At 46.4% G+C, this 57,671-nt stretch carries 52 protein-coding genes and 3 pseudogenes; 27 read left to right on the forward strand and 28 right to left on the reverse strand.

Features of this window, described 5'->3' with window-relative positions; translation table 11 throughout:
• The first annotated feature begins 24 nt into the window (after positions 1-24).
• Positions 25-708 (forward strand): DUF5591 domain-containing protein, encoded by a 684-nt coding sequence (locus tag ACZ5QV_RS11335; protein WP_464599910.1) that lies wholly within the window; start codon positions 25-27, stop codon positions 706-708.
• A 28-nt stretch (positions 709-736) separates the two neighbouring features.
• Here ACZ5QV_RS11335 and iscB read toward each other — a convergent pair whose 3' ends face one another.
• A complete protein-coding gene (gene iscB, locus ACZ5QV_RS11340; RefSeq protein WP_464599911.1) occupies positions 737-2,038 on the reverse strand; it encodes an RNA-guided endonuclease IscB in 1,302 nt (433 codons plus the stop codon).
• 854 nt (positions 2,039-2,892) lie between these two features.
• On the opposite strand from iscB, the gene tnpC (ACZ5QV_RS11345) reads away from it, so the two are divergent.
• The gene (tnpC, locus tag ACZ5QV_RS11345) at positions 2,893-4,386 is read left to right on the forward strand and encodes an IS66 family transposase (protein ID WP_464599912.1); all 1,494 of its coding nucleotides are present in this window, start codon (positions 2,893-2,895) and stop codon (positions 4,384-4,386) included.
• A 79-nt stretch (positions 4,387-4,465) separates the two neighbouring features.
• The gene (tnpC, locus tag ACZ5QV_RS11350; RefSeq protein WP_464599444.1) at positions 4,466-6,028 is read left to right on the forward strand and encodes an IS66 family transposase; all 1,563 of its coding nucleotides are present in this window, start codon (positions 4,466-4,468) and stop codon (positions 6,026-6,028) included.
• A gap of 616 nt (positions 6,029-6,644) precedes the next feature.
• Here the strand turns inward: tnpC (ACZ5QV_RS11350) and ACZ5QV_RS11355 are convergent.
• From ACZ5QV_RS11355 to mtbC, 7 genes and pseudogenes are all read right to left on the reverse strand, one after another.
• Entirely contained in the window at positions 6,645-6,794 is a 150-nt protein-coding gene (locus ACZ5QV_RS11355) for a hypothetical protein (protein WP_464599913.1), read from the reverse strand.
• A gap of 15 nt (positions 6,795-6,809) precedes the next feature.
• Complete coding sequence (locus ACZ5QV_RS11360) at positions 6,810-7,106, reverse strand: hypothetical protein (RefSeq protein WP_464599914.1); 297 nt, start codon at positions 7,104-7,106, stop codon at positions 6,810-6,812.
• A gap of 4 nt (positions 7,107-7,110) precedes the next feature.
• Positions 7,111-8,154, reverse strand: a complete 1,044-nt coding sequence (locus tag ACZ5QV_RS11365) for an EamA family transporter (protein WP_464599915.1) — start codon at positions 8,152-8,154, stop codon at positions 7,111-7,113.
• Between the two features lie 214 nt (positions 8,155-8,368).
• Entirely contained in the window at positions 8,369-9,022 is a 654-nt protein-coding gene (locus ACZ5QV_RS11370; RefSeq protein WP_464599916.1) for a methyltransferase cognate corrinoid protein, read from the reverse strand.
• A gap of 12 nt (positions 9,023-9,034) precedes the next feature.
• Positions 9,035-10,525, reverse strand: a pseudogene (mttB, locus tag ACZ5QV_RS11375) ([trimethylamine--corrinoid protein] Co-methyltransferase).
• Between the two features lie 336 nt (positions 10,526-10,861).
• Positions 10,862-12,268, reverse strand: a pseudogene (gene mtbB / locus ACZ5QV_RS11380) ([dimethylamine--corrinoid protein] Co-methyltransferase).
• A 31-nt stretch (positions 12,269-12,299) separates the two neighbouring features.
• The gene (gene mtbC / locus ACZ5QV_RS11385) at positions 12,300-12,950 is read right to left on the reverse strand and encodes a dimethylamine corrinoid protein MtbC (RefSeq protein WP_464599917.1); all 651 of its coding nucleotides are present in this window, start codon (positions 12,948-12,950) and stop codon (positions 12,300-12,302) included.
• Between the two features lie 653 nt (positions 12,951-13,603).
• Here mtbC and ACZ5QV_RS11390 point away from each other — a divergent pair.
• Positions 13,604-14,254, forward strand: a complete 651-nt coding sequence (locus ACZ5QV_RS11390; RefSeq protein ID WP_464599918.1) for a hypothetical protein — start codon at positions 13,604-13,606, stop codon at positions 14,252-14,254.
• 48 nt (positions 14,255-14,302) lie between these two features.
• Here the strand turns inward: ACZ5QV_RS11390 and ACZ5QV_RS11395 are convergent, their stop codons facing one another.
• Entirely contained in the window at positions 14,303-15,610 is a 1,308-nt protein-coding gene (locus tag ACZ5QV_RS11395; protein WP_464599919.1) for an IS4 family transposase, read from the reverse strand.
• Positions 15,611-15,685: 75 nt separating this feature from the next.
• Between ACZ5QV_RS11395 and ACZ5QV_RS11400 the strand changes: the two genes are divergently transcribed.
• Positions 15,686-16,429 (forward strand): hypothetical protein, encoded by a 744-nt coding sequence (locus tag ACZ5QV_RS11400; RefSeq protein ID WP_464599920.1) that lies wholly within the window; start codon positions 15,686-15,688, stop codon positions 16,427-16,429.
• 105 nt (positions 16,430-16,534) lie between these two features.
• Positions 16,535-16,738: pseudogene (locus tag ACZ5QV_RS11405) on the forward strand (formylglycine-generating enzyme family protein); the annotation flags it as partial.
• Positions 16,739-17,216: 478 nt separating this feature from the next.
• On the opposite strand, the gene ACZ5QV_RS11410 reads toward ACZ5QV_RS11405, so the two are convergent.
• From ACZ5QV_RS11410 to cobD, 8 genes are all read right to left on the reverse strand, one after another.
• Entirely contained in the window at positions 17,217-17,525 is a 309-nt protein-coding gene (locus ACZ5QV_RS11410) for a hypothetical protein (RefSeq protein WP_464599921.1), read from the reverse strand.
• A 185-nt stretch (positions 17,526-17,710) separates the two neighbouring features.
• Positions 17,711-18,676 (reverse strand): SufB/SufD family protein, encoded by a 966-nt coding sequence (locus ACZ5QV_RS11415; RefSeq protein ID WP_464599922.1) that lies wholly within the window; start codon positions 18,674-18,676, stop codon positions 17,711-17,713.
• The gene (locus ACZ5QV_RS11420; RefSeq protein ID WP_464599923.1) at positions 18,673-19,416 is read right to left on the reverse strand and encodes an ATP-binding cassette domain-containing protein; all 744 of its coding nucleotides are present in this window, start codon (positions 19,414-19,416) and stop codon (positions 18,673-18,675) included. The genes ACZ5QV_RS11415 and ACZ5QV_RS11420 overlap by 4 nt, the downstream gene beginning before the upstream one ends.
• Positions 19,417-19,488: 72 nt before the next feature.
• Positions 19,489-20,097 (reverse strand): NTP transferase domain-containing protein, encoded by a 609-nt coding sequence (locus tag ACZ5QV_RS11425; protein WP_464599924.1) that lies wholly within the window; start codon positions 20,095-20,097, stop codon positions 19,489-19,491.
• Entirely contained in the window at positions 20,082-20,900 is an 819-nt protein-coding gene (cobS, locus tag ACZ5QV_RS11430; protein WP_464599925.1) for an adenosylcobinamide-GDP ribazoletransferase, read from the reverse strand. Before cobS ends, ACZ5QV_RS11425 begins: the two co-directional genes overlap by 16 nt.
• Positions 20,901-20,918: 18 nt before the next feature.
• On the reverse strand, positions 20,919-21,461 hold the full coding sequence (gene cobZ, locus ACZ5QV_RS11435) for an alpha-ribazole phosphatase CobZ (protein WP_464599926.1): 543 nt from the start codon (positions 21,459-21,461) through the stop codon (positions 20,919-20,921).
• Between the two features lie 505 nt (positions 21,462-21,966).
• Entirely contained in the window at positions 21,967-22,941 is a 975-nt protein-coding gene (locus ACZ5QV_RS11440) for a cobalamin biosynthesis protein (RefSeq protein ID WP_464599927.1), read from the reverse strand.
• A 12-nt stretch (positions 22,942-22,953) separates the two neighbouring features.
• Positions 22,954-24,459 carry a threonine-phosphate decarboxylase CobD gene (gene cobD / locus ACZ5QV_RS11445; RefSeq protein ID WP_464599928.1) on the reverse strand — a complete coding sequence of 502 codons (1,506 nt, stop codon included), beginning with the start codon at positions 24,457-24,459 and terminating at the stop codon, positions 22,954-22,956.
• Positions 24,460-24,844: 385 nt separating this feature from the next.
• Between cobD and ACZ5QV_RS11450 the strand changes: the two genes are divergently transcribed.
• Together ACZ5QV_RS11450 and ACZ5QV_RS11455 are read left to right on the forward strand one after the other, a co-directional pair.
• The gene (locus ACZ5QV_RS11450; protein WP_464599929.1) at positions 24,845-27,103 is read left to right on the forward strand and encodes an SUMF1/EgtB/PvdO family nonheme iron enzyme; all 2,259 of its coding nucleotides are present in this window, start codon (positions 24,845-24,847) and stop codon (positions 27,101-27,103) included.
• 273 nt (positions 27,104-27,376) lie between these two features.
• Positions 27,377-27,670 carry a hypothetical protein gene (locus ACZ5QV_RS11455; protein WP_464599930.1) on the forward strand — a complete coding sequence of 98 codons (294 nt, stop codon included), beginning with the start codon at positions 27,377-27,379 and terminating at the stop codon, positions 27,668-27,670.
• 108 nt (positions 27,671-27,778) lie between these two features.
• On the opposite strand, the gene ACZ5QV_RS11460 is transcribed toward ACZ5QV_RS11455, so the two are convergent.
• Positions 27,779-28,234 (reverse strand): hypothetical protein, encoded by a 456-nt coding sequence (locus ACZ5QV_RS11460; RefSeq protein ID WP_464599931.1) that lies wholly within the window; start codon positions 28,232-28,234, stop codon positions 27,779-27,781.
• A gap of 299 nt (positions 28,235-28,533) precedes the next feature.
• Here ACZ5QV_RS11460 and ACZ5QV_RS11465 point away from each other — a divergent pair, with 299 nt between their 5' ends.
• Positions 28,534-29,955, forward strand: coding sequence for an ATP-binding protein (locus ACZ5QV_RS11465; protein WP_464599932.1), 1,422 nt, complete (start codon positions 28,534-28,536; stop codon positions 29,953-29,955).
• Positions 29,956-29,975: 20 nt separating this feature from the next.
• Here the strand turns inward: ACZ5QV_RS11465 and ACZ5QV_RS11470 are convergent, their stop codons facing one another.
• A complete protein-coding gene (locus ACZ5QV_RS11470) occupies positions 29,976-30,170 on the reverse strand; it encodes a hypothetical protein (protein WP_464599933.1) in 195 nt (64 codons plus the stop codon).
• Positions 30,171-30,431: 261 nt separating this feature from the next.
• Here ACZ5QV_RS11470 and ACZ5QV_RS11475 point away from each other — a divergent pair, with 261 nt between their 5' ends.
• The 11 genes from ACZ5QV_RS11475 (at position 30,432) to ACZ5QV_RS11525 (ending at position 41,191) form a co-directional block, all read left to right on the forward strand.
• Positions 30,432-31,229, forward strand: coding sequence for a formylglycine-generating enzyme family protein (locus ACZ5QV_RS11475; RefSeq protein ID WP_464599934.1), 798 nt, complete (start codon positions 30,432-30,434; stop codon positions 31,227-31,229).
• Between the two features lie 376 nt (positions 31,230-31,605).
• Positions 31,606-32,841 (forward strand): histidine--tRNA ligase, encoded by a 1,236-nt coding sequence (hisS, locus tag ACZ5QV_RS11480; RefSeq protein ID WP_464599935.1) that lies wholly within the window; start codon positions 31,606-31,608, stop codon positions 32,839-32,841.
• Between the two features lie 430 nt (positions 32,842-33,271).
• The gene (locus ACZ5QV_RS11485; RefSeq protein WP_464599936.1) at positions 33,272-33,802 is read left to right on the forward strand and encodes a hypothetical protein; all 531 of its coding nucleotides are present in this window, start codon (positions 33,272-33,274) and stop codon (positions 33,800-33,802) included.
• Entirely contained in the window at positions 33,799-34,455 is a 657-nt protein-coding gene (locus tag ACZ5QV_RS11490; protein WP_464599937.1) for a hypothetical protein, read from the forward strand. Before ACZ5QV_RS11485 ends, ACZ5QV_RS11490 begins: the two co-directional genes overlap by 4 nt.
• Positions 34,430-35,146, forward strand: a complete 717-nt coding sequence (locus tag ACZ5QV_RS11495; RefSeq protein ID WP_464599938.1) for a hypothetical protein — start codon at positions 34,430-34,432, stop codon at positions 35,144-35,146. The genes ACZ5QV_RS11490 and ACZ5QV_RS11495 overlap by 26 nt, the downstream gene beginning before the upstream one ends.
• Positions 35,146-36,438, forward strand: coding sequence for a hypothetical protein (locus tag ACZ5QV_RS11500; RefSeq protein ID WP_464599939.1), 1,293 nt, complete (start codon positions 35,146-35,148; stop codon positions 36,436-36,438). Before ACZ5QV_RS11495 ends, ACZ5QV_RS11500 begins: the two co-directional genes overlap by 1 nt.
• A complete protein-coding gene (locus ACZ5QV_RS11505; RefSeq protein ID WP_464599940.1) occupies positions 36,414-36,593 on the forward strand; it encodes a hypothetical protein in 180 nt (59 codons plus the stop codon). Before ACZ5QV_RS11500 ends, ACZ5QV_RS11505 begins: the two co-directional genes overlap by 25 nt.
• Before the next feature lie 115 nt (positions 36,594-36,708).
• Positions 36,709-37,167: a 30S ribosomal protein S15 gene (locus ACZ5QV_RS11510; RefSeq protein WP_464599941.1), complete on the forward strand. Its 459-nt coding sequence runs from the start codon at positions 36,709-36,711 to the stop codon at positions 37,165-37,167.
• 696 nt (positions 37,168-37,863) lie between these two features.
• A complete protein-coding gene (locus tag ACZ5QV_RS11515) occupies positions 37,864-39,066 on the forward strand; it encodes an iron ABC transporter substrate-binding protein (RefSeq protein WP_464599942.1) in 1,203 nt (400 codons plus the stop codon).
• A gap of 194 nt (positions 39,067-39,260) precedes the next feature.
• A complete protein-coding gene (locus ACZ5QV_RS11520; RefSeq protein ID WP_464599943.1) occupies positions 39,261-40,436 on the forward strand; it encodes a FecCD family ABC transporter permease in 1,176 nt (391 codons plus the stop codon).
• Positions 40,436-41,191, forward strand: a complete 756-nt coding sequence (locus ACZ5QV_RS11525; RefSeq protein WP_464602097.1) for an ABC transporter ATP-binding protein — start codon at positions 40,436-40,438, stop codon at positions 41,189-41,191. Before ACZ5QV_RS11520 ends, ACZ5QV_RS11525 begins: the two co-directional genes overlap by 1 nt.
• 150 nt (positions 41,192-41,341) lie before the next feature.
• Here ACZ5QV_RS11525 and ACZ5QV_RS11530 read toward each other — a convergent pair whose 3' ends face one another.
• From ACZ5QV_RS11530 to nadC, 3 genes are all read right to left on the reverse strand, one after another.
• The gene (locus ACZ5QV_RS11530; RefSeq protein WP_464599944.1) at positions 41,342-42,451 is read right to left on the reverse strand and encodes an FtsZ/tubulin family protein; all 1,110 of its coding nucleotides are present in this window, start codon (positions 42,449-42,451) and stop codon (positions 41,342-41,344) included.
• A 134-nt stretch (positions 42,452-42,585) separates the two neighbouring features.
• Positions 42,586-43,839 (reverse strand): BatD family protein, encoded by a 1,254-nt coding sequence (locus tag ACZ5QV_RS11535; protein WP_464599945.1) that lies wholly within the window; start codon positions 43,837-43,839, stop codon positions 42,586-42,588.
• A 217-nt stretch (positions 43,840-44,056) separates the two neighbouring features.
• A complete protein-coding gene (nadC, locus tag ACZ5QV_RS11540; protein WP_464599946.1) occupies positions 44,057-44,890 on the reverse strand; it encodes a carboxylating nicotinate-nucleotide diphosphorylase in 834 nt (277 codons plus the stop codon).
• Positions 44,891-45,193: 303 nt separating this feature from the next.
• On the opposite strand from nadC, the gene ACZ5QV_RS11545 reads away from it, so the two are divergent.
• From ACZ5QV_RS11545 to ACZ5QV_RS11555, 3 genes are all read left to right on the forward strand, one after another.
• On the forward strand, positions 45,194-46,009 hold the full coding sequence (locus tag ACZ5QV_RS11545) for an aspartate dehydrogenase (protein ID WP_464599947.1): 816 nt from the start codon (positions 45,194-45,196) through the stop codon (positions 46,007-46,009).
• A 330-nt stretch (positions 46,010-46,339) separates the two neighbouring features.
• Positions 46,340-47,257: a quinolinate synthase NadA gene (gene nadA, locus ACZ5QV_RS11550; RefSeq protein ID WP_464599948.1), complete on the forward strand. Its 918-nt coding sequence runs from the start codon at positions 46,340-46,342 to the stop codon at positions 47,255-47,257.
• Positions 47,258-47,437: 180 nt separating this feature from the next.
• Complete coding sequence (locus ACZ5QV_RS11555; protein WP_464599949.1) at positions 47,438-48,310, forward strand: geranylgeranylglycerol-phosphate geranylgeranyltransferase; 873 nt, start codon at positions 47,438-47,440, stop codon at positions 48,308-48,310.
• Positions 48,311-48,918: 608 nt separating this feature from the next.
• On the opposite strand, the gene ACZ5QV_RS11560 is transcribed toward ACZ5QV_RS11555, so the two are convergent.
• Both ACZ5QV_RS11560 and ACZ5QV_RS11565 read right to left on the reverse strand, forming a co-directional pair.
• On the reverse strand, positions 48,919-50,166 hold the full coding sequence (locus tag ACZ5QV_RS11560; RefSeq protein ID WP_464602098.1) for a methionine adenosyltransferase: 1,248 nt from the start codon (positions 50,164-50,166) through the stop codon (positions 48,919-48,921).
• Positions 50,167-50,271: 105 nt separating this feature from the next.
• Entirely contained in the window at positions 50,272-51,006 is a 735-nt protein-coding gene (locus ACZ5QV_RS11565) for an RNA ligase partner protein (protein WP_464599950.1), read from the reverse strand.
• An 830-nt stretch (positions 51,007-51,836) separates the two neighbouring features.
• On the opposite strand from ACZ5QV_RS11565, the gene ACZ5QV_RS11570 reads away from it, so the two are divergent.
• Together ACZ5QV_RS11570 and ACZ5QV_RS11575 are read left to right on the forward strand one after the other, a co-directional pair.
• Positions 51,837-52,142, forward strand: coding sequence for a hypothetical protein (locus tag ACZ5QV_RS11570; protein WP_464599951.1), 306 nt, complete (start codon positions 51,837-51,839; stop codon positions 52,140-52,142).
• A 602-nt stretch (positions 52,143-52,744) separates the two neighbouring features.
• Positions 52,745-53,146, forward strand: coding sequence for a thioredoxin family protein (locus ACZ5QV_RS11575; protein WP_464602099.1), 402 nt, complete (start codon positions 52,745-52,747; stop codon positions 53,144-53,146).
• Positions 53,147-53,345: 199 nt separating this feature from the next.
• Here the strand turns inward: ACZ5QV_RS11575 and ACZ5QV_RS11580 are convergent, their stop codons facing one another.
• Both ACZ5QV_RS11580 and ACZ5QV_RS11585 read right to left on the reverse strand, forming a co-directional pair.
• Positions 53,346-54,137, reverse strand: a complete 792-nt coding sequence (locus tag ACZ5QV_RS11580; protein WP_464599952.1) for an ABC transporter permease — start codon at positions 54,135-54,137, stop codon at positions 53,346-53,348.
• Positions 54,124-54,828, reverse strand: coding sequence for an ABC transporter ATP-binding protein (locus tag ACZ5QV_RS11585; RefSeq protein WP_464599953.1), 705 nt, complete (start codon positions 54,826-54,828; stop codon positions 54,124-54,126). Before ACZ5QV_RS11585 ends, ACZ5QV_RS11580 begins: the two co-directional genes overlap by 14 nt.
• Before the next feature lie 566 nt (positions 54,829-55,394).
• Here ACZ5QV_RS11585 and pyrF point away from each other — a divergent pair.
• Complete coding sequence (gene pyrF, locus ACZ5QV_RS11590; RefSeq protein WP_464599954.1) at positions 55,395-56,057, forward strand: orotidine-5'-phosphate decarboxylase; 663 nt, start codon at positions 55,395-55,397, stop codon at positions 56,055-56,057.
• A gap of 688 nt (positions 56,058-56,745) precedes the next feature.
• On the opposite strand, the gene ACZ5QV_RS11595 is transcribed toward pyrF, so the two are convergent.
• Together ACZ5QV_RS11595 and ACZ5QV_RS11600 are read right to left on the reverse strand one after the other, a co-directional pair.
• Entirely contained in the window at positions 56,746-56,940 is a 195-nt protein-coding gene (locus ACZ5QV_RS11595; RefSeq protein ID WP_464599955.1) for a hypothetical protein, read from the reverse strand.
• Positions 56,941-57,019: 79 nt separating this feature from the next.
• Complete coding sequence (locus ACZ5QV_RS11600) at positions 57,020-57,169, reverse strand: hypothetical protein (RefSeq protein ID WP_464599956.1); 150 nt, start codon at positions 57,167-57,169, stop codon at positions 57,020-57,022.
• A 233-nt stretch (positions 57,170-57,402) separates the two neighbouring features.
• On the opposite strand from ACZ5QV_RS11600, the gene ACZ5QV_RS11605 reads away from it, so the two are divergent.
• Positions 57,403-57,660: a hypothetical protein gene (locus ACZ5QV_RS11605; protein ID WP_464599957.1), complete on the forward strand. Its 258-nt coding sequence runs from the start codon at positions 57,403-57,405 to the stop codon at positions 57,658-57,660.
• Positions 57,661-57,671: the final 11 nt, after the last annotated feature.

A 57,671-nucleotide genomic window follows, 5' to 3' on the forward strand; every position in this document is an offset into this window, starting at 1 on the left:
TTAACCAATAGCTGATGAACTCCCATGAAGCCGATTATCCCTGAAAACGAACGTTCAAGTGAACCCCTTGACACTGAAAGGATTATTTATCACCCGGATATGGTCCGGGCCAACGAATGGATTTTGAGGGAATACGAGGCCCCTGACCGGGAACTCTGTATTTTTTTGCCCTGCGCTAAAAAAAAGCCCTACCATGAAAGCCCCTCTCATAAAAAGTTTGACAGAATCATCTTCGAACTTCTAAAACCCGAAGACGTGCATATCGTGACCTTCGGGACCTGCGGGGTCGCGCCCCGGGAACTTGATACCCAGTACCCTTTCATGCACTATAAATTCATGATGGGGAAATGCAACGTAACCCAGGTCAAAAGGGACTTTATAAGGATAGAAAGTGAAAGGCTGGCCTCCTATCTCGAAAAGACCCGGAAAAACTACAGGCACAGGATAGCCTACTGTATAGGGGACTTCAGGACGGCTATGGAAAAAGCCTGTGAAATGGTGGACCTGGAGGTTGAAATAGTCCCAAAAGAAAGCACAATTCAGAAAATGCTTCAACCGCAAAAAAAGTTTATTTATAACAGTCTCTCCAGTAAAGAATACCTGCAGGACTTTTCCGACACAATTTCCGAAGTTATGGAAGTCCCCAAAAGAGAAGTTGGCCTCAGAGAAGACATCTCGGTCGATGACACGGACTGGTACCTCCTCTGAAAGGCCGGAAGCTATTTTCCACAAAAATTCAGGCAGGGAACCCGGTTGCTTTAGCGCCGGGAGGAATGCCGTACTCCTCTACCGAATATTCGTAGCCATTTCCTCTCTGTACCACTTTGAAGTATTTTTTATTAATTGAGATCCTTTTCCCCTCTTTGTTTTTGATGTCGAAACTACCCGATTTTCTACAAGCAACGGAACCAAACCATGTCCCTTTGTACTTGCCTTTGGGTACAACCGCCTTGACTGTATCGCCAGTTTGAAAACCGAAAAAGGTTTTTTGCCGGGGTAAGTATGACCGTGGAAAGCCGTACTTATCAAGGTTTGTTCTTTTATACTGCCCTCTTCCTTTTGCTTTGATATGCAGGACGTTGTTTGTTGCAAAATTGATTTTTTCTGGAGTGGATTCTCCTACACAAATAGCATCGAAATGATGATCTTTTGGCAGCTCTGCCCTGATTCTGTTCATTTTTGTCCTTGCACCTGTTCCGCATTCTACAGGAAGGCCCGTTTTAGTCAATGCCTCGAAAACTTTCCATCTGGTAGCATTTATAATTGCAACTTCTTTAAGTGGCTTTTTAACCAGGTTATGCACTTCTGGATGTCCAAACTCTTCTGCGGTTTGACTTCCTTTTTTCTGGTTGCATTCTCTACAAGCCAATGTTAAATTGGAGACTCTGCTTGAGCCTCCTCTGATTTTAGGAATAATGTGCTCAATCTCCAACGGAACGTTTTCAGCTCCACAGTAAACACATTTTCTACCGAATTTTTCAAGCAGATACTCCCTGATTTCATACCCTTGCAGCTCTCCCTGCTGGTATTCGATTCCACTGATCTCGGGATTTTGCAGGAGTTGAGTATCAAACTTGCAGTTTTCATAGGAAATGTGTGTCAATGGGCAGAGTTTCCTGAGCCTTTCGACCCAATTTTCTATGTTGTCTACACGGCTTTGCAGAGACGGAGGCAGCCAGCCTTCCCGTCTTTTCCGGTTCAGAAACCTCGGTTTTCGATAACGGGTGTTCCGATTTCGCCGTGTTCTCCGCATTGATCTTCTGCTATCCATATTCTTTTTTATGCCTGTTTTGTGGTGCAACTGTGCAACCCAGACAACATTTGAGCCTTTCAGAATAGCAAGACCCGTGTGACGGCTTCCATAATCTATTTTAAGTCTAAAAGCCGAATTGTCCTTAGACTCTTTCAGCTCTTTGAGTCGAATTGTAAAGGGGTATTTTTTGTGAATAACCGCTTTTCCTGCGTTAAGCAGTTTTCTTGCAACCGCTTCATGGCAGGGACTTAACGGCTCTTTGTTTTTGTTAAGTATAAAAATCATGCTGGATTTCTCCACTCTGCGCTGGAAACGAATTTCCATAGCAGGTAACGCAATTTTTGAAATTGTCTCCCCTCGCCAATGTTGGAAACGCTTGTCATGCGTAGCACACCGTCCCTACCTCTCAGGACTTTTAATACTACACGATAGAGCTGCAAACTGAGGAAGCATTCGCAGGTATCAGTCGGGTAAGTCGGCGGGATTGCTCCCGCTTTCTCCCCTAAGAACTGTACGTGAGACTTTCACCTCATACAGCTCAAGTATCTCATAACCCTTTATATTGGGCAGCAGTTATTTGGTTAATAACTGCTTTCGTAAGTCATGACTTGCAGCCTATTAACATGTGTTTTGTTTGTAAGCTTCTCACTGATCGATTTCTCGATCAACGTATTTGAATGACTTACATTCATAGGTCATACCTTCATTCTTACGTTTTGATACCACGGAGTAAGTCTGCATCCTTTTGGATTAGGGCAAATTTTGAACCCCTATACAGTTCATTACAAATTGTCATTCGCTTTCTACTCCTTTCCTTTACCCTCTATGTCATTGTCATCCTTTGCAGGATTCCTACCCCGAGGGGAACATATAGGGCTTACCAAGTTCTATAAAATGAATAATTGTGAATACCTTAGAAGCCATCTTTAAACCGAAAATCATATGTCCATTTCCCAATAAGTATGTCAAGCCTTATTGGTCTGATTTCATTACCATTTTGGTTCAAGCGTATCAATCTAATTTCGCTTGTTGGTATCTATTCAGCTACCTCTGTTTCTAACTTATATTTCGTATAAACTCAACAATTACTTTTTTCATATAGATTAATATAAAAATCATCGGATTTTGGAATGAGGTTTATGAAATGTGAAGAGATTCTTACTCAATGCCGTTCAGACCCTGAATCCATTGTTTCATATATTGAGGATCTTGAGTCTCGGTATGAAGATCTTGGATCTCGGTATGAAGATCTTGGATCTCGACACGAAGAGCTTGAATCTCGGTATGAAGATCTTGGATCTCGACACGAAGAGCTTGAATCTCGATATGAAAATCTTGAATCCGAAAACACCGAACTTCGAGAAAGACTTAATGAGTTAGAATCTCGCCTAAAAAAGAATAACCAAAACCAAAAAAGAAATCGACTTCCCTCTACTAACAATTCTACTGATAAAATACCTCAATCAAAAGGTTCACAAAAAGGAAGTTTTAGACGTCCTGGCGGCCAAAAAGGGCATCCTGGTTCTACATTAAGGATGATTAAAAATCCTGATAAAACAATCATTTATAAGCTACATAAATGTGAACATTGTGGTTGTAACATTGAGAAGATTGAAGTTATAAATTACGAGAAGAGACAAGAATTTGAAATAATTGTAAGGCGTAAAGTGACCGAACATCGTGCTGAGATCAAAAAATGTCCTTATTGTAACCGCAAAAACAAAGCTGCTTTTCCGAAATCAATTACAAAACCTGTCCAATATGGCAATATGGTTTTAACAATTGCAATTTACCTCCGAAACTACCAATTGATTCCCTATGACCGAATCAAGAAATTATTTAAAGATGCCTTTGGATTTGATATAAGCGTTGGTACAATAATTAGGGCAGAAAATAAGTTATTTCACAAGTTGAAAGGTGCTACAAACCACATCAAGAAGCAACTGATAAAAGAAAATGTCATCCATGGTGATGAAACTGGAATCGACGTTGGTGGTCAAGGGGAATACTGCCATTTAATCTCTACAAAAAAATATACATACTATTTCCATAATAGGAGTCGAGGATCAAAAGCAATGAATAAAATGGGATTGTTGCCTAAATATAGAGGAATTATAGTCCACGATTTCTGGAAACCCTATTTTAAATACAAATGTGAACATGCGGCATGTAATGTCCACATTCAAAGAGAACTTAAAGACATTTATAACATATTCAAGCAAGTGTGGGCTGAGGAGATGTCTGATCTCCTATATGAAATTAAAAAATGCGCAGACTTTGCCAGAAAACAGGGCATACAAATAGATGAAGATACGCTCAAGACCTTTAAAGAAAAGTATCAGTCAATACTAATGAAAGGATTTGAGGACAATCCTCCACCTGAAATCTCGAAAGACAATGGGGTTAAAAGAGGAAGAAAAGCGCAGAGCGATGCAAAAAATCTCCTTGATAGACTTTCAAAGTATGAAAAAGAAATCTTGAGGTTTGCTACGGATCTAAGAGTTCCTTTCAGTAACAACCAAGCAGAAAGAGATCTCAGAATGATAACAGTTCAGCAAAAAATATCGGGAGATTTTAGGAAACCCCATGGAGCAGATGTTTTCTTGTATCTATTCAGCTACCTCTGTTTCTAACTTATATTTCGTATAAACTCAACAATTACTTTTTTCATATAGATTAATATAAAAATCATCGGATTTTGGAATGAGGTTTATGAAATGTGAAGAGATTCTTACTCAATGCCGTTCAGACCCTGAATCCATTGTTTCATATATTGAGGATCTTGAGTCTCGGTATGAAGATCTTGGATCTCGGTATGAAGATCTTGGATCTCGACACGAAGAGCTTGAATCTCGGTATGAAGATCTTGGATCTCGACACGAAGAGCTTGAATCTCGATATGAAAATCTTGAATCCGAAAACACCGAACTTCGAGAAAGACTTAATGAGTTAGAATCTCGCCTAAAAAAGAATAACCAAAACCAAAAAAGAAATCGACTTCCCTCTACTAACAATTCTACTGATAAAATACCTCAATCAAAAGGTTCACAAAAAGGAAGTTTTAGACGTCCTGGCGGCCAAAAAGGGCATCCTGGTTCTACATTAAGGATGATTAAAAATCCTGATAAAACAATCATTTATAAGCTACATAAATGTGAACATTGTGGTTGTAACATTGAGAAGATTGAAGTTATAAATTACGAGAAGAGACAAGAATTTGAAATAATTGTAAGGCGTAAAGTGACCGAACATCGTGCTGAGATCAAAAAATGTCCTTATTGTAACCGCAAAAACAAAGCTGCTTTTCCGAAATCAATTACAAAACCTGTCCAATATGGCAATATGGTTTTAACAATTGCAATTTACCTCCGAAACTACCAATTGATTCCCTATGACCGAATCAAGAAATTATTTAAAGATGCCTTTGGATTTGATATAAGCGTTGGTACAATAATTAGGGCAGAAAATAAGTTATTTCACAAGTTGAAAGGTGCTACAAACCACATCAAGAAGCAACTGATAAAAGAAAATGTCATCCATGGTGATGAAACTGGAATCGACGTTGGTGGTCAAGGGGAATACTGCCATTTAATCTCTACAAAAAAATATACATACTATTTCCATAATAGGAGTCGAGGATCAAAAGCAATGAATAAAATGGGAGTGTTGCCTAAATATAGAGGAATTATAGTCCACGATTTCTGGAAACCCTATTTTAAATACAAATGTGAACATGCGGCATGTAATGTCCACATTCAAAGAGAACTTAAAGACATTTATAACATATTCAAGCAAGTGTGGGCTGAGGAGATGTCTGATCTCCTATATGAAATTAAAAAATGCGCAGACTTTGCCAGAAAACAGGGCATACAAATAGATGAAGATACGCTCAAGACCTTTAAAGAAAAGTATCAGTCAATACTAATGAAAGGATTTGAGGACAATCCTCCACCTGAAATCTCGAAAGACAATGGGGTTAAAAGAGGAAGAAAAGCGCAGAGCGATGCAAAAAATCTCCTTGATAGACTTTCAAAGTATGAAAAAGAAATCTTGAGGTTTGCTACGGATCTAAGAGTTCCTTTCAGTAACAACCAAGCAGAAAGAGATCTCAGAATGATAACAGTTCAGCAAAAAATATCGGGAGATTTTAGGAAACCCCATGGAGCAGATGTTTTCTTTAGAATTAGGGGATACATATCTACACTAATAAAGAATAATATACCTACTATAAGTTCACTTCATGCGGCGATTGAAAATGTGCCACCCTTACCCTGAATAGATACGTTTTCTTTAGAATTAGGGGATACATATCTACACTAATAAAGAATAATATACCTACTATAAGTTCACTTCATGCGGCGATTGAAAATGTGCCACCCTTACCCTGAATAGATACGCTTGTTGTTGGTCACGATTCTTACAATGGTTCACATTACGTTTTTCATAGTATTCTTATCCTAACGGATGATTCGAATTAGATTTTCAAACTTCTCCATATTGTCCTATGAGCTTCACACCCTGACGTTACCATCGACGCATGTCATAGTAGGATTATCCCAAATGGAAGGGATAGCGTTACCGCAATTCATATTATAGCTTTCTTGTCGCACTGACATTTCTAACGTAGTCAATTAAGACTTAGGCTGGTCAACCAGGGCTTATACAAGCCCCACTGCTTTATAGGCTGTCCAACAATTACTATCAGTAATAACTGAATTCCTTCTTTTCCGAATTAAAGGCTTAATATGCCTTTTTTTTTACCTGTTTTTACCCTAAAATTGAATTGTCGGACAGCTTCTTCAGCGTGGGGTAGTTGACACCTTTGATTTCTGCCTGCCGGTTTTTATGATTTGGGAAAGGTTTGACAGGACCCATTTTTGTTTTTGAAAGTTCAGAACTGTGAAACAAAGGTCCTTGCCTGGTACAGGGCAATAACTGCCAGAATCAGGATAAGGACCATCCACATGATATCAGCCGCAGGAATAAAGGAATTTACCCAATAGGCATTGTAAGCTTCCATAGCGGCTTCTGTTTGTACCATATAAAACCCTCCGGATTACACATAACGCAGACAGGCATCCGAGCCCCGGACTTTCCCGAAGTCGGTGATCCTGTACTTGTGCAGGAGGAAACCTTTCTTATAGATCCCTTCCTCATCGACCTTTTGTTCCACGTCCTTAAGCATCCCCCCGGAAGCCAGTTCTATGATGTCGAAGTTGATGCTGTCCCTTTTATAATCCCCTTTCATGCCATACTCTTCCTGGATTTTTGAAACAATTTCATAGTTCCAGTGCTCCTTTTCATCCAGGCAAAGTTCCAGAATCCTGAATTTAATCGGGCGGTTTTTGGCCATTTAATCATCCCCTCAAGGTCTCAAGTTCGCTGGTTTCCTCCGTAATCATTATGAAACTTCCGGCAACGCAGAGCGCACCTCCAAGCAGGATAGTCCACTCAGGTCTATCTCCGAAGAAGAGGAAAATGAAGATAATTGCACAGAGTCCGTAGAGGTTTCCTATCCCCTGGCCTCTTCCTACTCCTATGAGGGGGAAAGACTTGTACCAGCAGACGTAACAGAACCCGAAGGTGATTCCCGCAAAAATCAGGACCAGCATCGTCAGAGGCTCAAAGGCCTGAAGCGCAAAAGAATACATCGGATAACCCACCAACGCAAGGATGGGTACGATAATAATCCACCAGATAATATTCTCCCCCACGAACCGGAGGGTGAGCCCCACGTCCGGCTCGGAAATGTCAAGCCCTTTGCCTGCAATGGCTCCTTCGATCCCCCAGCCGGCAGCCGCCATAAGCCCGCCGAGATATCCGATCCAGGGCACATCTCCCGCAGCAAGTTCAGTAATAAGCCCGCCGCCAAAGATTGTAATCCCGCCAATAATAATAACTAAAATCCCCATTGCCGCTCTTTTACTGATCTTTTCCCCGTACCAGTAATAGGCAAGTACCGAACCAATCACCGGGTAGAGAAGGGCAGCAACAGCCGCAAACGCTCCGCCGATAAAACCCATGGCCATGAAAGATCCGAGAATTGCCATGGGCCCCCCGAAGATAGAGGCCAGGAAGAACCACTTGGAACAGGGATGAAATTCCTTCAAAGTCCTTACAAGTTCCCCGTATTTGCCAAGTACCCCGTTCCAGAGCATAAGCGCAAGCATAACAGTGAGTGCATTGAATGCGGTAATCAGGACCGCCGTTACAACCAGGGATGTAGCATCTCCGCTTGTCTCTGCGATAACTCCGTACATTTCATCAAAAGGATTCAGGACCCATATAACAGTCCCCGGAAGGTACCAGATCCCCCAGAACACAGCACAGAAAAGGGCCCACATATACCCTTTACTGATTTTTCGTTTGCTTTCCTGCCTTTTCAAGGCTTGCAAATCCACGTCAACTCCTCCCTTTTTAAATCACGATTCCTCAGGCAGGATGCCTGCGACTTTAGTCGTGGGAGGAATGCCGTATACTTTCAGGCATTCCGTTCCACATTGATTTCTACACTCTGCTTTTGAAACAAGTTCCCATAGCATGTAACGTAGTTTTTGAAACTATCTTCCCTCACCAATGCTGGACATGCTTGTTTAGTGGAGGGTAATTGACTGATTAGACTCCCAGAGCTTCCTTTATTTTATTGACAGCATCCGTCGCGTTTTCCCCGTAGATATCGGCTCCGATCTGGTTTGCCCAGTCCTGGGTAACCGGGGCTCCTCCTACCATTGTCTTTACCTGATCGCGGATTCCGGCCTCCTTCAACTGTTCCTCAAGCGTGATCTGGGTGACCATGGTCGAGGTCATGAGGGCAGAAGAAGCGACAACGTCTGGTTTTATCTCTTTTGCTTTCTCGACGAATGTGGTAACAGTTACGTCCCTTCCCAGGTCGATTACCTCAAAGCCTCCAATACTGAGCATGGAAACCACTATGTCCTTTCCGATGGAATGGATATCCCCTTCGATGGTCCCTATTATGACCTTTCCCTTGGATTCGGTCTTGGACTGGCGCCTCTCCATTTCAGGCTTGAGGACTTCGATGCCTGCCTTCATGGCCTCTGCCGCTGCGAGCACATGAGGCAGGAAAAGAGAGCCCTGTTCAAACTTTTCCCCGACTTCCTGCATCCCTGCGGTAAACCCGTGTTCGATCATCTCCACCGGGTCGATGTCTGCTGCGAGGGCTTCCTTTGAAGCTTCTTCGGCAATTTCGGCGTCAAACTCGGTGATCGCTTCTTTCGCTTTTTCGATGATTTCTTCTTTGCTTGCCATTTTTACCCCTCCTTATCTGGCATCCCTGAAGGCCTTATCAGCCCTGTCCACAACGGCTTTCATGTCCTTCAGAAGATCCGCATCGATTGGCGGGACCTCGTGGTGTTTGAGGACATCCTGGACCTTTTCGTTCGCAACGGTTGCAAGGTCTTTGGACCCCGCGTGTTCCCAGTCCCCGAACATCATCCTGTCAATGAGCATCGGGTCGGATGGGTAGTCCACAAGCATCCTTGTCTTCTTAAGGGCCAGGAAGTTGTTTCCTATGCCCACCTTTTTGATTGACTCCACGTCCAGAGTCTCGGTGGAAACCGGGATTCCTTTCATGACCTTCTTGGTCATCTTGATAATGTCGTTGTCGATTACGAGCTGTTCCATGGAGAATGTCATTCCAAGCTCAAGCATCCCTGCACCGTAGATGGTGTTTGCTCCAGAGAGGGCAGGAAGCAGACAGGTGAGTGTCTTTTCGTGACCGGACTGGGTGTCAGGGACCTTGGCGTCAGACTAAGTGCCCGCAACAAAGGACGGAAGGCCGTAAAACTGCGCAAGTTTTGCCACAGCCGCACTGATCAGCCCGAGTTCAGGAGACCCGACCGGCGCTGTCCCTTTTTTCAGGTCGAAAGTAGTTGTGGAACTTCCGTACCAGACAGAAGCTCCGGGTACTGCAAGTTCGGCAAGCACGATCCCTGAGAGGACTTCGGCGTTGTGGGTCACAAGGGTCCCTGCAAGGTAGACGGGGGAAGATCCTCCCGACATTGCCATACTCAGGACGTTTACCGGGATTCCCAGGCGAGCTCCTTTGATAATGACCTGGCAGGCGTTCACGCTGAGTTCAAGCGGGCTTGTAGGACAGAGCAGCATGGAAAAGATAGGCTTTTTCCGGGCTTCCTCGGCATCTCCCCCATAGAGGGCCTTTGCGATGTCCCAGTAGTACTCCACGTTCTCCCCGACGGGGTCGATGTGATGGAAGTGCTTCTGGGTATTGGTAAGTGGAGTGAAGGTCTCGTGGACGTCCTGGGCCCCTTTGCCTGCCCAGTCCCTTGCGGACACCGGCAGGGAAAAGTAGTCGATGTTCTCGGCCCAGTCACAGAGCTTTGCGATATCAGCTATATCCTGGTCCACGGAGTCTATGGTGACGTATTTTCCGTCCTGATACTTGCACATCTTAACGCCGGTCCCGAAGCAGGTCCAGTGTACCTTCCCGCCGCATTCCATGACGGTATTGTATTTTTTGTCCCGGCCCCAGAGCACGAACCGAGAAGGCGCAAGCTGAAGAGCCCTTCTTACAAGGTACTCCGGAATCTTCACGATCTGGGCCTTTTCATCGACCTCACAGCCGTTTTCCTTGAAGATCTTTCTCGCTTCAGGGTCCGAGACCTGAATCCCCGGATTCATCAGGATGTCCATTGTGGCATAATGGATCGCCTTTAAATCTTCAGTTGAAAACAGGTTCAGCTCCACCCCATCGAGAGGACGAGTCCCCGCAAATGCATTACATTCAGCCATTGTTTCAATCTCCCTTTTTGTTACTTCCCTTCTTTTACTTTCATTGTTTTGTTTATGGGTTTCACTCTTCAAGGTTCTGAGATTTTCCGGAAAAACAGCAGTATCTCCCCACAATATTTCAGGAATTCCCCATTCCTTTCGGATTATGACCCATATTTCTCCAAATTTTAATAGAGAGGCCCCGTGGCTTCATCCCTTTTTATAGTAACCTTAATGGTCTCTCTATCCAGTATTTTATAAAACATATTATATATAATTTCTTGGAATTATTCTCCCCTAAAATATTCTCTTCGGAAAAAAACCCCTGAGCTTTTGCTGCCCGATTTACGGTCCTTTTTACAGCCCGGTCTGTTTCCTGAAGCAGTCACAGGAATTGATCTTTATGCCAAGGAGTTTCTCGATGTTCATCTTTGCCGCGATCCCCTTTGCGGCAGTTGGAACAGAGGTTATGACCCCGATATCAAGTTCCTCTCTAAGTTCCCTCATGACATATTCGTCCGAGAGGTCGCCGGTTTCGACACTGAGCTTCTTTGCGACATATTCTTTTGCTTCTTTTATTCTCATCTTTTTTGAGAATTCCATCCTCGCGACAAGGTCTCCTGCGGCCCGAATCCCGGTCATCCCGGAAGCCATTATGTGGGAAATCGGCATACCCATCGGGTCGCCGACCCCTATCTATATGCCGTCTACGCCTGCAATCTCGACCATTGCCTTGCTGGCCCTGGTAACGGCGTCGATGGGTGGAGTTTCGAGCATGGGAATACCGCCGACCCCCATCCCCATGTCCACATGACAGGGGAGGTTGGAGGCTTCCACCGCCGCCTTCATGAAGGTAACAGAGCGGCCGAGGTTCCAGGCCGAGGTCTTGCTGGTGTTGGTGTTACACACGGGCCCAAAGACGCTTGCACCTGCCTTTTCGATAAGTGGGGCCTGCTGGTGTGGCCAGAGTCCGGCGAGAGTTGTACCGTCGTATTTAAGTTCACCGTGCATACCGAGCACGCATTCTCCGGCCATTCCGGCTTCAATGTACATGTTCGGGAATTCTTTCCTGAGGGCCTCGATTGCGTGGAGGGTCCCATACATGTCTCCATCTCCGGCTGCGCCGGTGGTGTCGAAGTTAATGCCGTCTGCTCCGGAAGCGAAGAGTTTTTGCATGACCCACACAGTGTCCCGGGTAAGGTGTTCTGCTGCGTGTTCCATGGCGTCCCAGGCTTCCTGGATTTTGAAGGCCTTCATGAGGTCGCCGGGGTTTTCGAAGGGGCCGTCAGGGGTATAGTAGAGTCCCATGTTCGGCATTGCCCCGTAAAACATTGGGACGATCATGTTCTGCTGACAGACTTCCATTGCCTGGCACTCGTTGGAAACAATGGGTTTGACAGGCTTGTAGCTGTAGTCGATGTGCCCGAGTTCCATGGTGTCGGCCCCGAAAGCCCTTTCGTGCATCATGCAGCCTACAAGCCGGCTGGAGGGAATCCCCACTCCGCTGTTTCCCTGGTCCCCGTCAAGCCTGAGGGTCCCGATATCATGGGTAACGGGAACTTCCATACCCTGCTCAACACTCACGGTTTTTCCGGGCATCATAATGATTTCCGCAAGCTTGTCCATCTCGTCTCCCGAAAGGCCCGCAATCTCCCCGAGGTCCGCAGCGTCCGCAGAACCGGCTTCGATTTCTTCCAGGATCTTTTCTTTGCTAAGGAAGATCTTCTTTCCGTCTCCCATCCTTAATGCGTATTCCTTTGCCATTTTACATCACCTGTATTCCCGCCTCTCCACCTCATTTTCCGAGAAGGAGTTCCTTTGCTTTCTGGACGGCTTCACTTGCGTTTTCCGCATAGCAGTCAGCCCCGATCTTGTCGGCCCAGTTCTGGGTTGCGGGAGCGCCTCCTATCATGACCCTGACCTTATCCCTCATCCCTTCCTCTTTCAAAAGCTCGATAACCTCCTTCTGGCCCGGGAGGGTGGTGGTCATAAGTGCGGAAAGCCCGATCATGTCGGCGCCAACTTCCTTTGCCTTGTCTATGAAGTTCTTGATCGGGACATCCCTCCCTATATCGTAAACCTCAAAGCCCGCGGACTGGAGCATGGTCGATACGATGGACTTGCCGATGTCATGCACATCTCCCTCCACGGTCCCATTTACGATAACCCCGAGTGTCTTTGTCTTTTCTCCCGCGGGCATATTAGCCTCGAGGAGCTTTACCCCAGCTGACATGGCATCGGCAGCCATCATAACATGAGGCAGGAAAAGTTTTCCCCGCTCAAATAGGGTCCCGACCTGATTCATCCCGGCAGCTAACCCCTTTTCTATGATCTCAGCCGGTTCTATCTCCCCTTTTGCCTTTTCCACGGCAGCAATTACGTTGTCCTTCTTACAGGACACGATTGCGTCTGAAAGTTCCTGAAGTAGCTCTTCTTTGCTTGCCATTTTAAACCCCCTTTTTTCGATTTTCTCCACTCTGCTTTTGAAATTAAACCGGTTCCCGTAGCAGGTAACGCAGTTTTTAACTGTCTCCCCTCCACCAGTGTCGGATATGCCTGTCATGCATAGCACACCGTCCCCACCTCTCAGAACTTTTATATTGTACGATAAAGCTACAAATGAGGAAGCATTTGCAGATATCATGACAGATCCGGCATGTCAATTAAGACCCGGACCGGTCAAACAGAACTTGTCAAAACAAGCCCCACTGCCTGCGCAGGGTATTTGACCTTCTTTACTCCCCTTTGAAGGATTACGGTATTTCACCCCCCCACGAGGTCTGGATTTTGGAAACGGTTCAGTAAATTATTAATTGCTATGTCCAGGTTGAGCTTTCGGGAAATATCCTATAATCTATTTTTTTCCAGAAATTCCCTGGATAATATATTCCCCCAGAATTTATATAACTATTTATATACTAATTGAATTTATTCAAGCTGCCTGTTGATAACAATTATTTCAGAGCAAGCCGGGTTTTTCTTCAAGTTTGCTACGATGAGAACCAAACTTCATGAACATTTTAATCCATTTTTCAAAAACGCAATAATTTGATAAGTGATTCACCTCTATTACTCCTTCAGACCCGGAGCTGAACGTCTATGCACTCTCATCCCATCGCAATCACCCGCACCATCTACGACCCTGCCCTCAAAAATTTTGTTTTTGATTCTCCCGAAGCTCGGGCCATGCCGAACATCAGGCAGTGGATCGACAATAAAAATCCTGTTATTTACTGGTACATCCTGCGCATAGACAACCTTTCCGAACTCCAGCTTGAGCAGTGGGCTATTGAACTCTACACCCACCAAGCCCTCAACATTACGGATGCCTATATTGACGGTATAGACCGTCGTTTTGAACTCAGGAAACGCGAACGTGACCCCTGGAGTGATAAATACGTCCTCTCCATCCCGAAACAATCGGGCATTCCCATCGTAGGCCGGGGTACACGCCGCATTTTCTTCAAAGTTGACGTCAACTGCCGGGAAGGCCTGATGTACGAATACGGCATTTCCGGCAAATTCATTGTCCAGGGCTTTGAAGCTGTTGAGGTCCGGGAAAAAATGTTCCGTTATTCCTGCAAAGTAGGAGAATTTCGGCAAATCTTCAATAACAACCCGGATGAAGCCTCCATTTATGCAGAAAAACGCCTTTCAACCCGCTATTCTTCCAACTCTGTCCAGGTCTTCACCAACAGTTTCAGGATGATACACGAGCTATCCAGGTACTGCCCATTGGTCATCGGTTAAGGATTTGTATCGTTCTCATGATACCGTTTTTTCATTTCAGTCCCTAACTCACGTAGACCATTCATCCCTAAATCTTTTTCTATTGACATGCGGGTCCAAAGCTTGACTTTCGTAGACTTTCATCACAGTTTCAAAAGTTCTTTCAATACCAGCTCTATGTAAAATAACTGTCAGCAAATCTGACGCATTTTCTGCAAATATTGTGCTCCAGCGCAACTGTGTATATCGAACCATCTTTTCAGGATGAGGTGTCGAGTTTCTTACAATATTATATAGTCTTCTGCTGACGATTAACGTCAACATTGCTGTCCATATTAGAGCTTCAATAACCTGCTCATTTTTTGTATCAAGGACGTCAAGTGAATATCTACTTTTCAATTCCTTGAAAAGTAGTTCTATGTCCCACCTTGCTCCATATAATGTTGCAATGTCTTTTGTATTCAGAACATCTTTTTGAATGTTTGTTATGTACCTGTGATACTTGTTTTCTTCAGTGTTATATACTGCAACAAGGCGCACATGCATCTCATCCATTTTTTGCTTGTCATTATATGATCTTCTCTTGAACTTCATTTTTACAACTGCATCAAGATCTTTTCCATCAAGTATCTCTATGCATTCACTGACACGTTTTCCAATCAAATCTTTATGCTTTTTTTTAGGAATGCCCTCTTCAATAGAAACAATAATGGGGTCCATATTTGATTTAATTCTGGATACGAAGAATCCTCCATTTTCTTCAATTTTTACAAATGACCACTTTTTAAAGAAACCTAGATCAACGAGGAGAATACGATCTTTTACCCAAGGACCAATCGTCAATGTTTTTATCTCAGCTGTTCTTTCCCCATACAAAGCAACAGTTTTAGGTCCATTAGCAAGTACACTGACCAGAACACTCAGTTTCATTCCAGCGGTGCCCTTAATTGCTCTTGCTGCTGGGAACTTCTCTGCCAATGATTTGTGAAGACGAATGATTGTACTATCCTGGATGAAAATATCCTCAAAATTTTCAAGTTTTTTATTCAATTTTTTCCCAGGTTCCTTTGCAAGCTCTTCCATACCATGAATCACACACTGATGAAGAAAATCAACTAATTCTGGGGTGAAACGATAGTACCAAATGCTATCGCTTACTGTGGTATTTGCTTCCTTTTCATATTGCCTTTTCAAACTGGCAATTGTACGCTGTAAACGTACGCCAAAACTAAGAGTTAATACCCAAAAAAGGATTACAGGGTCAATTTTACGTTCACGTTTTATAAGACCAGTTTCTTTGGCAGTTTGCCTTAACCAATCTTCGGGAAACATTTCCCGAAGAGAATCTTCAAGGTTGGGTTGGGAATGGGGGGGCATAGCTACATTGATATTTAACTCATTAATATAAAAAACGTGTGCAAGAGTGAGTATTTAATGCTTAACCGATGACGCATGAGGTACTGCCATTCCGGTTCCATTGAAAGGGACGACCTTCTGTACAAACTCCATTTGCTGTATGCTAATTTTGAAAAAGTTCCTGAGATCACCGATGAAAAAATCAACCCTCTTCTGAATAACGGAATCAAAGAACTCAAAGTTCTCGGCATGGACAACATGGATGAATTCAAATCGTGCTACCTCCGGCTCTGTGACTCTCTTGTGGAATTGTTGCATATTGAAGTTGTGGGAGCTAAGATGAATTCCCCTCCAGTGACCCCGGCCTCCCCTCCTGTAAACCGGAAAACGGAAAATACAAACGGAAATTTCAAACCGGACAACGGAAAACGAGAATGTCCCGTATGCATGAACCTCATTGACTCTTCCAACAGGTCTTTACTGTGTGGAAAATGTAAATCGCAGTTTTGCCAGATCTGTGAAAGCTGGTTCCGTGATGAGAGAAAACGTGGGGAAAGGCCGCTTTGCGAGAATTGTTTTTCAGTTGAACAGGAACTTTTGAGAAGGCAAGAAGAAGAGAGAATAAGGAAAGAGAATGAGGAACATGAGAGATTGAGGAAACAGCGGGAAGAAGAGAGAATCAGGAAACTCAAAAACTCTATTGGCATGGAATTTGTGAAGATTCCAGCCGGTTATTTTATGATGGGGTCTCCTGAATCAGAAAAAGGCAGATATGGTGATGAAGGCCCGCTTCACAAAGTTACGATTAGAACACCTTTCCTCCTTAGGAGTCGTCACTGAATAACCTATGCATAATCTCTATTGAATGTGTTGATTTTCATGATCAAGGTCGCCAATAATAATTACAATAAATGCTAAATTGCGTAGGTTATTTCATTGCGGATCCTTAGCAAGTATCAGGTTACTCAGAAACAGTGGAAAGCTGTAATGGGCAGTAATCCTTCTCGCTTTAAAGGCGATGAAAATCCCGTTGAAAATGTATCATGGGAAGATGCTCAAAAATTCATCAAAAAACTCAATCAGATGGAAGATACTGACGAATACCGCCTGCCCTCTGAAGCTGAATGGGAATATACCTGTCGTGCGGGGCGGCCTCTGGAACTACTACGCCAAGAGCTGCCGGTCGGCGTCCCGCCTTGGGTACGTCCCGGCAAGCGCTACGGCAACGTTGGTTTTCGCTTGCTGAGGGACCTTTAATCACTTCCCCCTTTACCACTTTACCATTTTGCACTGGTAGTAGAGAATACCTCCGGCTAAACCCGAAGTCCCGAAGCATGCGAACCGCTGAATCTGAGGTGCGAACCGCTGCTGGAGTTTTGAAAAAATTTCTTACCCAGAGGCTGGAGTAAAAAAGTGAAAAATACTTATTCCTGATTACTGTGAAAAAATCATAATATTGATACCCCGACCGGTTTTTATAGTCCTCTTGAGGAAGCGAAGCGACCGAAAAGGACCCCGTGCTCCCGAAGCTGAACTCGGGAGACGGAACTCGGGAGACGGAACTCGGGAGACGGAACTCGGGTAGCGCAACTCGGGTGACGGAACTCGGGCCGCGAAACCTCCGGTTTTAGAAGCCTTCAATATCTACGTCCGAGCTTTCCCCGGAAAGCATGAGTTCTCCGTATATTAATCTTTCAAGGGTCTCGGCCACGTACCTGCGTTGCTGGTACTTCTGGATATCTTCATGCATTCGGAGGTCCGAGTCAACCTGGACCCTTAGAAGGGAAAAATGAAAGGCCTTTTCGTCCTTTAACTGCATGGTGTAAAACACTTCCAATATACTCGGAAGTCTGAGGGGGGCTTCTATCACTTCAGTTAAAAGCAGCATCTCTCTGGAGATACTTTCGGCATCGGTTTTTACGTCTCCCCTGCCCATGACGAGCTGTAAGGCCTTTTCAGAATATGTTTTCCCGGAAATGGTGATTTCCCTGCTAATATTTTCAACTCCTGTATTTAATTTATGAGATTAAGGCTGCCTTATAGATCTTAGCTTTTTCCTCTAATCCGGAGAACGTTTTACGGGAAAAAGGGAAAGGAAAAGGAAAAGGAAAATAGATAATTTCAGGCAAGCATGCCCTTTACGATAACGTCAACAGCCTCATTTTCATCAAGTCCGCGGGCCATGAGGGTCTCGACTTCCTTTTTGTCCACACAGCCTATTGCGGCCTCGTGAGTTACCTTGGCGAGGGGGTTATCAACCCGGACAATCGGGATTGCTTCAGCGCTTGCGTTGTCCTGAATAACTTCCATGCAGTCCACATGTCCGCGGGCCCTGGGGGCGTGGCCTTCCGTGATCCCTATGAATTCGGAACGGGCGTTTTCGGTCAGGGCAAGCCTGCTCTTTATAACACTCCTTGCATTTTCCCCATTCAGAGAAATCCTTTCCTTGATCTTTATCAGGTCATCGGCTTTTCCGTAGACCTTTGTAACCATCTCGCAGATGGAGTCTTTTCCCGCATCCACGTCGTAGTTGAACTCAATGATCCCTACGCGACCTTCGATAAGAGTGAAGTTTGAAAAAAAGCGGCCTCCCTCTTCGATTTTGATCTGCACTTTCGGAAGAACCCTGATGCCTCCGTGGGGGCCATGGAAGTGGGTTTCGGAGTAGGTCAGAGAGGCGTTTTTCCCTATATGCATTCTGCCGTCCATTTTGTGGATTATCTTCACGGCATTTGGGAAGGTACAGTGGGCAATCAGTTCCACGGCGGAGTCATCTTCGGCTACGAAGTCCATGTTGATTTCCTGGACTCCATCTTCCGGAATCAGGCCGAAACAGAGGTGTACAGGGTCTTGGATTATGCAACCCTTTTTAATTGTCAGCTTAATGTTGACCCCGGTTTCCGTCTCTTCTTTCTCAAGCTCAATTCCTTCGGTCTGGTTTGCACTGAGCACCCGGTTTCCGCTCACAACAAGGCTTGAGATCCCATGGTCGTGCAGAACAGCCTCATTACCACCTGCTGCGGCACAGGCCAGGCCCATATCTCCCACAAGTTCTTCAGAAAGCACGTTCAATGTTTTCACAGTCATGATCGGTCCTCCAGGGAATAAAGCCTGTTGTCACAGGGGATGCACCTGTTTATGAAAAAGTGGCTGATCTCCCCGGGGTCTCCACTTCGGAGAATTGTCCCATCGCACATTAGCGATGCCCTGTCCGAAGCCGCAGCAATTTCTTTCCTGTGGGTGATCACAAGCACTGAAGACCCGTTTTCCTTCAGGGTCTTAATAAGGGACACTATCTCTTTTAAGGAAACCACGTCGATTCCGGAATCAGGTTCGTCAAGGATTGCAAGTTTGGGTTTCATGGTGAGGACGGAGGCAAGTTCGATTCGTTTTCTTTCCCCTCCGCTCAGAGCCTCGCCCACTTCCCGGTTAATGTATTTTTCCGGGACAAGGTCAACTTTTTCAAGAGCCGCCCAGATTTCCTTTTCCGTAGTCTTGCCGTTTCCTCCGGCTCCAATTGCAAGGTAGTCCCTGACTTTCAGTCCCTCAAAACGGGCAGGCTCCTGCCAGGCAAGGGTTATACCTCTTTTTGCGCGCTCGGTTATCGAAAGGGCCGCGATGTCTTCCCCGTTGAATAATATACTTCCTTCCTCAAGTTCGTACCCTTGCAGGCCCATCAGGGCATAGGCTAGCGTGCTCTTTCCCGCACCGTTCGAACCTATAATGCTGTGGATTTCCCCGTTTCCGACTTCAAGGTTAACTCCACCCAGAATCCTTTTTCCATCGCGGTTTAGTGTAAGGTTTTTTAAGGTTAGAATACAAGACACCTCTCTGGTTTTTACAAGAAGTTTTCCGGAATCTCACGACCTCAGGCAGAACGCCCTTAACCGGGTCGTGGGTTATTGACACTCCAGCAGTTCCTTACAGCGCCGGAGGTCCTCTACGTTATTTACATTTATTGCCAGTTTGGGATTGTCCAGTATAAGATTAAAGTCTTCCTGTTCTTCATGGATATTGTTACTGTCCAGGACATTAACCCCGGAGGGTACGATCAATTTACCCATTTTATTGAAAACAGTGTCAGGCCGGACTCCGGCTTTTTTGCAGACGTTTATAGGGACATAAACCGAAAGGGCCGGTTCCTCGTGTTCCTCGTATGTCTCAATAATCGAGTCGATCATTTCCGAAGTGAGCAGGGGAAGGTCCGACATGGTAATCATCACAGGGCCTTTCGCCCCCGAAGTTTCCACGGCGTAGACCATGTCCCCGACATAGTTTCCTCCGAAGGTTCTTATCACTCCGACTTCCCCGTTGTAGTGTTCCTGAAGCATGAGCTCGGTTTTCGGGGTAACCGGGGAGACTGCAACAAAGACTCTGTCAATGTGTTTTGCAGCCCGCAAGGTATCGATAACATAAGTAATAAGCGGTTTTCCCAGCAGTTCCACACAGGGCTTTTCTCCCATGCCGAGCCTCTGGCCAAATCCGCCTGCCATTACAATAGCGTCCATATAAGTCCTCCCTCATATCCGTTATTACTCAATTGAAGAATAAGGGCTATGGTTATAAGGGCAGTCACCCGCCCTACCTCGTTCGCCATGCCTATCCCGTCTCCATTCAGGCCTCCGAAGTGGGCATTGCTCCGGTTGAGCAGAAATAGAGCCGAAACACAGGCCGCAAGGTAAGCAAAAAGCCCGATGCTCCCGAAGGCAAGCGTGCAGACCGCCGCCCCAAAGATAAATCCGATTGAAAAGTTGGCCACCGTTGCCCCGTTAATGGTCATGGACCCCAGGCCCTCATGCAGGGACTTTCCAAAAGTCGCGATGGTGAGCATGGCCTGTTTGGAACTGACCTCGGCAACGAACATGGAAAGGAACATAAGCTTTGCAAGATCCGGGCCAAAGGCCTCTCCCTCGGCCTGGATGGCCCGGATGGCGCTGTAAAACATGACCAGCAGCAGTACGCAAAAAGCTACTCCTCCTATCCCGAGGGTCGTGTCCTTCAGGGCTTTGAGTTTCCTCTCAAGGGAACCATGGGCAGTCATCCCATCTCCGAGATCCCCCACCCCGTCCAGATGGTTAAAGCCCGTTATGTAATATACGAAAACCATGATAACAGCCGCGGTAATCGGGGCCGGAAAAACTGTCTGGCCGAGGTACGCGACCGCCCCTATAAGCAATCCAAGTACGGCTCCCACCACGGGATAAAAATAGATCTTTTTCATAAGCTGGTCGATACCTTCCATGGAAAGCCCGACAGGAATGGTGGATAGGAATCCAAACCCCGATTTCAAGGCAAGTAAATAGGAATTCATTTCTTAACCGCCCGTTTTTTAATCTTCGTTTTCAAGGTCCGCTATGCTTCTTGAGTACATGTTGGAGGAGACCCCACCGATCAGTCCTCCGATTACGTCATCCATAAAAGGCCCGAGTTTCGCGAGGATTCCGGGTTTTAGCTTGTCAAACCTGACGAATTCAAAGCTGCCCTTCGAGCCGCTGATGTAGTTTGCGATGCTCGTCCCTAGCACCTCGTCCGCTATGATAAAGGACAGGTCCTTTTCGTAGGAACTTTTACTGAGGTTCGGGAGTTTGCCTTTTCTTCCTTCCCGCTCAAGCAAAATCCCCGAGTAGATCAGGAGACAGAGGTTCGGGTCGGAAAGGGCGAATTTCAGTTCTCTTTTGAACACCGCTTCGGCTTTTTCCCGGGTCTCAAGCCCGGGATGCGGGACATACATTTCGAGAGCCGAGTCCACGAGGTCCTGTACACTTATACCCTCTTCTTTTAGAGCATCCAGGATGTCATAGCTGGCCTTACCCTCAAGCGTTTCAGGCTGGCCTTTTTTCAGATCCCTGTTTTCAATATCGGATAATTTCATGTGGATCACCAGGTAAAATAAATGAAAGTGTGAACGGAGTTATGAACGATATGAATTCTGCTTTTATAAAGGTCCGAATCGGATAATAATAACGGATTAGATTAATTGGCGATAATAATGGATAATGGATTATAGTCAGGCACCAGAATTCTCAAACTGAGCTCAAAAAGATTTAAACCACGGAATACACGGAAGAAAGAACGCCGTGAAGACGCCATTTACGGTTACTCTGGCGTTTAATCCGGAATGGTTTATGAATGATTATTTTAGAGACCCGGCTATCCACCGGCCGATAGGCCGGTTTCCGTGTCTTTCCTTGTTTTTCCGTGGTTATGAGCCCTGATATGAGTTAGTTAAGAACATTGCGTTCTTGATTATAAGTAACACTGAAAGCCCGGACAACGAAGGTCCGGATAATAAAGAAGTATTTTCGGAACAGCAAATTTTCCCGGCGGCTGGCAGGTCATGCAAGCAAACCGGGGGCCGGAAATCAGCTAACCAGTAATCAGGCAGCCAGCTTCCAGATTATTACTGCAAAGGCAATAACAGAAAGCCCTGAGGCTATTGCTATTAAAAGGGACACCCTTTTTATATCCTTTACTTCCGTGGGCCTGAACCTTCCTCCGAGCACATAAACTCCGGGTTTTTGAAGCCGGACTTTGAGGGCTCCTGAGGCTGCAGCCATTGGATATCCGGAATTGGGGGATGGGGTATTTGCCCCTTCCCGGAGAGCCGTTCTCAGGCAGTCTCTGGGACTGAATTTTCTTCCTTTTTGCGGGACAGCGGATGCAAGCAGGGCCGCGGCCGTTATGAAGAATACGGAAAACCTTGCGGGAATCCAGTTCAGGACGTCGTCGCTCCTGGCCGAGAAAAACCCGAGCTCTTTATAAGGTTCTTTCTTGTACCCCACCATAGAATCAAGGGTATTTATGGCTTTGTAAGCGTAGGCTGCAACGAGCCCGAGGTTCCCGAAAAGGGCATAATAAAAGATAGGGGTAAGGATGCCGTCCACGTAATTTTCGGAGACCGACTCCACGACTGCAGAAGCCATCTGGGGTTTTGTGAGGCTTCCGGGATCCCGGCTTACGTAGATGGGGAGCAGTTCCTTTACCTCGTCCAGGCTGCCTTCTTCAAGTTTTTTGTAAATCTCCGAGGCCGGGGAGAGCAGGCAGCGGATGGCAAAGGTGGCCTTCAGGAAATAAGCCTCAAGGGCAAGCCCCAGGACTTCCGGGACCAGGGGGAGATGCGCAATGTAGAGCACCAGATATGCCAGGCCTCCGGATAAGAGGACGCATGTGAGAGCCATGGCTATCCCGTAAAGGGTCCTGTGTTTTTTCGGGGCCGCATTTTTCAGGACTCCGATCAGTTTTCCGATCCAGACCACAGGGTGAAGAGCCGCCGGAGGCTCTCCCAGAAAGACATCGATGGCTACCGCAAGCAGGAGCACCTGGATAAGGTGTACACTTTCCGGATAAAACATGAATCAGACTCCTTACTTCTTCCCTTCAAGGAGGGGTTCCATGACTTTTTTCCAGGCGAGTTTCACGAGTTCATCCGTTTCCCCCTCCTGCATGAGACAGTCCAGGACCTTCCGGACGATTTCCTTTTTGTGTATATGATAGCAGTCCACACAACTCCAGATCTGCTTGCCCCGGGAACTTTTGATCCATTTCCCGCCGGTCCTTTCGTCCTCGCAGGCGTAGAAGGGACAGAAACAGAAGGTACAGTCCTGGCCCTCGAAGTGGCAGGGATAATATTCGCAGGTCGTCCTCCCGCCGGTCGTGCCTTCTTCCGAAGCCTTTTCAAGGACGTGCTGGAGTTCTTCCTTTGAGCGATCTTTACCCCATTCGGTGATGACGTCTCCGATTGTGGAAATGAGCTTTTCGTTTTCCTGAGCTGGCCGGACTGCGACTCTTATGTAGTCTTTGCCCAGGACCGGAAAGGTCGAGCAGTCCCTGATCAGGATCCCATGGCTTGCAAGCCTTTGGGTAAGTTCAACGGAGTCCATCATGCAGCCGCTTATGTTGACCAGGATGTAGTTGACGTTGACCTCGCCTGCTTCAAAGCCTCTTAGCCGGTCCAGTTTTGCCTTGAGTTTCCGGCCTTCTTCCAGGATAAGGGCCCTTGCTTCTTTGAGGTAAGGGTTCTCAAAACCTCCTTCAATTTCCATGAAGGCTGTTCCCATGGCGTTTGCTAAGGCTCCCAGGTTCCAGGAAAGCCGGGCCGTATCAAAGGCCTCTGCCATTTTCGGGGAAGCGATCCCAAAGCCCATCCGGACTCCAGGCATCGAAAAGGCTTTTGTAAGGGAGCGCATTACGAAAACGTAGTTGCTTTTGGCAGCCAGATCCGCGACAGTCTGAGTCGGGTCGGAAAGGTCAATAAAAGCTTCATCAACGTAAAGCAGGGTTTTATGGGCCTCGCAGCGCTTTGCGAGTTTCTCGACCCTTTCCCTTGAGAGCAGTTTTCCGGTAGGGTTGTTGGGGTTGCAGAGGAAGAGTATTTTCGCCCGGTCAAGCATTTCATCCGGGACGGCCTCGATGGTTTCCACGTCCGGATGCAGGGGTTTTGCTCCCATGACCCGGCACTGCATTTCGTATTCCCCGAAGGTGGGGGCCGGAAGTATGACCTCGTCTCCCTTTTCCACCATGCATTCGACAACAAGCCTGACTATCTCGGTGGACCCGTTTCCGGGGATGATATTTTCAGCAGTTACCTCCGTTTTTCCTACAAAATCAGCCGCAGCTTTCCTGAATTCCAGGTAGCGGTTGTCCGGGTATTCCTTGAGTTTCAGAAGAGTCTTTTGAAGAATAGCATCAAGGATAAGTCCGCTTCCCGGGTATTCAAAGGGACTCCCAAGAGGGTTATAATTAGCACTGAAGTCCAGAATGTCCGTTTCCGGTATTCCGTACTTTTCCGAAGTTTCCTGAATTAATCCTCCGTGCCTGCAGGATTTCAGGTTCACCAGATGTTCCCTTAAAGGTATAGTTTGCTCTGACACGTTTGATCCCAACTATTCAAAGCTAATAAGGTATATTAAGTTGTTTATTATAATAGTCCCTTTGAACGTGCTTTTATTTGCTTTATCGTTGTGTGATCTCGAAAAAAAAGAGTTATGGAATCCATTATACTTTATTTTCCATTCTGAATATATAAAATTTGTTTTGAATATGGGGGCTTAAAGGGTTTCTTTTTGAGTTGGGAATTCCGCATCAAAATGCAGGGAATAATCCAATATAATTCAGAAAACCAGACATGTATGAGTATAGATATTATATTTGGCCCCTTTCAAATTAAAACAAAATTCTTTTATAATATCATTCGGAAACACTCTTCATTATTATCCAGAAAGTAATACGCTGCCCGAAGTCGAGAGGTAAATAAGATTGGACTCTCAAATTGAGATTAAGCGTGAAACCGAATTCTACCAGGGTTTTATACGCTTAAAGATGTCTGTTTCGAACAAAGCTCCTTCTGTAATAACAGACGTCACTCTCGACTTTCTTTTTGAAAATGACCTCCTCCGCATAGACCATTACGAACCGCCCTACGATATAAGGAACAGCAAAATCCTGCTGAGCAACATAAACGGGGGCACGTCCAAATCCATTGCCGTCTATTTTGATCCCCTTATGTGTTCCAGGGGCACGGAAATCGAATGCCAGCTAAATTACAGGGATGCAGGAGGAAATCGCAGCTCTGTTTATATGGAGCCAAAACTTATCAGCGTGGTCTGCCCGATCATCAAGACCGAGCTTGACATCAACGTGGGAAGGCTCAAGGAGTTCATAGAAAAGCTCCCGAGCAAGGACAGCAAGGTCTACGAAATCCAGCACGGCTTCGACATAAGCAAACTCGCCTCAATCACCCGTGAAGTCGTGGAAAAGCACGACGTACGCCACGTCCGCACTCTTAAGACAAAAGACGGCAGTAACTGGGAGATCTGGTACTACGGGAAAACCAAAGTCACGAAAGCCGACATCGTGATCAAAGTCTCGATTTCCTCCGAAAAGCAGCTCCTTGAACTCTTCGCAGCCACGGAAAGCGCCGAAGCCCTGACGGGCCTCCTCGCAGAAGTCGGGCGTGACCTTAAGCATGGTATAGAATTCCGGGCGAGTGGCAAAGGCAACGTTATCAATGTAACAATTAAAGATTCTGTTATTCAGAGGAGCAACTTACTTGACCTCTGCGATATGGGCGGGAAATGTCCTGTTAACATTCTCGTGGAAGACAGTGTAGTCCAGCACTCCACCTTTATCTCCGAAAAGGACGAAGCCAGAGAGGAAAATGAAGAACCGGAGAAGCTGCGCAAAGAGCAGGAAAAAGTCCGCTTAAAGAAAGCCGAAGAGGAAAGGCTTTGCAGAAAGGAAAAGGCAGAAAAGGAAAGAAAGCAGCAGGAAGAACTCCGCAAGCAGATAGAAGAAGAAGCTCGGAAAAGAGAAATTCTAGAAAGAAAACTTAAAGAAGTCGCACGAAAACAAAGAGAAGAAGAAAAAGAAGCAAGAAAACAGTGGGAAGAAAAGGAACAAAAACGCAGAGAGGGAGAGGAAAAAACCAGAAGGGAAAAGGAAGAGCAGGAAATGCTCAAAAAGCAAAGAAAAGAAGCTGAAAGGAAAGCCAAGGAAGAACTTGAAAGAAGAAAGTTTGAAGAAACCGCAAAAGCTCAAGCTGCAAAACAGGAAACAAAGTCTCCTGTTCAACAGAAAGTTCCTCCAAAAAAACCGGGAAGTTCTTCCGGAAAAGGAATCCTTGTCTTCAGCCTCATTTTTGGCATCCTTCTTATAGGCACCGTGGTTATGTTCCTTGGTTTGAATAGCGACTCTGGTGACACTCCTCAAGAAATCCAGCCAATTTCTGTAACTACTTCTTCTGAAAACACCGACGAAGATACTCCTGAAGCAACAGTAAAAACTAATTCTGCTCAAACAGATACTTCTCAAAATTTGGATACCTATACAAATTCCATAGACATGGAATTCGTTAAGATCCCTGCGGGGGAATTTATGATGGGTTCGCCTTCTGATGAAGAAGGCAGATCTCATGACGAAGTTCCTGTTCATGAAGTCATGATTGAAGAGCCTTACTATTTAGGTGAATATGAAGTAACCCAAGAACAATGGAGTGAAGTGATGGGCAACAATCCTTCACATTTCAAAGGCGGTGATCTTCCAGTTGAACAAGTGTCCTGGAATTATGTTCAAGAGTTTATCGCAAAACTCAATGAAATGGAAGGTACAAACAAATATCGTTTGCCATCTGAAGCCGAATGGGAATATGCCTGTCGAGCTGGAACAACAACCAGATATTCTTTTGGAGATGATGAGTCGAAACTTGGGGATTACGCATGGTATTATGACAACTCAGATGATAAGACTCATTCCGTTGGTCAGAAGAAACCAAATCCCTGGTGTCTTTATGATATTCATGGTAATGTTAATGAATGGTGTCAGGACAGCTGGCATGATAACTATAAAGGCGCTCCTTCTGATGGAAGCGTATGGGATGATGAACTTGACTTTTGCCGAGTCTCAAGGGGGGGTATCTGGTCCAGCTACGCTGGGGACTGTCGGCCTGTGACTAGATACCGCAACGACCCTGTCGTCCATTACCCCTTCCTCGGTTTCCGTGTCCTGAGGGAAATTTAACCAGTTTTCCCTTCAGCGCATAGGCACCCGAAATTCAGATTAAAATTGGTCTACATGGGAAAACGTATTAAGGAATTGTGGTTTTTTTGGACCAAATAAAGCAATTTTACATACTAATATTTTCTGTAGTTACGTAAGATTTATTTAAAATATCAGTAGTACTTTTATAAAATATTATGCAATGTAGAATTACTGATGTAAATAAGATCATTAACGAGTTATATGAATGACTTGTCTAAAAATATAAATACTTTATAATGTATATGTTCTTTTATGGTTTCTGAAATGGAAAAAAGAATCGCAGAAGATAGAAAACGGAAAGATAAGGAACAATTATTAAATATCGAGTTGTGTTGTAACTTTACTTCTAAGGAAATAATGGCTAAGTATTTACCCAAAACTAAGTCTCAAGAATGGTATAGACGTTATTGTATAGGAGAGGGTCGAATTCCAGAGAAGGCCGTCAATGGTCATAACGGTGGAACATCTTTCTATACAAAAGATAAAAAAATCATGAGATCTGGAGAATCTACTTGGAGAGCATTAGAAATTACGCGTCGCAGGTAAGCAGATTATGTATCCTTTCATCTTTGTTATTGGGAATTTCGTTGAGTATACAATGTCCGATTCCGGACAGAAATTCCAAGTTCTAAAGTTGGATAAATATTTATGATGTTACTCGGATTCTACGATGAGATCTCTTTTTTCATTAATTTTTTTTGTGACATTGGAGTATATTTCGTCCAGCCCTTTCGGAGGATAATCATTTATTATGCGATTGATATAACTTATATCGCCTCTTGAAAGTTCGATCCCTAATATTGTTTTAAGAACTCTTCTTGCGGCTTCGCCTCTACAGATATGGAGATTGGTTAAATACGTTGCCCATTTTCCAAACCGATAAAATAAATTTATATTCATGCTAAATGGTTGGTTATTCTCCAGAGGTTCAACAATGCACCGACCCATAACTTTTGTCATATCCTTGGCAGGTTCGACTCGAGGGCAGTCAACTCCAAGAAATATATATAGATCATCTAACAACTCATTCTTTTTATTTCCAACTTCACTTACAAATAAAAATTCATCTTCATTGTTGGATATTTTATATTTAATATCCCCATTTTTCACTGTGCACTCATTCATTTTTTTCATAAATTGGGTGAGTTGACAAAGTACTTAAAAGTTACTATTATGAGTTACGCACTTGAGATGTAAAACCAAACACATGAGAGCTTGTCATGAATATGTGCTTTAAACAGTTTGGTGCTTCATGCTACTGGTTTTTGTTCAACTGCGTAAGTCCTAACTATATCTCAATACTTAATTCTCAGTTGAAGCTGAAAAACCATTACCAAAAATTCTTGCATTCATGGCAACTCGGGCGGGACAGAAACTCATAAATTATTATACTCCTAATACTTAGGATTATGAGTCTATTTATTAACCGCACTGAAGAACTTGGTTTCCTTGAGGCCGAATATGCCAGGGATTCTTCTTCGCTTGTTGTTATCTATGGGAGAAGGAGGGTTGGAAAAACCGAGCTTTCCCTGAAATTTGCGGCCGGAAAACCGGCTGTATATTATCTGTCTCAGAAACTGGACCTTGAACGGCAGGTAGAGGATTTTCTGGAAAAAGCGGCCGAACAGCTTGGGACCTACCAGCCGAAGATAACAAAATGGGATGCTGCCCTCAGGTTTGTTGCAGAGCAGACGGAAGGCAAGCCTCTTATCATAATCGACGAGGTCCCCTACCTGATAGAAGGTAGCAGTGCGGCTATGTCGGCTTTTCAGGCAGCCTGGGACCTGTATCTTAAGGATGCCAATGTCATGCTGGTCCTGCTTGGTTCAAGTGTGGGCATGATGGAAAACGAGGTGCTTGGGTACAGCTCTCCCCTGTATGGCCGGAGGAGCGGGCAGATTAAGGTTGAACCTCTTAAGTTCAGGCACATCAGGCATTTTTTCCCTCAACAGGATGCAGAGGAAATCGTAAGGATCTACGGCTGCCTGGGGGGAGTGCCTGCCTACCTTAACAAATTCGACCGGGGGCTCTCTTTCATCGATAACGTCAATAAGAATATACTGCACAGAGCCACTTTTCTTTACGATGAGGCTATCTTCCTGCTGAAGGAAAAGTTAAGGGAGCCAACAAACTACGAGCTGATCCTTGAGGCGATATCCAGGGGAAAGAGTCGGGTCTCTGAGATCGCGGACGAAACCGGCATACCCGTTCATAATATCCCTAAATATCTGCGGGTTTTAATCGGGCTTGGGTTCCTCTCAAGGGAATGGCCTGTGACCCTCAAAAAGAGCAGGGACATAAAAACCGGTTCGGTCTATGCTCTTTCGGACAATTTCATGAGGTTCTGGTACACCTATGTATTTCCGACGAGATCCATGCTGGAGATTAACAGAGGTGCCATTGTATCAAAGATTGCCAGCTCATACGACCATTATCTCGGCCATGTTTTTGAAGAGATTGTCAAACAATACTTTATAGACCTGAATGTGGCAGGCAAATTGCCTTTTGCTTTTGAGAGAATAGGGCGGCAATGGGGCAAGATCCGGGGAAAACCAAAAAGTGCAAATGTCTATGAGATTGATCTCGTTGCCCTGAATGAGGATTCGAAGGAGGTCCTCTTCGTTGAATGCAAATGGCAAACCCTGACAGCTAAGAGTGCAGGAAAGATTTTGCATGACCTGAAGGAGAAGTCCGTGGCTGTGCAATGGCATAACGAAGAGGGGAAAGAGTATTTCGCCATTGCTGCAAGGAAGATTGAGAATAAAGCGGAGTTAAAGGAGCAAGGGGTAATGGCCTTTGATCTGGAAGACATTTTTGCCGGTGTGGAGTGAGTGTAATGTTGTTTTCCCCATCAGATGTCATCAAGGGAAACAAATTTCCCTTTTTCTTCAAGTTTTTTATACTGGCGTTCCATAAATGACTCATGATCAACTTCATCCATCAAACGCTTGAGAATATCATTGTAGGTTTCCCCTTCCATACCATACGTTTTTAGTCGTCTGTCTCGGACATCCTTTGTTACCGGAATTGTTGTCGCTTCACTCATTAATACTCACTTTGACAATTATACATATAAGGACTTACAAGTTACTGATAACTGCTTACAATTAGTCCGCGTGAGGGAGCAAAGCGACCTAAACGGGGACCCCCTTCGTGCTGTTTCGATTTCATCGCAACTAAAAGAAAAATCAAGATTTTTCCGGTCCCGAAGCGGAACTCGGGTGTGTAAGCCGCCGGGTCTGAGGTGCTGAGGTGCTGAGCCTTCTAACCTGTGATGTAACAAATATCTTTTAAATGGGGATATAAAATGGTTGAAAAAAGGAATAAAATAATTAATACCTTGATAATTATGCTCCTCTTTTGCGGGGTACTGGGCTGCACTGAATCCCAAAAATCAGTAATTGACTCTGACTACACAAACTCAATTGGCATGGAATTCATGAAGGTTCCTGCAGGAGATTTTATGATGGGCTTCCCTGCAGATGAAGGGACCATAAATAGTGACGAAGGCCCTCTTCACAAAGTCACGATTGAAGAGTCTTACTACCTGGGCACATACGAAGTAACCCAGAAACAATGGCGTGAAGTGATGGGCAGTAACCCTTCTAATTTCAAAGGTAATGATCTTCCCGTTGAAGAAGTATCCTGGAATGAGGTTCAGGAGTTCATCGAAAAGCTCAATGAACAGGAAGGCACGGACAAATATCGTCTGCCATCTGAAGCCGAATGGGAGTATGCATGTCGTGCTGGCACTACAACAAGATATTACTTTGGTGATAACGAATCAAAACTTGGGGATTATGCATGGTATTATGACAACTCCGATAGCAGTACTCATTCAGTTGGTCAGAGGAAGCCCAATCCCTGGGGCCTTTACGATATGCATGGAAATGTCTGGGAATGGTGTCAGGACAGATGGCACAATGACTATGATGGGGCTCCATCTGATGGAAGTGTATGGGAAAGTGGAAGTAGCTTGAACCGGCTCAGTCGGGGCGGCAGCTGGAACCGCTTTGCCTGGTACTGCGGGTCAGCGTACCGCAACTGGAGCGCCACCAGCTACCATGACCGCAACCTCGGTTTTCGCGTCCTGAAGAATCTGTAACCACTTACTACTTTACCACTTTAAGTTGGAACTGAGGGATAGCCTCGGCGAAGCCTGAAAGCCCGAAGTGTGCTTCCGAAGCGCAATTCGGGTTCCTGAACGGACCTGACTTCTGAGTTACTGATAACTGCTTATAATTCAAGGCCCAGGGTATCAACTTTAACCGGAGAGAATGAGCCACAACGAAAAAGTAAAATAGCTTGCTTTTAACTACTAGCTTCATAAAAGCTGAAAGAGCCTAAAGACCTAAATAGAGTCGATAACGTGCCAATCGAGATCCAGTGCTTTTTCAGTAATATTTTAATTTAAAAACCGTTTATCTACCCAACCATTATTTACTAATTATATTGTTCATTGATACCAGGTGCATTTAAAAATGACAGTTAACAGGCCAAGAGGGACCCGGGACTTTTTACCGGAAATTACCGCCAAAAGACGGTACGTTGAAAGCGTTATGAGAAAGGTCGCCCTGAACTGGAGCTACGATGAGGTTATCACCCCCACCTTCGAGCATCTGGACCTTTTTACCCTGAAGTCGGGGGAAGGTGTCGTGGGGGAACTCTACAATTTCACGGACAAGGGGGGCAGGGAAATGACTCTCCGACCCGAGCTTACGGCCCCTGTCATGCGCATGTACGTAAACGAGCTCCAGCACCTTCCAAAGCCCCTGAAGCTCTTCTACTTTGAAAACTGCTTCCGCTACGAACGCCCGCAGAAGGGCCGGTTCAGAGAGTTCTGGCAGTTCGGAACCGAGCTCATTGGGAGCAGCAAGCCCGACTCCGACGCCGAGGTAATAGCCCTCGCCCAGGCAATTTTGAAAGCCGTCGGGGTCAAAGGGAATATGAAAATTGGAAACCTCGCCGTTATCCGCAAGGTCCTGGAAAACCTCGACTCAGAAAACGTAAGCAGTGTCATGAGGCTCGTGGACAAAAAAGACTACGAGGGGCTTGAAACCTTCCTGGAGGAGATTCAGGCAGATGAAAAGTTAAGGGCCGACCTTTTAAAACTCATCAAACTCGAAGGCCAGGGTATCCTTTCTCAGGCCAGAGAAATCGTAGGTGACCTCCCCGAACTCGACAGTTTCGAAAAAACGCTCACCCTCCTTGAGGCCTACGGAGTCGAGTACAGCCTGGACTTCGGAATCGCCCGGGGGCTTGATTACTACACGGGCCTGGTCTTCGAAATCTACGCCGAAGGGCTGGGCGCCCAGAAACAGGTCTGCGGCGGCGGCTCCTACAAACTCATCAAGCTCTTCGGAGGCGGAGACGTCCCCTCAACAGGCTTCGGGATAGGCTTTGACAGGATCCTGGAAATCTGCGAACTCCAGCCCGAAACCGTCAAAAAGGTAGTCCTGGTATCAAAACCCCAGACCCACCTTGAGGCCGTAAAACTCGCGGACAGGCTGCGCAAACACTTCCCGGTCTACCTTGACCTGATGGAAAGAAACTTCAAGAACCAGCTCTCCCACGCAAACAACATCAAAGCAGACTACGTACTCATCCTCGGAGAAAAAGAACTCGAAGCCGGAAAACTCACCCTGAAAGACATGGTTTCCGGGGAGCAGTATCCCCTGAGTGAGGAAGAGCTTATTGAAAAGGTGTTGAAGCAGTAAAATATAGTACAATACAATACAATACAATATAGTACATTGCAGCGGTTCAAAAATTAGAGAATAAAACCACGGATTAACATAAATAAACATGGATGGGGGCCATGTTTATCCGTATCCATTCGTGGCTCAAAACGTCCGACCTGTTTTCTGATATCATCTGTTTTCTGATATCATCTGTTTTTTTATATTTATCCGGAAAAGGCCGCCCGCCTCTGGCGGGCGTTGAGGGCCTGTTTTTCCCGAAAATCAGAACTCAAAAGCCCTCTCTTCCCTCCAATATTTTTGAAATCATATTTGCAGGCCGGGATAAAACCTCTGGCCTGTATTCTCCGGAAGATCCAATACTGATTTTAAATATTTTTATAAGTGCCACATTTTATATACTAACAGATTAAATTCCGCATAACTTTTATCAAGTTTTTATTTTTGAATGGGGGGAATTTTTACGTCAGGTTTCAGGCCAGACCTTACTGAAAGGGCCGCTCTTCTGGGGGAGGAAGAGTCTGCGGTTTGCGGGCTTCAGGTCCGCTTTTCAGCATCAGTTATTCTTTTTACGTTAATCATAATTATTTCTGCAATTTCATTCGCTGGCGTCATGGAAGACCTGAAAGTGAACAGCTTCACGGCTGAGGTTCTGGGGTTTGTGGGTGCGGCCGAGCAGCTTTCCCTGCGGGGGGAAGGCAGTTCCGTCACTTTCGAGCTTGAGGTCCCCGAGGGCGTGTGGGTAGGATTCGGAGCCCTTCCCGGAAATGAAACCGGTTGGCCGGAGGCTGCGGACAACTATTATATTACTGCCGGGGAAAGATCGCACTTTTTTGCCACAAACTGCCTCTTTTCAAATTCCGAATTGAACGGAACGGCGGTTTTTGGGCCGGGAAAATACAGGCTACGGCTTTTGAGTGTGAAAGACGGAGACTCTGGAAAATTATTTATACTTGTTTCGGGGGCAGAGGGACTTTGAGAGGGAAAATCCCGGCCCGTAAATGTCGGAACTTTTTAAAGGACGAGGCTGCATGGGCTGATTTTCTCATATCGAAAGCGGCCCTTATCCTTGCGAGCTTCATCCTTTTTGCAGCCCTTTTCCAGCTTACTGCCGATTTTCGGGAAGTGGAGGCGCAGGAAGCCCTTGAAGTGCTTGCCAGAGATTTCAAGGCGACTGTGGACGAAGCCGGGGCCGGGAATTTCCAGGAAGGGGGGGAGTCAGGCCCTAAAACTTCCTTTTACTATTTTGATGAAAAAAGATTGGGCCGGGAAAGGAAATATACTGGCTTTCTTTTAGAAGAGGGGCTTGAAGTTAGGGTCTCCGGGGAATACATCAGGCTGGATTCCGGACTCGATGGAAAAACACTCAGAGCGGTAAAGCCGTTTACGTTTCTGACCCTGCCCCTGGATGAGGTGAAACTCAGGGAAAAACTCCAGGCCCGGTTCGGGGCTGAAGGGACAAAGGAGGGGCCGGTTTTAGCAGACTATGCGGAAGTCGGAGAATACCTGTCAGGACTTAGATTGGAAACGGTCCTGGACCCCGGAGAGGCTGTCTGCATACGAAATGAATTCATCTATATAAAGGAAAATGAGGGGGTCTCGGTCCTTGGGTGTACACTCGTTTATCAGTAAATTTTCCAGCAACAGCAATACCATTCTCTGTAAGTTTTCCGATAAGTTTTCCGGCAATAGTAAGATTTCTGTTTCTCCCCGTCCGGCCTCTTCTCATTTATCAGGCTTCCTGAAAAACGAAAGGGCCTTTTTAGAGCCACAGACCGACCTCCTCGCGGTTGGGCTTGCCGTCATAGGGTTTGTGGTTTTTGCGGCAATCCTTTCCCGGACCTACCTGGCCTACGAAGAGCATTCTTTTGCCCTTGAAAACTACGAAAGCGCAACTCTCCTTGCAGAAAACCTTGCCAGAAACGGGGCCTTTCTGGCGAAAGGGAGCGGAGAGAACGGAGAAGTTGGAGTTGGGGTGAGCGCAGGAAGTGAGGGAGAAAACCCCCTTTCCGGCCTCTTCTCGGCGGCCGCTCTTGACGAACTTGCCGACCCATCAGGAAAAAAAGCCAGAGAGAAACTTTTTACCGGTTTTTCGGGTAATTATGTTTTTTTTGTAGAGGTCAGGACGGAAGACGGGAAATGGGAGTGGCGGATAGAACCGGAAGTTCCGGCTGCCTCAGCTGCCTGGTTTTTCCCGGCCGCAGGCTTTCCGGATTCGGGGGACCGGATTGCTGCGTCCGTGCCCGTGGCAATCGAATTGAGCCCGGCAGAAACCGTCCCCGGCACCCTTACCGTTTTTCTCTATGACACGGGGTGGGTTTGATGAAAAAAATGAAAACCGATCCTGGACGCTGGGTTTCGGACTCAAGCGGCTATTCCACGGTCTTTGATGCTCTCTTTTTACTCGTGCTGGTCTCCCTCTCGGGAGTTATGCTCTTGCCCACCCTGAGTGCGGAAGAGCAGTACACAGCGGCCGGTTATACCACAGGCTCCGAAATGGACTCCCATGTCCTTGAAACTCTCCTCACCTGCTGTCCCGAAGGCTTTGATTATGAAATTTCCCCATTTTCCGTGCTGAACATCACCCCTCCCACAAATTCCGTGGTTGAAAGCCCCTCCCGGGCCCTTTTCGGAAAAGAGCAGAAACACAGGAGCTTTGCGGACCTGACAGCCGAAAACCTCGCGTTCAACCTGATGTTTTCGGGAGGCGGGACTCCGGTATTCGCAAACCCCTTCGCAAGAGCCCACGTTTCCCGGACTTCCGAAACCCTGGAAGCCCACCTGGATCAGGAGTTTTCCGGCCGGTACTGCTACCGTTTTGAAGCGTACTGGTATCCCGTGGAGGGCTTTCCCCTGGGAAGTGTTATCGTGCTTGGAAAAGATGCCCCGATCTCAGCGGTCCGGCAGAGCGTGAAAATTTCCATGCCCCCGTTTACCACGTCCCCCTCTAAAGAGGGCCTGCTGCTCTGTGTAAACGATTCTGTCCTTGAAACCGTCTTTAATGCTTCGAACGAAACTGCTTTGAACACTTCAAATGAAAGCTCTCTGAACGCTTCGAACGAAATGAGAAAAGAGAGGCTTTCAAAAGCTTTTTCCGAATCCCTTGACGCGGCAGCCGGGGAGGGGGCCACTGTTGTGGAAGAACTCCTTTTTCCATCGGAATACTTCGGCTCAGTTTTTGGGGGAGATGAAGAGGAAGGGGGAGAGTCCATGCAGACCCTGCTTTACGGAGTTTCGGATTCTCCCGCCGGAGATGAAATTTCTGAAAACGAGATAGGGGGACCGGACGAGGCCTTTCTGTTCTTTTTTGCAGACCGGCTTTCCGGGGTTTTTAACCTTTCTGAAAATATTTCTGGAAACATTTCAGAAGAGATTCCTGTCCCGGACCTGTCTGACCTTAAAGCCCTGCTCCATCCCCTGATAAAATACCAGATAAGAGAAGGCCTTGAAACTGAACTATCTCCTGAAATCAACGCCACGGTTTCAAAGATGATCGAGTCAGGAAACGTATCGGAGGTCCGAAGCCTCCGGGATGTTCAGGTCGAGTCTATTTACAGGAAGATAAACCCCGGGGGGGCAAGGGCTGTCTTATGTCTCTGGGCGCCTTCTTCCTGATGGATGCCGTCTTCCTGATGGGCATCTTCTTCCTTATCTTCAGCCTGATTTTCCCCCCAGGTCCCAACACAAATTATATAAACTATGCTGTAATTCAAGGTGATACTTTCACCGATAAGGTTTATATTGCCAGAGATTTGGCATCCCGTGCATGATTATGATGTGCGCAAAATCTCCGTATATTGTTCCGTTATAGTCGGTAAAGATATAACTTCAGTCTGGCAGGTTTTCCTCCGGGCACTGATCAATTGATTTCAGGAGAAATGATACATGGCAAAAATGCACACCAGAAGAAAAGGTAAGTCTTCTTCTACCCGTCCACGCAGAACCGAAGTTCCTGAGTGGTGCAAATTAAACGGTGAAGAAGTAACCACCGTTATACTCGACCTATGGAAACAGGGAATCGCAACCGCTGAGATCGGAATGATCCTGAGAGACCGCTACGGAGTCCCTGACATCAAGCTCCTCACCGGCATGAAGCTCACCGAAGTCCTCAAGGCAAATAACGTGGCCCCCTCTGTCCCTGAAGACCTTTACAACCTGATCGTAAAGGCCCTCAAGCTCAGAAAACACCTTATAGTCAACAAGAAGGACATGCATAACAAGCGTGCCATGAATTTAACGGAAGCTAAGATCCGCAGACTTGTCAAGTACTATCATAATGAAAAAGTACTGCCTGTCGAATGGGTCTACAAGCCCGAGACCGCAGAAATGCTGATTACCAGATAAAACTGCATTTTTAAAGAATAAGTATCGTCGTGCCTTTCGAGGCAGGCGGTTACTACTCTTTTCTACTTTCCCTAAGTCCTTAATTTTAAGTTCTGTTTTTTGATATATTTTCCAGTAGTGTTAGCTCTGCCTCTTTCTGTTTAATTCTTACTGTGTTTTTGTTGGTGAAGGTGTTTTGGTGTGTGTATTCAAACCACGGAAGACACGGAAAAGCACGGAAAAAAGAATGTAGGAAGACGACAAGTACGGTTGCTCTGGTGTTTTGTTCACAGTAGGTTCTGAATCGATTATTTAAAGTCCCGGCGTACTCACCGGCCATCAGGCCGGTTTCCGTGTCCTTCCGTGTGTTCCGTGGTTAAGAAATGGTAAACCAAAATACTTAATATTATATTTGAATCATTCCTAAAAAAACTATTTTGACCGCCTTTCCAATGTTTCCCCCATTGTTACAGGCCCTTCTGAACCCGGAATATTATGTCAAATAATTAACAGGATACATATTTGATGTAATCGATTGTATTTTTTGATATAACTTATTATTACTATTTTGTACATTCTTATCCAAACGTAATTGATTATATCTTATCTGTATGTGATAATATCGTAAGATTTATACTAAATGGGCACCTCAACATACATAATTCATACTTTAATAGCTATTATTAATACTAAACACGATCTGTGGTGACTATCGGTATGATCAATAAAAAATATTCATGTGTTATTGTTTTACTCCTTCTGCTTGCCTGCGTGGGAGCTGGATGTGTGGGTTCCTCCACTGAAAGCGGGGTTTCTGAAAACGGGGTTTCTGAAAGTGGGGAGGGGGATCCTGCATCTCCTGTTGAAACCGTGGCCTCATCCTCCTCTGCTGGCAAATCACCGGAAATGATAACGATTACCGACGGGATAGGGCGAGAAGTTACGGTCCCGAAATCCCCTGAAAGAGTTGTCTGTCAGGGGGCCGGAGCCCTGCGCTACCTTTGCTACCTGGACGGCCAGGCCGCGGTTGTCGGAGTCGAGGACATCGAACTCCGTAAAGACGAAAACCGTCGCCCTTATGCAATTGCCAATCCACAGTTCCAGGAAATGCCCCTTATCGGAGAGTACAGAGGAAACACCGATCCTGAAAAAATTGTGATCCTGGACCCGGAAGTTATATTCTGGGCTTTTACAGGGTCAGTTGGGAACGCCGGGGACGCCAATGAACTTTCGGCTAAAACCGGGATTCCTGTGGTAGCCCTGAACTACGGCAACCTCGGAGTTTACAGGGAGGACATGGATAACTCTCTCAGGATTATGGGTGAGGTCATGGGAAAGGATGAGAGGGCCGAAGAACTTATCCGGTTCTTTGACTCTGAAATCGAAGATCTGAACTCCAGGACGGCGGACGTCCCGGAGGAGGAGAAAAAGAACGTTTATGTTGGAGGCATTGCCTACGCAGGGCCACACGGTTACCAGTCAACGGAACCCACCTACCCGCCCTTCCTCTTCATAAACGCCAAAAATATGGCGGCAGAAATGGGCACCGACCACGGGGACGCCTCAAAGGAAGCTATCATGGAATGGGACCCGGAAATCCTTTTCGTTGACCTGTCCACCTACCAGACATCTCCTTCGGCCCTGGACGAATTAAAAGAAGACCCTGCTTACACGGCCCTGACCGCCGTAAAGGCAGGCGAGGTCTACGGGGTCCTGCCCTACAACTGGTATTCCTCCAATCAGGGTTCCGTGATCGCTGCTTCCTACTATGTCGGAACGGTCGTTTATCCTGACAGGTTTGCAGACATCGACCCCGAGGTAAAAGCCGATGAAATCTATACATTCCTCTTCGGGGAACCGGTGTACGAAACAATGAAACTGGGATTCGACGGAGGATTCGGAAAACTCTCCCTTGAGTGATACGGGGAAACGGGAAAACGAAAAAACGGGGAAACGGGGAAACGGGCCTTTAAGGGCCTGTTTTCCTGTTTATTCAGATTTATATCATTCAGGCTCAACAAATCCAGGCTCTAAAAATTCAAATTCATCAGATCCCATCCTCCACACTTCATAAAAAATCAGGAAACAGGGAAAAACTCACAAAGGCTGCGACAATGGAACTGACAAAGAACGCTGAAATGGACTTGGCAGGCAAAAGCGGGATAAAGCTAACAGGAAAGATAATAAGAAAGATAATAGGAAAACCTGCGGGAAAGCTTACTGATAAAAATGCAGGAAACACGTTTTCATCTGAATATAACAAATACATTGGAAAAAAATACGCATTCATTGGCTTTTCAATAATTCTACTGATCTTTCTCTTCCTCTACTCCATAGCTGTGGGGGCCGCAAATGTTTCCACAATGGACGTGGCTCGGGTCCTCCTGGGGGCAGACCTCGGAAACGCAAACACCATCGTCTGGCAGATCCGTCTCCCGAGAGCCCTTGCCGCAATCGCCTCGGGGATCGGGCTCTCGGTTGCGGGAGTTGCTCTCCAGTCAATTCTCCGCAATCCTCTTGCCTCTCCCTATACCCTGGGAATCTCCCACGCCGCCGCCTTCGGGGCCGCTTTTTCCGTGATAGTGCTCGGGACAGGAAGCATGAGGAGCACCGGGGCGGGTGCGGTTGTGCTCAACAATCCTTATGTCACGACCACCGTGGCCTTTGCTTTTTCCATGCTCGCAACCTTCACGCTGCTTGCGATTGCGAAGTATAAGGGCTCTTCTCCCGAGGTTATGATACTCTCAGGCGTTGCCCTTTCTTCCCTTTTTACGGCGGGCACCATGTTCCTCCAGTACTTTGCCGACGACACCCAGCTCGCAGCCGTGGTCTTCTGGACCTTCGGGGACGTCGGAAGAGCCCACTGGGGCGACATTGTCATAATCACGGCCGTGGTCGTGCCGGCACTGCTCTACTTTTACCTTAACCGCTGGAACTACAACGCCATCGACGCCGGGGACGAGACCGCAAAGGGGCTCGGGGTCGAGGTGGAAAAGATCCGGTTCTACGGGATGCTCATAGCTTCCCTTGTAACGGCCTTTATCGTTTCTTTCCTGGGAGTTATTGGGTTTGTGGGCCTGGTCTGCCCTCACATCTCCCGTCGCTTTGTAGGCGACGACCAGCGTTTCCTTTTACCGGCCTCCTGCCTGGTCGGAGGTCTGCTGCTGCTCGGGTCGGATACCGCCGCCCGCATGATTATGGCTCCTCATGAACTGCCCGTGGCAATTCTTACGGCGTTCACAGGCGCGCCTTTATTCCTCTATTTGCTTATCAGGGGGTACAAACATTGATGCTTGATGTACAGGAACTCGGATTTGATTACGGGACCCGGCAAATCTTAAAGGATATTGATTTCGGAGTCCTTCCCGGAGAGGTGGTTGTCGTGCTCGGCCCGAATGGGGTCGGAAAGTCCACCCTCCTCCGCTGTATAAACTCCATACTGAAACCAAAAAGTGGGGCCGTCATGGTGGAAGGGGAAAACCTCCTTGCCCTTGGCAGGGATGAAATCGCAAAAAGGCTGGGCTACGTTGCCCAGCGCACGGAAACAAGCCGGATTACGGCCTTTGACGCGGTCCTCCTGGGCAGGAAGCCCAGGCTTGGCTGGAATGTAAAAGCCCGGGATCTGGAAATAGTCACTGAAACAGTCCGGATGCTTGGGCTTGAGGCCCTTGCCCTGCGCAATATCGACAGCATGAGCGGGGGAGAACTTCAAAAAGTGGCCATTGCAAGGGCCCTTGTCCAGGAACCCAACCTTATTCTCCTTGACGAGCCCACGAGCAACCTGGACCTCAAAAACCAGATCGAAATCCTGGATGCCATCAGGCAGGTAGCAAAAGAGCAGAACATCTCCGTTGTCCTGACCATGCACGACATAAACCTGGCGCTGCGCTACGCTGATTCCTTTTTGATCATCAAGGAAGGGAAAATCTTTGCCCACGGAGGGCCCGAGATTATCACCCCGGAGGTCATCGAAGCGGTTTATGAGCTGCCCGTGACCGTTGAGTCCTTTAACGGGTTCAGGCTGGTAATCCCTACGGGAAACTAATTATTTTTTATTCGGAAGTATGCAAGCTGTACCCCACCATTGAAATGGCGGGGATTAGCCCTGTTTTTTCCTAAAAAAGGATCATTGAAAAGAAGAGTAGTCAGAAAAGGAGAAAGGTAAAGGCCTTTTAAGGCCTTATGTATTCGGTTTTCAGTATTCGGGTTCGAGTCCTTCGATTTGTGAAAAGGTTTTGTCCAGTTCAATTCCGCTCTCTACACGCTGTTTTTTGTCTCTTTCGTGATGAATGGCCTGGACGGCGATGTTATAGAGGCTTTCAAGTTCCCGGGCTGATTCAAGGGTCAGGACCGCAAGCACCTGGGGACTTTCTCCCTTTCTCACGACTATACCTTTAAAGACATGCCCCACGGCTCCTGAAAGCTTTTCAATCTCGTTTGAGATCTCGTCGATGCTCAGGTATTTTTGGTCGCCCTTGATGATGACCATTGCTCTACTGGCTTCCTGGTAAATATCGGTAGAGAAAAGGAGGCCTGATGGGGAAAGAGCATTCTGGATCGCAGTTTTTACGGGCATGTCTTTTTCTGCTCTGTAAAAGCCGATTGTCGCAAGGCCAGCTCCCCCTTTCATGACCGTTTTGAAATCCCCGAGGTCCGTTACCATCATCATTTCGCTGTCCAGGGCATCGACCAGGAAGAGGATACGTTCGGCGATCATGTCGTTGATCCCATCGTAGGCTTCCTGGATGCTGCCCCCTATGTTTTTCAGGTACTGGTTGTCCGAGAGGATAATCCCGTCCACTCCGCTCTCGCGGATCTCACGCAGGGAAAAAGCCGCATTTTGCAGGTAAAGGGTCCCTTCTTCCCTGAAAGGCAGGACAACAACGGCGTAGACCGGATAGTCATATCTTTCTTTTAGTTCTTTTATAATGAGGGGGGTAAAAGAAGAGCCTGTACCGCCGGAAGCTGAGGTTATGACAAAAGCAATGTCAAAGTTTCCCCTTCCCTCAATCTCGCGCATAACCATTTCTTTTTTCTCTTCAAACACCTTTTTTCCGATGTTCCGGTTCGCGCCAACGCCGTGCAGGTGGGGGATGTGGATCCTGTCCTTTGCTCTCGTATATTTCATTTCTTTTAGGTCATTGACAGCAGTGTTAATCGCAATGGTTTGAACGTTGCTCTTGAACTTCTGCTTTGAATAGAATTTGACGAGCGTGCCGCCTTTTCCACCAAAGGCATGCTTATTAATGGAATCCATAATCCTGTTTCCACACTGCCCGTTTCCGATTACTAGTATGTTGAGCAAAATACTCCTCCTTAAATATATTTACATTTATCTGCCCGGGACTGAGGGGGTTTGGAGCGAATCCGGGGCTTGAGGCCATATTTTCCGAAACTGGTTTCCGCCAGGCTCTTATGTACTTTATGCATGAATATCATTTAAAATTTATATTCGTTGTGTCTCCTGTAGAGGTACGCTCCTATTCCGACAAGGAGCAGGAGGGGAATTGCATATAGATATATTGGTAACTCTAAAAGATGATCATACTTCCCTTTTTCCACGGAAATGCCAGAAATGCTTATTTCTTTGCTTTCCTCGATGTTTTCAGAGCCCAGACCATTCTTATATTCGTAAGAAAGCCCTCCTTTGAGGGAATAACTCCCCAGCTCATTTGCCCTGAGGGTGCAGCCAACTTCCTTGTCATTGCCTGGATGAAGGGCTTCGATATAGATTCTTGGCTTTCCGCTAACGACCTCAAATTCCTCATCCCCTCCCACATATTCAAACCCCTCAGGGACCAGGACTTCAAGACGGACTGCCTGTGCCGTAGTGCCGCCGGTATTTTTGAGAGTGAAGGTTATATCTACTTTATCATTTCTTTTTAAAATCTTTGAGTCCACATTCATTTCAGTTTCAATGTTAGCTTTCGAGGCTCCGGCTCCTTCTACACTGACCATGGGTGAATTGGACCCGGATTCATAACTTTGACCCACACTGTTTGTGTAAGTCGCGGTGATTGGCCTGAGCTTAAAATCCCCGGACTCCATTGCTTTTAGCTCATATATGTAGACCAGAACGGATTCCCCTGTGTTTACTTCATCCACAGAGATCTCTTCATATGTCGTATCTTCAAGGATAAAATGCTCCTGTTTGGGGTCAATAAACATTACATCTTTTGCAATGTCGCTTCCGGTGTTTATCGCTTTTACGGTAACGGTTACGGATTCCCCAACGTTTACAGTATCCCTGTCAATTTCCTTCGTTATTTTAAGGTCCGGAATACCATAGGAAGCCTCAGAGTGACCTCCGTCAATGAGCTCATTGCTGTAAATCTCCGATTTATCATAATTGGAAACAGTGATCTCGACAGTAGCTCTGGGAATGATTCCTCCGTGCACGGATTTCAAACGCAGATATAATTTCCCTTCATCTTCAAAATCGAATTCAGCAGTTTCGTTTACGTCCAGCAGGCCGGTCTCTATTTTTGTGTTTTTTTCATATACGTAGTAGGAAGCGGTATTTGCTTCCACGAACACGTCCGTGATATCAATAACATAGTTATTGATCTGGTATCCATCTCCTTCTTTGATATCCCCCTCGAAGATATCAACTCTCGCAGACGCCGCTCCGTTCAACATCAGAAGAATGAAGAATGCGCACAAAACAGGCGTTATAGTCCATTTCAGATTCACTTATGATACCTCAAGACACGGTCAAAAAAAGGATTGTATAGAGCAATCTCCTTCATAATATTTCATTGGTTAGTGATCTTTAATGTTTTCAACGAAACCCAATATAAACTTTATGATCTGGTCTAGTTTTTCAAGTCCATTTTACAGATTTTAAGATTGATAATATATATATTTATATATCAATTAATCCTTATCGATTTTCCTTTATTTCTTTCTATCATTTCGCATAGGTGGTAACCTCCAGACTTATGTCAGTCCACCTGGCTTTATGGATGAGGGCCCCCATTGAAATAACGTCCACTCCTGTTTTTGCATACTCTTCCAGGTTTTCCCAGGAAATTCCACCCGAGGCTTCGACCAGGATCGACTGCCTCAGCCCTTTTTCCTCAAGGGTCTTAAGGGTGCTGACTATTTCTTCCGGCGTCATGTTGTCTAGCATGATGATGTCTGCCCCGAGCCCTGCGGCAAGAACCGCGTCATCCACAGATTCGACCTCCACCTCGATTTTCTTTGTGAAACTGGCCTCTCCGGCGGCCCTGATCGCGGCTTCGATTCCCATAAGCTGGATGTGGTTGTCCTTTATCATGATGGAATCCGAAAGGTTGAACCTGTGCGAGTCCCCTCCTCCGGCAACAACGGCTTTTTTTTCGAATTTCCTTATGCCCGGGGTGGTCTTTCTGGTACATGCCACCCTTGTACTCTTTGAATGTTTCCTTACCAGTTTCACGCAACTGCTAGTAAGGCTTGCAATCCCGCTCAGGTGCCCGAGGAAATTCAGGACCAGGCGCTCGGCCCTGAGGATGGAGACAGCTCCTCCTTTAAGTCTGAAGATTGTATCTCCTGCTTTCAGTTCGTCCCCGTCCTTCAGGGTGGTTTCAGCCCGGACACCCAGGTAATTGAAAATTGCACCGGCTTCTCCGAGCCCGGCGATCGTACAGGCTTCTTTTGTGAAAATGATTGCCTCTGCGGGCCTGTCCGGGACCAGAGTACAGGAAATGTCGTCGTGACCCAGGTCTTCTTCTATGAACTGTTCGATTTCTTTGATAAACATAATGCGTACCCCGGCTACTTTATAGCCCATGTTCCTTATAAGAGGTACGGCTTCTTCTTTCTGATGTGGCTGCTTCCTGCCTGGTAAATAATCGAGATAATTGGGAAAGCCGGAAAAAAACTTCCCAACAGAAAGCTTAAGGATGGGAAAGATATACAGCAACTCTTATAATTCGGTCCCAATAAGTTATTCCGGAATATTTTGGAAAAATGTTGGAAAAAATTTTTAAATTTTTTGGAAGCCGGGACCTCAGAAAAGTAGAAAAGACGCTTAATATATTGATTATTTTACCAGGAGTTTGCAATGCTGAAAGTAGGAATTGTCGGTTGCGGGTTTATCGGAGGGCAGATCTGCATGGCCATCGAGCGCGGAGATGTTAACATGGAACTTTATGCCCTCTACGATGCTACGGAAGAAAAAGCTCTGAAACTTGTTTCTTCCCTGGAAACGTGCAACCCGACATATATGGAGCTTGAGAAGCTTGTCGAGGGTGTGGACCTTGTTGTGGAATGCGCCTCCCAAAAGGCGGTCCGCAGTATTTTGCCCGTGGCCCTTAAAGCCGGCTGCGACGTGATGGTCCTGAGTGTTGGGGCCTTTGCGGACCGGGAACTCAGAGAAGAGATCTTCGGACTTGCCCGCAAACATAACTGCAAAATCTATTTCCCCTCGGGAGCAGTCGTGGGAATCGACGGACTGAATTCAGCGTCCGCCGCTGATATTTCCAGGGTTACCCTGACCACCAGAAAGCCTCCAGCGGGCCTTTTAGGGGCTCCTTTTGTGGTCGAGCACGGCATAAAACTCGAAAAGCTTAAGGGAGAAACTCTTATTTTCAAAGGGTCCGCAGCAGAAGCTGTCAGGGCTTTTCCTGCAAACGTAAACGTAGCCGCAACCATCAGCCTCGCCGGCATCGGTTTTGAGCGGACGGAGGTAATAATTATCGCAGACCCCGGACTTTCCAGAAACATGCATGAAATCTCTGTGGAAGGGGCCTTTGGAAAGTTCACGACCAGGGTTGAAAATCTACCTTCCCCTGAAAATCCACGCACCAGTTACCTTGCAGCGCTCTCAGCGGTATCCACCCTGAAAAAGCTTGCAAATCCGATTCAGATCGGGACCTGAAAGCCACAAAAAATAGCGGCACGTCCCGTATATGTTTGAGCGATAACTCAAGTAAACTTGATATGAGCTTAAATGGATTTTATATCAGCTGTCGAATACTTATATAATATGTTACGTATCTCCCTGTATTCACCCAGGCAGCAGGCCAGTTTTCATTTACTGTCAATGAGGCAGGTGTAAATTAAAACAGGAAATCAAGTAAACTTAAAGGTTCACAACAGTTTGACATTTTAAATAATCATAAGTTCTTAAATGGTCACAACTCACCTTTCTATCTTGAGTTCAGACCATTTATTTAAATTCCCATTTTAAGTTTTTCCGGGTGGTTTAATGGAGCAAGCAAAAATTATAGACCGGATCAAAGAGTTGAAAGAAAAACGAAACGCAGTAATCCTTGCCCACTATTATTCCCGGCCTGAAGTTCAGGATATCGCGGATTTTGTGGGGGATTCCCTGGCCCTGAGCCAGGAAGCCGTACGTCAAGACGCGGACGTCATAGTCTTCTGCGGTGTACACTTTATGGGAGAGAGCGCAGCAGTTCTCTGTCCCGATAAAACAGTGCTTATGCCGGAAATCGACGCAAGCTGCCCGATGGCCGACATGGCGGACGTGGGCCCTCTCAGGGAAGTGAAGAAAAAACACCCTCATGCGGCAGTAGTCTGTTATGTCAACAGTTCGGCGGCAGTCAAGGCCGAGTCCGACATCTGCTGCACTTCCGCAAACGCGGTGGAAGTCGTAAATTCCCTGGAAGCCGAAGAAATCCTCTTTGTGCCGGACAAGAACCTGGCAGCTTACGTGGCAGCCCACACGGATAAAAAAGTAATTCCCTGGGAAGGGCACTGCCCCTGTCACCACCAGATCATGAAGGCCGACGTCCTGAGCATGAAGGAAAAACACCCGGAAGCCAGGTTTATAGCGCACCCCGAGTGCCGGCCCGAAGTCCTCGAACTCGCTGATAAGGTGGCGAGCACCAGGGGAATGATCACGTACGCAAAGGAGTCCTCCAGCCAGGAATTTATCATAGGGACAGAATGCGGACTCCTCCATGGGCTTTCAAAGGCAAGTCCCGATAAGAAGTTTTACTGCGTGTCAGGATACGCCTGCTGTCCCAGTATGAAGATGGTGGACCTTGAAAACCTCCTGGCCTCTCTTGAGAAAATGCAGACCGTCATAACCGTCCCCGAAGCCGTGAGGGCCGGGGCAAAGCGGGCTCTCGACAGGATGCTCGAAGTAAAAATCAACAAATGAACCGATTTCTTAAATTTTAAAAAAGATCCCTGTTCAAAAAAAGGACAGCACCTCAAAAATCACTTATCCGGCCTTTCCACAGGTCCGGATTTTCCCGGATTCTTTTTCCAGCTAAACTGAGTCGGAGAGGAGCCGGAAAAATCCGATACTTTTAATACTTTATACCGCTGCTATCTTCTGATGTCCGGTAGAATGCGCACATATCTTGAACTGATGAGGTACGGCAACTGCCTGATGGCAGGCTTTGCGGCCCTTATAGGGGTGGCCATAGCTTATAATATTTTAACGGGAGATCTCCCGACTTCCTCCTATCACCCGGGGCCTTTCCCTTTCTCTTCCGCAGGTCTCGTTTTCCTGGTAGTCTTCCTGGTATCAGGGGCCGGAAACGCCATAAACGACTATTTTGATGTTGAAATTGACACCATAAACCGACCTGATCGCCCGATCCCTTCGGGGAGGGTGGGGACGAAGGAAGCCCTTTACTTATCCCTTTTCCTCTTTGCCCTGGGCAGTGTCCTGGGCTTCCTTATAAACCCGGTCTGCGGGCTTATCGCTCTCTTTAACTCCCTGCTCCTAATCTTCTACGCAAAGACCCTGAAAGGCACCCCCTTCTTTGGTAACCTGAGCATAGGTTACCTTACAGGCTCAACCTTTTTATTCGGAGCCTCGGTCTTTGGCACCCAGGGCCTGGAAGTCCTCTCAGTGCTCTTTTTGCTCGCAGCTCTCGCGATCACGGCCCGGGAAGTCGTAAAGGATATCGAGGACATGGAAGGAGACGAAAAAGGAGGAGCCGATACCCTGCCCATCCGCATAGGAGCCAAACAGGCCGGCTACCTTGCAGCCGGCATAGGCTTTCTTGCGGTGATTTTAAGTCCCCTTCCCTATCTCCTAGGAATTTTAGGCACCCGCTTCCTCTATCTGGTCATCCTCGCAGACCTGGGCTTTTTTGCGGCCATCTTCCAGCTGCTCGCTAAAAATAACCCGACAAAGTCCTCAAAATTCTTCAAACTCGCAATGCTTTTCGCCCTTATCTCCTTCCTGGCCGGAGCCTGAACAAAAGAAAATCTGAAAGCTGAAAAAAGAAAATCTGAAAGCTGAAAAAAGAAAATAGAAAAATTATGGAAAAATATCCCTTAGGAATGGTGAAAATATAACTTCAGGTTTTATTTTGGGAGTTGTTTCATACTCATACATGTTGTGTTTTTGTGTAAGGGGGTGTTTGGTGTGTGTGCATTCAAACCACGGAACACACGGAACACACGGAAAGAACGGACGGAAGACGATAATTACGGTTGTTCTGGTGTTGTTTAGGAATAGTTGAAAAATAACTTCATATTTTCAGTCAGGAAATCACTTTAGACCCATACAGGTTGTATTTTTGTTGATTGAGACATTTAGTGTGTGCATCCAAACCACGGAAAGTCACGGAAAAGCACGGAAAAAGAATGCGAGTGGACGACTATTATGGTTGCTCTGGCGTTTTTTTGTCTGCTTGAGCGAGCGTAGCGAGTGAAACGGACCCCGTGCTCCCGAAGCGGAACTCGGGTATTTAAAGGACCGGCGTACTCACCGGCCATCAGGCCGGTTTCCGTGTCCTTCCGTGTGTTCCGTGGTTAAGAAACGGTAAACAAAAATACTTGATATTATATTTGACTCATTCCTTAGCAGATAGGGATTTTCCCGGCCGCAAGTTCCATGCAGAACGCTCCGATGTTTTCAAGCTCCTTTTCCATAAGTTCGGCAGCTTTTGCTTCCACATCCCCTGCCGCCCCATTTTTCATTATAAGCTGGGCGGTGGCGATCTGCGGCATGTCGATGGGGGTTCCGATTTCGCTCAGGAGCCAGACATAGACTTCCGCGATTTCGGGGATTTCCCTGTAAATCCGGTCCGCGATCCTGTGGGAGAGCACGTTATAGATTTTTCCGATATGGCTCACCGGATTTTTCCCGGCTGCGGCTTCACTGCTTACGGGGCGGTTCAGGGGGATGATTCCGTTTACCCTGTTACCCCTCCCGACCTGCCCGCAGTCAGCATCCTCGGCGGACGTCCCGGTGACGGTTGTATAGATCCCTTCCATCCCCCGGCCGCGCATGTCAAGGGTGTTCAGGGAAGCCGAAGTTTTCAGGAAAAGGCCGGGGCCTGATTCCGCGTTTTCCTTTTCAGCGTTTTCAGATTCCGCATAGCCTGCTGCAAATTCCTCGATTCGTTCCAGGATTTCGGCTTTCTGCCTGAAATAGGCCTCTTCGGATTCCACAAAGCGGTCTATGAGCCCCATGGCAACTGTCAGGTGGATTTCCGAGTTCTGCCTGAGGCCCATGACCTTGATATCTTCCCCGGACTCGGGGTATTCCTTTTTGAATTTTCCGGAGTTTAGGTAGCGCTCGCACTCGAGCACCAGCCGCTCGGTGGGGCTCATGGGGGCATAACCAACAGCTGCGGAGGTGTCGTTTGCCCCCAGGATTTTCTTTCCCCGGCTGAAGAGGTCGGTGAGTTCGGCAGAGCCTTTTTTCAGTTCCACCTGATAGAAAAGGCTTTCAGGGTCAATGAAACGCAGGTTTTCCGAAAGCCAGGCTTTTGCGCTTCTAACGGCGATGCCCTCTACATCGATTTCCACCCCTCCGGCCTCGAAGGTTGCTCTGTCTCCGAAAATGAGTCGCATAGGGTTTATGACCTGGCCGCCTCCGAAGTTCCCCTCAACCTCGCCCGCAACGAGCAGGCCCTTGTCAATGTTGTGGTGCAGTATGGTCCCGAACTTTTCCAGGTACTCCCCGCAGAGGGCAACCGAGACCCGGTCCATTATTGAATCACAGATATAGTCCGGGTGCCCCAGGCCCTTTCTCTCGACAACCTCAACCCGCTGCCTGTGGATTTCCGAAGCTCTCAACTCTTCTATTATGATATTTCGCAGACTCAACCCTCCGGGTTTTGAATCCGTTTTTACTTCTTTATAAAATTAATCAGAGATTACTCTGATATTCTGAGATTACTCTGATATTCTGAGATTACTCTGAGATTATTCCTCTTTATCTATATTTTCCATATTCCCGCCTTCTCCTTCTACTGTTTTTCTCAACCCCGGCCCGTGCTTCAGGTACTCCCTGATCATCATGGGGAATGTACTGGCGGGCACGAAGCGGACCCCCAGTTGCTCCGCCCATTTTTCTATCCCGTAGTCACTTGCAACAACGGCCGCGTCCAGTTCCTTGGCAAGGATAAGGACGTCTATATCCGGGGCACTGTCCAGAATCCCGTAGCGTAGGGCTGCCCGGTATTTGTTCCTGAATTTCCCGATGATGCTGCCTATGACTTCCCTCTCGATTTCGTCTTTCATTTCCTTATTCCGGTTACCGGGCTTTTCCAGATAAAGGCACTGAGAGGCGGCCTCCAATATGGCGTCTTCCGCAACCCCCATGCCCCGGTTAATCCTCTCCCGCATGTGGGATACGTATTCGTGGAAGATCTGAGAGGTGACGTCCACATTGTAGCGGTCAGGGGACTTTTTCACAAGCCAGGTATCGATCTTCGCCATCACTTCCCGGTCGCAGTTGTTGTGGCTTGCAAACTCATACATTTCCTTATACACCGACGGATATGGGACGTAACAGCTAATCCCGAAATTGAGGCGGGCGTCAGCTATGAGCTCAAGGATTGCTTTCATCCCCCCGCAGAGCTCCGGCTGGCCCATTACCTCGCGGGCTTGCATGTCCGTAAGTGCCGTTGTATCCAGTACGAATCTTTGTTTGAGCATTTCTCCGGTCCCTCGCATGGTCCAGCCCCTGTAGGATATAATAGAGCAGGATTGACTATTAAGAACTGAAATGAATCATTAATTAAGAAATTTCCCGAATATCCTTTGTTTTCCTTTTGAGCAGTCTTTCTTTTGCCTTTTGCATATTATCTGGGCCCGGCATGATATATCCTTTGTCAAGGTATGCAATCTGGAAATATGGAGCTGGTACGAACGTTCTTTTTCAGGAAATTCGGGAGAGCTTTATGACCGGCAATTATTTTCCAACGGAAAGATTATTATTGCTCGTTATGAATTTTTATTTCATATGAACCATATAATTATTAATCGTTATGAATAGGCCTCTATTTAGGATAAAATGAATAACTGTATATACTTTCAAAACCAATATGTACTTAGGAAAGTTAAAAGAGCTGTTTGAAAAAAACCTGAATGTAAATTGTTCTCAGGAGCAGGTTGGATAAGCTCTGAAATGAAACGGGTTTCTTAAAAGTGTCTGGAAATGTCAGACTTTACAGGCCTCCATAGACATTGGAATATTTATTAATCTGATGTCGTTACAATCCGTTTTACTTCAGTTAGTTCCTGAAATGCAGCTTTCTACAACGAGGAAACTTTTCCTTTATATTCATAGTAAATTAAAACGGTCAATCAAACTTATTAAAATCCTTTTCCGGTCTGGAAAAATGGCACCATAACTCTCTGGGAAAAGATTTATTTGATATAATCTTGGAGGAGGAAACATAATGCCTGGGTATTGTAACATCTGCAGTCGGAAATTGAAGGCTGACGCTCTGGTAGTAGATACCAGTCTTGACATGAGACCTATTTTGTTCAGTGAAGTACAGGGAGATAAATCAGACATTATATGCATTGATTGTGCAATTGATGCCGTCGAGAACCCACCCTTTGTGTGCTCGAGATGCGGCCAGCCAATTGAGTTCAGTGAAGAATTCTACGTATTCAAAAAAGCCATTGCAAAGCCTGCCGGGGCCACGGTAAAGGAAGAGGAGTCCTGCTTTGAGGACCGTCACCTGTGCAGCACATGCTTTGAAGACATCATGGGTTCCGAAGCAGAAGAGAAAGAGGTTTCTCTTCCTAAAAAATCCATGAATCTGCGAGTGCTCTTCGCCTGATACCTGTATTTCTCTTTGAGATCCTAACTTTTCTTTGATATAAAAAATGAAATTTAATTCCCTGACGAAAACAAATCTGCATTTCAGACCTGAAATGGCGGTCGGAATGTAAGATTATGAGACAGAACTGTGTTATCAGTTCTTTCCCCTTGTTCCTTTTCTACCCGAGTTCCGCTTCGGGAGCACGGTGTCCGTTTCGCTCGCGTTGCTCACTCAAGCAGACCAAAGCACGGTGTCCGTTTCGCTCGCGTTGCTCACTCAAGCAGACCAAAGCACGGTGTCCGTTTCGCTCGCGTTGCTCACTCAAGCAGACCAAAGCACGGTGTCCGTTTCGCTCGCGTTGCTCACTCAAGTGGACCAATTAAGTAGCTTTTAATGGTGTATTTTTTGATCTTTTTTTTGTTCTGAAATCTCAGTAAAAGGGCCAGTACATCCTGTTTCAGTTCCTATTCTTGATCCGTAGCAGGGGTCGCGAGAAGTAAGGTTTCGAAGGGTGTAGCCTTTTTTTCGAATCTCATAAGCACATATATATCTGAAAATTCCAATACAAATGTAATTAAATCATGTTTCCGGGCCCGGGGAAGAAACCGGGCTTTTTGGAGGTGTTGCTATTGGGTGAAAGTTATGTTCTAAAAGTCGAAGACGCAAGCTGGGAAAAGATGGTAGAATCCGGGGAAACCCCTGTTCTGGTAATGTTTACAAGCCCCACCTGTCCTTTCTGTAAGGCCATGGAGCCCTATTTCGAAGAGTATTCCGAGGAGTTTAAAAATTCGGTGACCTTTGCCATGCTGGACGTTTCCGAAAACAACTGGACGGCGGAGAGGTTCGGGGTCCAGGGTACACCGACCCTTATTTTCTTCTGCAAGGGAAAAGTCGTATGGCAGCAGGTGGGCCAGATCTATCCCTCCCTGCTTAAAAAAATGATTGAAGAAATGACCGTGCATGGGGAGGAGTGCGTGAAAAAGACCACTCCGCTGGGGCAGGATATTACAGGCTACGCTTGAGCGTCAACTACCCCTGAGATAAGTCTCAGGGGTTTCTCGCTCAGGTTTTATCTCGTGTCGCAGAAGACTCCTTCCTCGATGTTTCTAATCAAAGATTAGAAACTCCTGTTAAACCTGCGGTTTGACACGACCTCCGTAGGCGGGAAGGTGGGGGGGGCCCGGCCTGTCTTTCCGCTTTTCCACTTTTCCGCTTATCTTCTCATTTTTCTTTGTAGATTTCCTTTTTTACCAGCCCGTATTCGTCAAATGAGACTTTTATGGTGCTGAATATACAGAAGGTCGTGCTCATGACTGTTGAAACGTAGATTGCGACCATTATGGAAATCTGGTACTTTATGGCGATAATCGGGCTTGCCCCTCCCAGGATCTGCCCTGTCATCATGCCGGGCAGAAAAACCAGCCCGACGGTTGCAATGTTTGCGAGGGTGGGCCGGAGGGCCGAGTGCAGGCATTTTCTTATGTAGGGCAGGAGGGCCTCGTATTTCCCGGCCCCGAGGGAGAGGGCGTAGAGGTATCTGTTTTCGTTTCGCCGGATATCCGTATAAAATTCCCCGAGCCCTATGACGTTTCCCCGCAGGGCGTTTCCGAGTAGCATGCCTCCTATGGGGATAAGGTAGCGGGCCTCCAGAAGGTTGTCAAGCCTGAGGATGAATTCGTTGAAGTACAGGAGCACGCTCAGGTTTGCCAGGGAAAAGGAGATAATAACGGGTAAAAAGAGTTTATCCAGCCGCAATCCGACATTTCTGACGGTTGTGGAGGACGCAACCCCAACCATACCCAGGACCCAGAGGACATTCAAAAGCCCGTTGTTCAGGTCAAAAACGAAGGTTAAAAAGATGCCTACCAGCACGAGCTGAACCGTCATCCGCGTGACCGAGACCAGGGTTTCCTGGCTGATTTCAAGCTTTATTGCCCGGCTTATCAGGAGAGGTACGAAAAGCAGCAGGAAGCAGAACCCGAGCGACAGGACTGATATGTCAGGGGATGACATCAAAAACCCTCCTCTCAGTATTCTTTCCGCTTTCGGTGTGCTTTCCGCTTTCGATGGTCTTTTCGCTTTCGATATGCTTTCCGAGTTTTACTACTTTCACACCCTCACGTTCCCATTCGGAGTCGTGGGAAATTATGAAAAGCGTCCAGTTCTTCTGGCTCAGAAAATAATCCGCAACTTTTCCTTTCAGGCCCACGTCAAGCGCCGAAGTGGCTTCGTCAAGGAGAAAGACGTCTCTTCTCAGAAGGAGAGCGATTATTATCCCGATTCTCTGTTTTTCCCCGCCTGAGAGGTATTCATAGTTTTTTTCAAGCGTGTCCTCCTCAAGCTCGAATTCGTCCAGGAGCAGGCGCAGTTTTCCGGAGTCGAAGAGTTTCCGATTTGCCCTGTAGGAAAAGATATCTTCTATCAGCTCACTAACCCGCCCCTCCCCGAGGTCCGGGTCCTGGGAGACGTAGGCGACCGCCTTTCGGAGTTCCCATATATTTTCAGGCCCGATTGGCCCGTTTTGAAAATATACCGTGCCTTCCTCCGGTTTTGCGAAACCCAGGAGTATCTTGAATAAGGTTGATTTTCCGCTTCCGGATTTTCCTTTCAGCAGGACCTTTTGCCCGGGGCCAATCTCCAGGTTGAAGCCTGAAAGGACCTTTTTATTATTGAATGAGATTCCGATGTTCTCGTACCTTATCATTTTAGTTCATTTCTTATATTCTTATAGCAGGATATAACCCTATTCGGTTTTTTCAGTGTGGGCCGAAAGGCCGAGATAAAGTATATAAGCAGAGAAGTGTTCAAAACAGCCAGAACCGTATTTGAGAAGGCTAGGAATGATTCAAATATAATATCAAGGATTTTTGTTTACCATTTCTTAACCACCCGAATTCCGCTTCGGGATCGCAGTAAATCGAAGATTTACTGGGAGTTGCACTGCAAGTGCAACAGCACGGGGTCCTTTTCGCTCGCTTTGCGAGCTCAAGAGGACTAAAAAATGCCAGAGAAACCGTAATTATCGTCTTCCTGCGTTCTTTTTCCGTGTGTTCCGTGTGTTCCGTGGTTTGAGTACACACACCAAACGTCTCTACCAACAAAAACACAATCTGTATGAGTATAGAGCAATTCCTGAAATCAAATTTTGAATTATATTTTAATCATTCCTAAGCCCTTGTTCGAAATTAATTCGAGAATTTTGGTACCTGATACTAATAAACATAGATAACTATTATATTATTTTTAGATTATTTAAAGGAGTTAAAATACATGGAGAAAAATACCCGCCTGATCCTTGCCCTCGACGTAACCGACCGGGCCGAGGCCCTGAAAATTGCCGGAGACGTCAGGGAATACGTGGACGCAATTAAGGTAGGATACCCGCTCGTCCTTGCGACAGGCCTTGAAATCGTGACCGAGCTTTCAAAGATGGCCCCTGTTATCGCGGACTTCAAGGTCGCCGACATCCCGAACACCGACCGCCTGATCTGTGAACAGGTTTTCCGGGCCGGAGCCGAGGCCGTGATTGTCCAGGGCTTCACCGGAAAAGACAGTCTTGAGGCCTGTGTCAAAACCGCATCAGAGGCCGGAAAGGACGTTTTCGTGGTAAGCGAAATGAGCCACCCCGGAGGGGCCGAGTTCTTCCAGCCCGTAACCGAGGCCATCGCAAAGATGTCCCTTGAAGCCGGAGCTTTCGGGCTTGTTGCTCCTGCCACCCGGCCAGAGCGCGTAAAAGAGATCCGGGGGATCATTGGGGATAAGCTTACCATCATCTCTCCCGGCGTCGGGGCCCAGGGAGGAAGCGCAGCCGATGTTATCGCGGCCGGGGCTGATTGGGTGATTGTCGGAAGGGGTATTTACCAGGCCGAGAATCCTGCGGAAGCTGCCCGGAAGCTTGCGGAAGAAATTAAAGGTGAGCTGGAAAAAAAATAAAGGGGCCTGAATCCTTAAAGTTTATAATCAAATACATGTATCATTAAGTATTATTTCGGATTGAGTGCCTGTGATGAGTACTTTTGCTGATTTGTGATGAACCCTATGAGTACTGAGGCACTCATTTTTTGAATGTTGAGGTATTTCCTCATGATTCCTCAGGCAGGATGCCTGCGACTTTAGTCGTGGGAGGAATGCCGTCAACTTTCAGGCATTCCGTTCCACGTTTGGATTTCTCCACTCTGCTTTTGAAACAAGTTCCCGTAGCAGGTAACGTAGTTTTTTAAACTATCTCCCCTCGCCAATGTTGAATATGCTTGTCATGTGTAGCACACCGCCCCTACCTCTCAGGACTTTTAATGCTACACGATAGGGAATTGGACTGAGGAAGCATCCAAATGTATCGTGACATATCCAACGTAGTCAATTAAGACTTAAGCTGGTCAATCAAGGCTTGCCGAAACAAGCCTCCCACTTTAGTGGGGGGTGATTGACTAACCAGTCCTTCATTTCCAACATCATTTACAATCCTCAAACTTTCTGTATAGGTTGAGAATTGGGGAATTTTAAACCGCCGAAAATGGAGAATTCTTAACCGCCTTTGACATTGTGTTCGGGCCGGCTGCCACGAGCCAGCGCTGGATATCTTTTTTTTGCAGTCGTGACCAGCCTTCGACTACACGCTGAGTTATTTGGGTCCGCTTTCGCAGATCTTCTTGCAGATGTTGGAAAAATACCGGATTTTCGAGTGGTGCTTTGCGATTTCTTCGTCTATCCCGGCAAACTCCAGAATAAGCGGGTGTTTCCGGAGTTCCTCAAATGTGAGGTTCTCAGGGTCAGGGCGTGGGGCCTGCGAGGAAGGAGAGGTAAGGTCTGCGCTCATGCCCCAACCCCCCGGTTTCTACTGAAAAAAAAGACGTTTGCGGAAGCGTTAGGCGTTGATTCTGTCGCTGTGGTTTCGGTCATGCGGCCACCTCTTCTTTTTCTCGAAAGGTGAACCGAACAGCACGGCGGACGGCGGCAGAATAGCTGTCATATTGCTTTTCAACGTTTACGACCCGATCCAGAATTTTTTCATCGTCAGGGTCGAATGTGATAGTTTTACGAGTCATGGGAATCATCATCCATCATAAATGATTCATTTATCATCTTTATGAATCATTTTGATATATATAGATTCCTTTTGATGTAAAAATAACAAAATAGTATTTCAATGCAGAAAACTTATACATACATGATGAAAGAGCGATTTAGCATTACTCTTGATAGTGATCTTCTTGGATGGATCGAGTCATTGATTAAAGAAAAAGTGTTTTCGAGTAGAGTTCACGCGGTCGAATTTTGTGTGGCTCAGCTAAAAAACATAGGAATTGAAAATGTAATGCTGATGCGCTGGGGAAAAAATGAAATTGAGCCTGTTTTCCTTTCAAAAAACGAAATTCAAACAATCAGCAAGGTTTCAAAAAAATTAAATGTCAATAAGGATGAGGCTTTAAAGATTCTCATTTACCGGGGATTAGAAGAGATAAGCAAAGATTCCCAGGGATCTGAAAAAGAGAAAGAGAATGTAGAGCTTCCTCCACGAAAGGTTATTTTTGATTAATTTTTTTTCGT

It is taken from the genome of Methanosarcina baltica, from assembly GCF_055394095.1.

Bases quoted from the DNA above. Each gene is read 5' to 3' on its own strand.
- ACZ5QV_RS11335 (WP_464599910.1), top strand. From the start codon at position 25: ATGAAGCCGATTATCCCTGAAAACGAACGTTCAAGTGAACCCCTTGAC.
- iscB (WP_464599911.1), bottom strand. From the start codon at position 2,038: ATGATTTTTATACTTAACAAAAACAAAGAGCCGTTAAGTCCCTGCCAT.
- tnpC (WP_464599912.1), top strand. From the start codon at position 2,893: ATGAAATGTGAAGAGATTCTTACTCAATGCCGTTCAGACCCTGAATCC.
- tnpC (WP_464599444.1), top strand. From the start codon at position 4,466: ATGAAATGTGAAGAGATTCTTACTCAATGCCGTTCAGACCCTGAATCC.
- ACZ5QV_RS11355 (WP_464599913.1), bottom strand. From the start codon at position 6,794: ATGGTACAAACAGAAGCCGCTATGGAAGCTTACAATGCCTATTGGGTA.
- ACZ5QV_RS11360 (WP_464599914.1), bottom strand. From the start codon at position 7,106: ATGGCCAAAAACCGCCCGATTAAATTCAGGATTCTGGAACTTTGCCTG.
- ACZ5QV_RS11370 (WP_464599916.1), bottom strand. From the start codon at position 9,022: ATGGCAAGCAAAGAAGAAATCATCGAAAAAGCGAAAGAAGCGATCACC.
- mtbC (WP_464599917.1), bottom strand. From the start codon at position 12,950: ATGGCAAGCAAAGAAGAGCTACTTCAGGAACTTTCAGACGCAATCGTG.
- ACZ5QV_RS11390 (WP_464599918.1), top strand. From the start codon at position 13,604: ATGCACTCTCATCCCATCGCAATCACCCGCACCATCTACGACCCTGCC.
- ACZ5QV_RS11395 (WP_464599919.1), bottom strand. From the start codon at position 15,610: ATGCCCCCCCATTCCCAACCCAACCTTGAAGATTCTCTTCGGGAAATG.
- ACZ5QV_RS11400 (WP_464599920.1), top strand. From the start codon at position 15,686: ATGAGGTACTGCCATTCCGGTTCCATTGAAAGGGACGACCTTCTGTAC.
- ACZ5QV_RS11410 (WP_464599921.1), bottom strand. From the start codon at position 17,525: ATGGGCAGGGGAGACGTAAAAACCGATGCCGAAAGTATCTCCAGAGAG.
- ACZ5QV_RS11415 (WP_464599922.1), bottom strand. From the start codon at position 18,676: ATGACTGTGAAAACATTGAACGTGCTTTCTGAAGAACTTGTGGGAGAT.
- ACZ5QV_RS11425 (WP_464599924.1), bottom strand. From the start codon at position 20,097: ATGGACGCTATTGTAATGGCAGGCGGATTTGGCCAGAGGCTCGGCATG.
- cobS (WP_464599925.1), bottom strand. From the start codon at position 20,900: ATGAATTCCTATTTACTTGCCTTGAAATCGGGGTTTGGATTCCTATCC.
- cobZ (WP_464599926.1), bottom strand. From the start codon at position 21,461: ATGAAATTATCCGATATTGAAAACAGGGATCTGAAAAAAGGCCAGCCT.
- ACZ5QV_RS11440 (WP_464599927.1), bottom strand. From the start codon at position 22,941: ATGTTTTATCCGGAAAGTGTACACCTTATCCAGGTGCTCCTGCTTGCG.
- ACZ5QV_RS11455 (WP_464599930.1), top strand. From the start codon at position 27,377: ATGGTTTCTGAAATGGAAAAAAGAATCGCAGAAGATAGAAAACGGAAA.
- ACZ5QV_RS11465 (WP_464599932.1), top strand. From the start codon at position 28,534: ATGAGTCTATTTATTAACCGCACTGAAGAACTTGGTTTCCTTGAGGCC.
- ACZ5QV_RS11470 (WP_464599933.1), bottom strand. From the start codon at position 30,170: ATGAGTGAAGCGACAACAATTCCGGTAACAAAGGATGTCCGAGACAGA.
- ACZ5QV_RS11475 (WP_464599934.1), top strand. From the start codon at position 30,432: ATGGTTGAAAAAAGGAATAAAATAATTAATACCTTGATAATTATGCTC.
- hisS (WP_464599935.1), top strand. From the start codon at position 31,606: ATGACAGTTAACAGGCCAAGAGGGACCCGGGACTTTTTACCGGAAATT.
- ACZ5QV_RS11485 (WP_464599936.1), top strand. From the start codon at position 33,272: ATGGGGGGAATTTTTACGTCAGGTTTCAGGCCAGACCTTACTGAAAGG.
- ACZ5QV_RS11500 (WP_464599939.1), top strand. From the start codon at position 35,146: ATGAAAAAAATGAAAACCGATCCTGGACGCTGGGTTTCGGACTCAAGC.
- ACZ5QV_RS11505 (WP_464599940.1), top strand. From the start codon at position 36,414: ATGTCTCTGGGCGCCTTCTTCCTGATGGATGCCGTCTTCCTGATGGGC.
- ACZ5QV_RS11510 (WP_464599941.1), top strand. From the start codon at position 36,709: ATGGCAAAAATGCACACCAGAAGAAAAGGTAAGTCTTCTTCTACCCGT.
- ACZ5QV_RS11515 (WP_464599942.1), top strand. From the start codon at position 37,864: ATGATCAATAAAAAATATTCATGTGTTATTGTTTTACTCCTTCTGCTT.
- ACZ5QV_RS11520 (WP_464599943.1), top strand. From the start codon at position 39,261: ATGGAACTGACAAAGAACGCTGAAATGGACTTGGCAGGCAAAAGCGGG.
- ACZ5QV_RS11525 (WP_464602097.1), top strand. From the start codon at position 40,436: ATGCTTGATGTACAGGAACTCGGATTTGATTACGGGACCCGGCAAATC.
- nadC (WP_464599946.1), bottom strand. From the start codon at position 44,890: ATGTTTATCAAAGAAATCGAACAGTTCATAGAAGAAGACCTGGGTCAC.
- ACZ5QV_RS11545 (WP_464599947.1), top strand. From the start codon at position 45,194: ATGCTGAAAGTAGGAATTGTCGGTTGCGGGTTTATCGGAGGGCAGATC.
- nadA (WP_464599948.1), top strand. From the start codon at position 46,340: ATGGAGCAAGCAAAAATTATAGACCGGATCAAAGAGTTGAAAGAAAAA.
- ACZ5QV_RS11555 (WP_464599949.1), top strand. From the start codon at position 47,438: ATGTCCGGTAGAATGCGCACATATCTTGAACTGATGAGGTACGGCAAC.
- ACZ5QV_RS11565 (WP_464599950.1), bottom strand. From the start codon at position 51,006: ATGCTCAAACAAAGATTCGTACTGGATACAACGGCACTTACGGACATG.
- ACZ5QV_RS11580 (WP_464599952.1), bottom strand. From the start codon at position 54,137: ATGTCATCCCCTGACATATCAGTCCTGTCGCTCGGGTTCTGCTTCCTG.
- ACZ5QV_RS11585 (WP_464599953.1), bottom strand. From the start codon at position 54,828: ATGATAAGGTACGAGAACATCGGAATCTCATTCAATAATAAAAAGGTC.
- pyrF (WP_464599954.1), top strand. From the start codon at position 55,395: ATGGAGAAAAATACCCGCCTGATCCTTGCCCTCGACGTAACCGACCGG.
- ACZ5QV_RS11595 (WP_464599955.1), bottom strand. From the start codon at position 56,940: ATGAGCGCAGACCTTACCTCTCCTTCCTCGCAGGCCCCACGCCCTGAC.
- ACZ5QV_RS11600 (WP_464599956.1), bottom strand. From the start codon at position 57,169: ATGACTCGTAAAACTATCACATTCGACCCTGACGATGAAAAAATTCTG.